The organism is Amycolatopsis sp. NPDC104587 (assembly GCF_055583645.1).
The window spans coordinates 379,952-437,622 of the sequence record NZ_JBVJNO010000009.1; the positions used below are offsets into that span (position 1 = coordinate 379,952).

General features: G+C 73.0%; 21 protein-coding genes and 1 pseudogene (1 of these 22 cut by a window edge). 8 read left to right on the plus strand and 14 right to left on the minus strand.

Annotated elements, in window-relative coordinates; genetic code table 11:
• Positions 1-57 precede the first annotated feature (57 nt).
• Positions 58-984, minus strand: coding sequence for a hypothetical protein (locus tag ACZ61C_RS29170; protein ID WP_465311039.1), 927 nt, complete (start codon positions 982-984; stop codon positions 58-60).
• 194 nt (positions 985-1,178) lie between these two features.
• Here ACZ61C_RS29170 and ACZ61C_RS29175 point away from each other — a divergent pair, with 194 nt between their 5' ends.
• Together ACZ61C_RS29175 and ACZ61C_RS29180 are read left to right on the plus strand one after the other, a co-directional pair.
• Positions 1,179-2,168, plus strand: a complete 990-nt coding sequence (locus tag ACZ61C_RS29175; RefSeq protein ID WP_465311040.1) for a polysaccharide deacetylase family protein — start codon at positions 1,179-1,181, stop codon at positions 2,166-2,168.
• A gap of 307 nt (positions 2,169-2,475) precedes the next feature.
• On the plus strand, positions 2,476-3,252 hold the full coding sequence (locus ACZ61C_RS29180; RefSeq protein ID WP_465311041.1) for a DUF3152 domain-containing protein: 777 nt from the start codon (positions 2,476-2,478) through the stop codon (positions 3,250-3,252).
• Between the two features lie 54 nt (positions 3,253-3,306).
• On the opposite strand, the gene ACZ61C_RS29185 is transcribed toward ACZ61C_RS29180, so the two are convergent.
• Positions 3,307-4,272, minus strand: a complete 966-nt coding sequence (locus tag ACZ61C_RS29185; protein ID WP_465311149.1) for a TIGR03557 family F420-dependent LLM class oxidoreductase — start codon at positions 4,270-4,272, stop codon at positions 3,307-3,309.
• Between the two features lie 102 nt (positions 4,273-4,374).
• Between ACZ61C_RS29185 and ACZ61C_RS29190 the strand changes: the two are divergent.
• The 3 genes and pseudogenes from ACZ61C_RS29190 to ACZ61C_RS29200 all read left to right on the plus strand — a co-directional run.
• A pseudogene (locus ACZ61C_RS29190) lies at positions 4,375-4,971 on the plus strand (sigma-70 family RNA polymerase sigma factor); the annotation flags it as partial.
• A 163-nt stretch (positions 4,972-5,134) separates the two neighbouring features.
• A complete protein-coding gene (locus ACZ61C_RS29195; protein ID WP_465311042.1) occupies positions 5,135-5,479 on the plus strand; it encodes a hypothetical protein in 345 nt (114 codons plus the stop codon).
• Between the two features lie 279 nt (positions 5,480-5,758).
• Positions 5,759-6,031 (plus strand): DUF1883 domain-containing protein, encoded by a 273-nt coding sequence (locus ACZ61C_RS29200; protein WP_465311043.1) that lies wholly within the window; start codon positions 5,759-5,761, stop codon positions 6,029-6,031.
• 90 nt (positions 6,032-6,121) lie between these two features.
• On the opposite strand, the gene ACZ61C_RS29205 is transcribed toward ACZ61C_RS29200, so the two are convergent.
• The 6 genes from ACZ61C_RS29205 to ACZ61C_RS29230 are packed head-to-tail and all read right to left on the minus strand — an operon-like array spanning position 6,122 to position 47,591.
• Positions 6,122-7,330, minus strand: coding sequence for a cytochrome P450 (locus ACZ61C_RS29205; protein ID WP_465311044.1), 1,209 nt, complete (start codon positions 7,328-7,330; stop codon positions 6,122-6,124).
• The gene (locus ACZ61C_RS29210; RefSeq protein ID WP_465311045.1) at positions 7,327-8,607 is read right to left on the minus strand and encodes an MFS transporter; all 1,281 of its coding nucleotides are present in this window, start codon (positions 8,605-8,607) and stop codon (positions 7,327-7,329) included. The genes ACZ61C_RS29205 and ACZ61C_RS29210 overlap by 4 nt, the downstream gene beginning before the upstream one ends.
• Complete coding sequence (locus tag ACZ61C_RS29215) at positions 8,604-28,352, minus strand: non-ribosomal peptide synthase/polyketide synthase (RefSeq protein WP_465311046.1); 19,749 nt, start codon at positions 28,350-28,352, stop codon at positions 8,604-8,606. The genes ACZ61C_RS29210 and ACZ61C_RS29215 overlap by 4 nt, the downstream gene beginning before the upstream one ends.
• Positions 28,353-28,404: 52 nt before the next feature.
• A complete protein-coding gene (locus ACZ61C_RS29220; protein ID WP_465311047.1) occupies positions 28,405-29,754 on the minus strand; it encodes a serine hydrolase domain-containing protein in 1,350 nt (449 codons plus the stop codon).
• A 50-nt stretch (positions 29,755-29,804) separates the two neighbouring features.
• On the minus strand, positions 29,805-30,005 hold the full coding sequence (locus ACZ61C_RS29225) for an MbtH family protein (RefSeq protein WP_465311048.1): 201 nt from the start codon (positions 30,003-30,005) through the stop codon (positions 29,805-29,807).
• A gap of 24 nt (positions 30,006-30,029) precedes the next feature.
• Complete coding sequence (locus ACZ61C_RS29230) at positions 30,030-47,591, minus strand: non-ribosomal peptide synthetase (protein ID WP_465311049.1); 17,562 nt, start codon at positions 47,589-47,591, stop codon at positions 30,030-30,032.
• Between the two features lie 1,051 nt (positions 47,592-48,642).
• Between ACZ61C_RS29230 and ACZ61C_RS29235 the strand changes: the two genes are divergently transcribed.
• From ACZ61C_RS29235 to ACZ61C_RS29245, 3 genes are all read left to right on the plus strand, one after another.
• Entirely contained in the window at positions 48,643-48,771 is a 129-nt protein-coding gene (locus ACZ61C_RS29235; RefSeq protein WP_465311050.1) for a hypothetical protein, read from the plus strand.
• 64 nt (positions 48,772-48,835) lie between these two features.
• Entirely contained in the window at positions 48,836-49,852 is a 1,017-nt protein-coding gene (locus tag ACZ61C_RS29240) for a YeiH family protein (RefSeq protein WP_465311150.1), read from the plus strand.
• A 124-nt stretch (positions 49,853-49,976) separates the two neighbouring features.
• Positions 49,977-50,291: a hypothetical protein gene (locus ACZ61C_RS29245; protein WP_465311051.1), complete on the plus strand. Its 315-nt coding sequence runs from the start codon at positions 49,977-49,979 to the stop codon at positions 50,289-50,291.
• A 224-nt stretch (positions 50,292-50,515) separates the two neighbouring features.
• Here ACZ61C_RS29245 and ACZ61C_RS29250 read toward each other — a convergent pair whose 3' ends face one another.
• The 6 genes in view from ACZ61C_RS29250 to ACZ61C_RS29275 are tightly spaced (at most 13 nt apart) and all read right to left on the minus strand, a layout consistent with a single transcriptional unit that may run on beyond the window.
• Positions 50,516-51,730: an MFS transporter gene (locus ACZ61C_RS29250; protein ID WP_465311052.1), complete on the minus strand. Its 1,215-nt coding sequence runs from the start codon at positions 51,728-51,730 to the stop codon at positions 50,516-50,518.
• A 13-nt stretch (positions 51,731-51,743) separates the two neighbouring features.
• A complete protein-coding gene (locus tag ACZ61C_RS29255; RefSeq protein WP_465311053.1) occupies positions 51,744-52,781 on the minus strand; it encodes a 3-oxoacyl-ACP synthase III family protein in 1,038 nt (345 codons plus the stop codon).
• Between the two features lie 13 nt (positions 52,782-52,794).
• Positions 52,795-54,048 carry an ATP-grasp domain-containing protein gene (locus ACZ61C_RS29260; RefSeq protein ID WP_465311054.1) on the minus strand — a complete coding sequence of 418 codons (1,254 nt, stop codon included), beginning with the start codon at positions 54,046-54,048 and terminating at the stop codon, positions 52,795-52,797.
• An 11-nt stretch (positions 54,049-54,059) separates the two neighbouring features.
• Positions 54,060-56,012: an acetyl/propionyl/methylcrotonyl-CoA carboxylase subunit alpha gene (locus tag ACZ61C_RS29265; protein WP_465311055.1), complete on the minus strand. Its 1,953-nt coding sequence runs from the start codon at positions 56,010-56,012 to the stop codon at positions 54,060-54,062.
• Positions 56,013-56,019: 7 nt separating this feature from the next.
• Positions 56,020-57,624, minus strand: coding sequence for a carboxyl transferase domain-containing protein (locus ACZ61C_RS29270; RefSeq protein WP_465311056.1), 1,605 nt, complete (start codon positions 57,622-57,624; stop codon positions 56,020-56,022).
• Positions 57,621-57,671, minus strand: the 3' portion of a protein-coding gene (locus ACZ61C_RS29275; protein WP_465311057.1) for an 8-amino-7-oxononanoate synthase family protein. Its footprint extends 1,158 nt past the window's final position; only the last 51 of its 1,209 coding nucleotides appear in the window; its start codon lies off the right edge, out of view — the gene reads right to left on this strand; its stop codon occupies positions 57,621-57,623. Before ACZ61C_RS29275 ends, ACZ61C_RS29270 begins: the two co-directional genes overlap by 4 nt.

Genomic DNA, 57,671 nt, shown 5'->3' on the forward strand with positions numbered 1-57,671 from the left:
GGGCGAGCCGGCGAAAGCCCGGTGCGGCGGCGACCGCACCGGGCTTTCGCGATTTCGCTATTCGTAGACGACGTAAGCGGGCGTCGGGCTGAGCGCCAGCACTTCCGCGGGCGTCATCAACGCCGCACCGCGGCGGGTGTCCTCGTCGAAAAACAGCTTGAACCCCGGCCGCACGTGGTCGGGCTTGGTCTTCATGAGCGAATTCCACGTCGCCTTCTTGGCCGCGGCCGAGCCGATGCCGTCGACGACCTTCACGGGCGAGACGCCCGGGTGGGCGCGCAGGAGTTCCTCCTCGCGCACGACCGACGACGACACCTGGTGGTACACCATGGCTTTGGCGGGCAAGCGATGCGTCTCGGCGAGGCCGCCGAGGTAGCGCGCGACACCATCGAGCTCGTCGCCGGTCGTACGCCCGAATTTCCTGCCCGGCACGACACCGGGCTCGACTGCCCATTCGGGATCGAGGGCGACGCCGACGTCCGGCTCGGTCAACCACCGTTCGTACGCCTGCACCTCGGGCAGGAAGTCGGCCCGGCCGGGCTGGATGTCGAGCAGCAGCAGGCCGTTCAGGGCTCGCGCCGCATCGAGGTAGTCGCGGATCGTCTCGTCCGCGCAGCGGCTGCGGTACATCCCGTCGGCGCCGGGCGCGCGGTGCACGGTCGTCGCGATCAGCTCGACGACCGGGGTGATCGGCCGGTCCGCCGGGAAGGTGCGGATCCGCTGAGCAAGTTCCCGGCCGGCCGAAGCCAGGTCGCCGGTCATCCGGCCGAGCGCCTTCGAGCCCGACGCTCCGCAGAAGCCGACGAGCAGGCTCGTCGCGAGCGGGTCCGGTGGTGGCACCGGAGTCGTGGGGGACGCGGTGACCGGCACAGCGAGGGCGCGCTCCCGCCGCTGCGCACCGCACGCGCTCGCCGCCAGGCCTGCGAGCGCGGCGGTGAGGACCAGACGTCGATCGAAGGCGGCGAGCGCCGCTTTTGGGGCCATCACAGGGAAATACCCGTGATGATCTTCACGCAAACCGCGCCGTCGGTGATCACCGCATCGTGCCGACGCCTCGTTCGGGTGCAGGTCCGCTGCCTGCGGAAACGACCCTTTTCGGGCTGTGCGGCGGAAACTCGCACTCACCCGACCCGGTGCATCGGCCCGCACGCGGCCGGGCCGGGCCGCACACTTCCCGCATGCGTAGCCTTTTCCGCTTCGGCGCCGGTCTCACCGCCGTGGGTGTGGTGGCCGCTTGTGGTGTGCCGGTTCCCGCGGCGTCTCCGTCGCCCGAGCCCGTGCCGGCCACCGCGCCCGCCCGGGTCACGGCTGCTTCCGCCCAGCGGGCTGGTGCCGACGAACTCGGCCGGGTGCCGATCCTGATGTACCACCGGCTCGTCGCGCACCCGCGGTCGGTGTACGAGCGCACGCCCGCCGACTTCACCGCCGAGCTCGAGCGCCTCGCCGCGGAGGACTACATCCCGGTCACGACGGCCGAACTGCTGACCCGCCGGCTCGACCTCCCGGCCGGCGCGCACCCGGTGGTCCTGACCTTCGACGACGGCGATCCGAGTGTGTTCGCCCTGACACCACAAGGGCAACCGGCGGTGGGAACGGCCGTCCGGATCCTGCTGGACGTCGCGGCCGCGCACCCGGGGTTCCGGCCGGTGGCGAGCCTGTACGTCAACGAGCGCCCGTTCGGTCCGGGGGACGACGAGCGCGAGCTGGACTGGCTGGCCGGCCACGGCTTCGAGATCGGTAACCACACCCGCCACCACACGAACCTGCGTACCGCGTCGGAAACCGAGGCGACGACAGCGATCACCGAGGAGGACGCGGCGATCCGCGCCTACCGGCCTCGCACGCTGGCACTGCCGTACGGCGCGCACCCGCGTCGCCCCGAGCTGGCGCTACGAGGTCCCGGCTATTCCTACGACGGCGTGCTGCTGGTCGGCGCCGGGCCCGCACCTTCGCCGTGTTCCCGTGGCTTCGATCCCGGATCGATCCCGCGGATCCGCTCACAGTCGTCCGGCACGGAAGCGGAGTACGGATCAGCGCACTGGCTGGACGTGCTCGCCTCCCCGGGCAGTCACCGGTACACCTCGGACGGCGACCCGGCGACGGTGGCTTATCCGCGTTCGGGCCCGGCACCGGCCCCCGCTTGTGCGAGCGTGGGCCTTGCCTACTGAACCGGCTCGCGTCGACTGGCTCCCCCAGCCACGGCCGCGGCAGCACCCGGCCTCCGAGACGGCGGAGACTGGGCAGCAGGTGTCCCCGATCCCGGCGCCTCGCCGCCCGTGGCGCCGTCGCCCGGCGAAGGAGCCTGCTCTCCGGAGCACCGCACCGACGACCGGGCAGCTGCGGCTTCCCGGCTCGCACCGCGCCCCCGTGCCACCGGATCGAGGTCGAACCCCCGCCGCCGGGCCGACCCGGTGGCCTGAACACGAGCCGGACGAGCCCCGATCGTCACCGGTCGCGCCCGCGACGACCGGGCAGGTGCGCCTGCCTTCGCTCGGTCCGGCCGAATCCGAGCTGTCCGAACCGGTGCCGGTCGCCTGGTGGCAGCCCGCAGTGCTCGTGCTCGCCGTCGCACTCTCCGTGGCCTTGCTGCTCCTCCCGCGTGCCGTCGAACCGCGGCGGCTTTCCGGCGTCGCTTCGCCGAAACCGGCTCTCACCGCGCCGGTTGCCACCCGAGCTCCAGAACCGGCGGCGCTCCCGGACGGCGCCTCCGTCACCACGGCCGGATCCGGCACCTGGCGTGTCCTTGCCGGTCCGGACACCGTCGCCGGCACCGGGCCCGCCACCGTGACCTACACCGTCGAGGTCGAGGATGGTGTCGACGCCGCCTCCTTCAGCTCCGAAGTCGACGGTGTGGTCGCCGACCCGCGTGGCTGGATCAGCCTCACCAGCCCGACGACCAGCCGCCGCATGTGCGGCTTCGCGATCCCCTACGACTCCTCGTGCCACCTCGCGCGCCGTCACCGCGTCGTCGTCAACCTCGCCCGCTGGATCCGCGGCGCGCACTCCTTCGACGGGGACCTCGCCGGTTATCGTCAGTACGCCATCAGCCACGAGGTCGGCCACGCGCTCGGCTTCGGCCACGTCGGCTGTCCCGCTGCCGGAGCCCCGGCGCCGGTGATGATGCAGCAGACCCTCGGGCTTTCGAACACCTACCTGGCCGAGCTCAACCGCGCCGAGCCCTCGGCAGCGACGCGAGTACGTCCGGACGGCGCCGTGTGCCACGCCAACCCCTGGGTGACCACCCAGCCGTGAAGCGTCACGTGCAACTCCAGCGCGACGGGCCACATCGGACCGCCGATCACGTGCTCACCGAAACGCCGGCAGCACGTGCTCCTGCCAGCTCTGGAAGAAACCTTCGTGATCGGAACCGACCTGCTGGACGTAGATCTCGTCCACGCCGGCGTCGACGTACTGGCGCACTCGTTCCACGTGGGCCTTCGGGTCGTCGCCGCAGACAATCGCCTCCGCGACGGTCTCGCGCGAGACGAACGTCGTCGCCGCCTCGAAGTCCTCCGGACGGGGCAGGATCTGGGCCAGCTGGCCGGGCAGGACGTCGTTGGGCCACAGCCGGTGGGCCCGGTCGAGCGCGGCTTCGGTATCGGCGTCCCAGCAGACCTTCATCCCGGCCTGCACCGGCTTGTCGCCGCCACCGGACTCGCGGAACGTGCGGACGAGATCCGCGTCGGGCGCCACGGTGCAGTAGCCGTCGCCGATCCGCCCGGCCAGCTCGGTGGCCTGCGGCCCGAACCCGGACACGTAGATCGGGACCGGCTCGTCCGGCGTCGTGTAGATCCGCGCGTCCTGCACCTCGTAGTGCACGCCGTGGTGGCTCACGGCTTCCCCACGCCCGCCCGCCGAGTGCAGCAGGCGGATGACCTCGACTGCCTCCTCCAGCATCTCCAGCCGCTGCCCGGCCGAGGGCCAGGCATCCCCGAAGATGTGCTCGTTGAGGGCCTCGCCCGAGCCGACGCCCAGCACGAACCTTCCGCTCAGCTGGACTGCGGCGGTGGCCGCGGCCTGCGCGAGCACGGCCGGATGAATTCGCATGGTCGGGCAGGTCACCGCCGTCGTGACCGGCAGGGACACGGCCTCGGACAGCGCACCGATCACCGACCAGACGAACGGGCTCTGGCCCTGCGCGTCGTTCCACGGGTGGAAGTGGTCGGAGATCCACAACCGCTCGAACCCCGCACGTTCCGCCGCCCGCGCTTGGGCCACGAGCTCGTGCGGACCGTACTGCTCGCAGGACAGGAAGTATCCGATCGAAGTCATGCTGCCTGATACCCGGGAGCCGCGTCCCGCACACCAGCCACCCGATGGAAGAGTGATGATCGCCCAGTTCTCGCCTGAGCCGGGTACGCACCAAGCATGGCCATGCGCGCACCGGATCGTCCCTCTCCGGCTGAGGCTGTTCTCGTTCCCGGACCACGGCACTCGGACGACTACGCGCACTGCGCTGCTCTCTTCGCCGAACGAGACGGGCTTGAGGTCCACGACCCTCGCCGTGACGTTCTGCGTGACCGCCTGATCGCCGAGTACCTTCCGCTGGCCGAGCACATCGCCCGCCGCTTCTCCGGCCGCGGCGAACCGTTCGAAGACCTGCAACAAGTGGCGCGGACCGGACTCATCGATGCCGTGGATCGCTTCACGCTCAGCCATGGGCGCGATTTCCTGGCCTTCGCCGTTCCGACCATCATGGGCGAGGTCCGACGGCACTTCCGTGACACCACCTGGTCGATGCGGGTGCCTCGGGCGCTGAAGGACCTGCAGCACACGCTGTCCACGGCCGCCGAATCCCTCACTCACGAACTGGGCCGCTCCTTCGCACCCAGCGAACTCGCCGACCATCTCGAGATCGGCGTCGACGCCGTCCGGGAAGGGCTCCTTGCCGCCGACGCCCACCAGCTCGGCGACGACACCTGCGAGTACGCGAAGTCCGACAACCGGCTGCTCCTGCAGGCCGCGCTGGCCAAGCTCCCGCAGCGCGAACGCAGGATCGTCACGATGCGTTTCGTGGACGAGCTGACACGTCGTCTGACGTTCACCACACGCGCAAGGGTGGACGAATGCCCCATCGACGTCGTGACCGCCACGATCGGTGCGCTCGGCCTGCATCGGCGTGGCGACACGGACCATGGTTCGGCTCCTCGAGATCGCGGTCCGCACCGCGATCAGCCGCGGCGGCCCCGCCGTCCTCACCGTCCCGGGCGACCTCGGCGACAAGAAGGTCGACGCCGACCGGGAACCGCGGTTCTCCCTCGCCGAACGCAGCACCCGCCCCGACGACCCCGCCCTCGACGCCGCCGCGCAGCTGCTCAACGCCGCCGAGAAGGTCACGCTGCTGGTCGGACGCGGAGCCCGGCAGGCCCGCGAGGACGTGTTGGCGCTGGCGGACCGGCTGGCCGCGCCGATGGTGCTCACCCTCAAAGCCTTGTCGCGCTTCGTGCGGATGACCGGTCCGCGTCGGCTGCTCGGGTAGTACAACCTCGGGTCGATGGCCAACACCGCAATCCGGCGAAAAGTTCGGCCGACCGGACGACGTCCCCGGACCCGACCCGCGGCCGACACCGTGAAACGGTCTCCAAAACCCGACCCTGTCAACAGTTAATCAACATTACCCGCAGATGCATCAGTGATTCACCGCGCGACTTTTCGGCCGTAACAACATCCATCGCGCCACCGACTGAGCCGGAGAGGCCTGCAGGTCAAGCAGCGGCGGCAGCCTGACGTCTTTGCCCGAAGGCACAGAGGGGACGTAATGCAGTCGCGCGTTTTCGACCTCGGAGCTGTCCGGAAAGATTCCGTGGTGACCGTCGTGCTGGAAGCGTCGGCGAACGTCAGACTCATGACGAAGGCGAATTTTCGGGCCTACCAGAAGAAACAGTTCTACAAAATGCTCGGCGGTGTCGCCCTCACTCCGATGTTCAAGCTCACGATCCCGTCGAACGGGCACTGGGTCGTGGTCATCGACGTCCACGGGCTGACCTCACCCCTGTCGCGAACCCAAGTCCAAGTCGACGAAAAGCTGTGACACCGCTGGGCGCTGCGCACCCGCGTAGGTCAACGGGTGCGCAGCCTCCCGGCCGGACCAAGTACCGGCCGGAACAGCGGGTCCCCCTACTCAGGTGGCTTCGACGTCGAGGGGAAGACGTTTGACGCCGACGATCACCGCCGGGTTCTGGAACTCGACGTCGTCGTCCGAGGCGATGGAGAGATCGCGGTAACGCTCGAAGAGCACCTCGAACGCCACCCGGCCCTCGAGCCGGGCCAACGGAGCGCCGAAGCAGAAGTGGATCCCGTGCCCGAAGGTGAGGTGCGGGTTCGGGCTGCGGCGCGCGTCGAAATCGCCAGGGCGGTCGAAGCTCGCCGGGTCGCGGTTGGCCGCGGCCAGGTCGGCCATCACGATCGAGTTCGCCGGGATGACCTGGCCACCGAGTTCGACGTCCGAGGTCGTGCGCCGGCCCAGTTCGGGGAACGGCGGAAGCATGCGCAGCACCTCCTCCAGCGCGGCCGGCAGGCCGGCCGGATCGGCACGCACCGCGGCCGCGGCCCGCGGGTTCCGGTCGAAGCTGACCACGGCGTTGCCCACCAGCGCGGTCGTCGTGATGTGCCCGGCCACCAGCAGCAGCGCCACGAACCCGACGATCTCCTGGTCCTCCAGGCGTTCGCCGTTGAACTCCGCCTGCACGAGCCGGCTGGTCAGCCCGTCGCCGGGGTGGGCGCGGTGCTGCCGGATGTGGTCGAGGATGTAGGCGTTCATCTCCCGGATGGTCGGGGCGATCGCGTCCAGCGCGCGCTGGATGTCGGCCATGTCGGCCGACTCCCCCAGCTGGTCGCCGCTGAAGAGCACCTGCGCCCACCGGGTGAAGAGGGGCCGGTCGGCGATCGGGACGCCGAGGAGCTCGGCGATCACGATGATCGGCAGCGGGTAGGCGAGCGCGTCGACGACGTCGATGCGGGCCGCTCCGGCGACCTCGTCGAGCAGGTCGTGCGTGATGGCCCGGATCCGGGGTTCGAGCCCGGCCACGACGCGCGGGGTGAACGCCTGGCTGACCAGGGTCCGCAGCTTGCGGTGGTCCGGCGGGTCCATCCCGACGAAGTTGCCCTTGCGGAAGGTCTCGAAGTCCTCCTGGACCGGGGTGAGGCCACTGAAGTCCGAGGAGAACGTGGCCGGGTCGGACAGCACACGGGAGACGGTCGGGTGGTCCAGTGCACGCCAAATGCCCCGCTCCTCGTCGTGGTGCACCGGGCCGCCGCGGTCGCGCAGTTCGGCCGAACGCGCCAGGAGGTCCTCGAAAGCGAAGGCGAGGTCGGGTTCCTGAGTGGTCATGGCTTCCTCTCGTCGGTCGGCGGGGCGTCGGCGGGGCGTCCGCCCACCGGCTGGGGTTCGGCGGGCAGGGCATCGACGCGGGGAAAATGGCGCAGGGTGGGGCTCGCCGTGACGACCAGGGTCACCAGGGCGATCCCGGCGGTGCACAGCAGCACGGCGCCTCCACCGGGAACCGCCTGCACGACCAGGCCGCCGAAAGCCGGGCCGGTCGCGGCCGACACCCCGCCGATCACACCCATCACGCTGGTCAGCCGGCCGCGCAGCCGGTCGGGCGTGAGCAGCAGCTGGTAGGTGCCGATCGTCGTGTTCGCGGTCGGGGGCAGGAGGGCCATGGCGACGAACAGGGCGCCCATCAGGTAACCGTCGTCGATGACGGCCGCCAGCGGCGTGAACAGGGTCAGCACCCAGAAGACGCTCATGATCGAGACGTACGGGCTGAGCCGGCGCTGCAGCCAGGGCGCGATCAGCGAGCCCACGACCCCGCCGACGCCGAGCATCGCGGCCATCACGCCGATTTCGCCCGAGGTGATGCCGCGGTCCCGCGCCAGAACCACGACCACGATGTAGTAGGCGCTGAAGAAGAAGTTCAGGCTCACCGCGCACAGCACGGTGACACGCACGTGTCGCTCCCCCCACACCCAGCGCAGGCCCTCCACCATCTCCCGGCCCAGGTGCCCTTCGCCGCGCGGCACGGGCTCGTGGCGCGGGGCCCGCACGAAGCACAGGGCGACGAACGAGATCGTGTGGGCGAGCACGTCGAAGGCGAACGGAACGGCCCGCGCGAGACCGAAGAGGAACCCACCGATCGCGGTGCCCGAGAGCTGGCCGAACGCACCGCGCGCCGAGTTCATCGCCACCGCGGTGGGCAGCTGGGCCGCGGGCACGATCCGGGCCAGCGTCGCGCCTTCGGCCGGGCCGAACAACGAGCGGCAGCAGCCCATCACCGCCGCGACCGCGATCAGCTGGGGGATGCTCACGACGTCCCACCAGGCGGCGGCCACCAGGCTCGCCACCGCCAGCGAATAGACGGCCTCGCACCCGAGCATGAGCTTCTTGCGGTTCCAGCGGTCCGCCAGCGCGCCGGCGGGCAGCCCGGCGACCAGCTGGGCCATCGCGTCGACGCCGAGCACCAGCCCGGACAGCGCGGGCGAGCCGGTCACCGCGAGCACCAGCAGCGGCAACGCGATGACCGACGCGGCGAAGCCGGCCTCCGACAGCGCCTGGCTGCCCCACAGCAGGCGGTAGTCCCGGTTCCGGGACAGCGGCGACGCGGTCATCGGCGCCCGTCCCGGCTGTCGGCCGCGATCTGCCGCAGGGTCCCGGCGAAGTCGGCGGCGACCGCTTCGACGGTCCGCCGGTCGTGGCGGCCGGGCTGGTGGATCAGGGAGAACACCAGCTCGCCGTCCTGGACCGCGCCGACCAGGTCGAGCAGGAACGGGCGGTGCTCGGCGGGGTCGTGGTCGTGGCCGAGTGATCCGTGCAGGGCGGCGTAGAGGCTATCCGACGTCGCTGTCCCGGCGGCCCCCGAGCCGTCCCACTGGCCGAGGTAGTTGAACGAGATCTCGGGCTGGGGCCCGGTTTCGGTCAGCTTCCGCCGGACGTCCGGGGTGCCGAGGTGGCGTAGCGCGCCGTAGCCGAAGCCGTTGCCCGGGATGGCCCTCAGCTGCTTGCGGACGGACTTGACCAGTGTCCGCCAGTCCGCGCCACTGTCCACGGAGAGGGCCACCGGGTACAGCGTGGTGAACCAGCCTGCGGTCCGGGTCAGATCGACGCCGTCGAGGACGTCTTCGCGGCCGTGGCCCTCCAAGGCGATCGACACATCGGGTCGGCCGGTCCAGCGCGCCAGGGCCCAGGCCAGCGCCGCCAGGAGGACGTCGTTGACGCGGGTGCGGTAGGCCGCGGGCGCCGACCGCAGCAGGGCGTTGGTGTCCTCGGCGTCGAGGACGACGGTGACTTCGTCCGTTCCGGAGGCGTCGCCGTCGTGGTCCACCGGCAGCGCACCGGCGGCGGGAAGACCGGTCCAGTAAGGGATTTCGTCGTCGAAGCCGCCCGCCCGGACGTGGTCGGCGAGCCGGTGCGACCAGTCGCGGAACGACGTCGTGCGCGGGCCGAGGTCGACCGGGGCGCGCCGGAGCGCCTGCCGGTAGGCGGTGTCGAGGTCGTCGAGCAGGATGCGCCAGGAGACCGCGTCGACCACGACGTGGTGCGCCGCAAGGAAGAGCTTCGGGCGCCAACCCGGTTCGGCGGTGACCAGGACGGCGCCGAGCAGCGGGCCGCGGGTCAGGTCGAAGGCGGCGTGGACGGCGTCGGCGATCCGCTCGAGCGCGGCCGGGCGGTCGGCTTCGGCCACCGCGGTCAGGTCGTCGTGACGCAGCTCGGGTGCCGGATCGAGCCCGGCGTTGTGCTGGCGCCACCCGTCGGCGGTGTGCTCGAACCGCATCCGCAGGGCGTCGTGGTGGGCCCACACCGCGGCCAGGGCCTGCCGGAGCGCATCGGCGTCGAAGCCGTCGGCCAGGTCGACGAGCATGGACTGGTTGAAGTGGTGGGGGTTCACGGTGTGAACGCCGAAGAACCAGTCCTGGATCGGGGTCAGCGGCACCGGCCCGACGACCGGCCCGTCGGACTCCACCACCACGCCGGACACGGCGGTCGCCTGCGGGGCCAGGGTGGCGATGGTCTGGTTCAGGAACAAGTCCTTCGCGGTCAGCCGCAGTCCGGCCTGCCGGGCCCGGGACACCACCTGCATGCTGAGGATGGAATCGCCGCCCAGCTCGAAGAAGTTGTCCTCCGTGCCGACCCGGTCCAGGCCCAGCACCTGCGCCCACACCTCGGCCAGCACACGCTCGGCCGGCGTCACCGGCTCGACGTGCCGGGCGGCGGGCTCGGCCGCGGCGGTGACCACGGGCAGGGCCCGCCGGTCGACCTTGCCGCTCGGGCCGAGCGGGAGCGCGGCCAGCGGCTGGAACGCCGAGGGCACGAGATGCCCCGGCAGCGACCGCCCCAGGAACTCGCGCAGGTCGGCGGCGCCGGGCACGTCGTCCGGTGATGCCGCGACGAAGCAGGCGACCAGGCGCTTGTACCCGGACTCGTCCTGCTGCACCGCGGCGACGGCGGCGCTGACACCGGGGTGGCGCAGCAGCGCCGACTCCACCTCGCCCAGCTCGATCCGAAAGCCGCGGACCTTCACCTGGTCATCGGCCCGGCCGGTGAACTCGAGCACCCCGCCGGCCGTCCATCCGGCGACGTCGCCGGTGCGGTACATCCGCTCCCCCGGCGCGCCGAACGGGTCAGCGACGAACCGGTCCGCGGTCAGGCCCGGCCGGTCGAGGTAACCGCGGGCCAGGCTCGGCCCGGCGACGTACAGCTCGCCCGCGACGCCGATCGGGACCGGCGTGAGCTCGTCGTCGAGGATGTAGACGCGGGTGTTCGGGATCGGCCGGCCGATCGGCGGCGCCACGCCCGGGGTGAGCGGGTCGCTCCACGTCGCGACGACTGTCGACTCGGTGGGGCCGTAGGCGTTGATCATCCGCCGGCCGGGGGCCCAGCGGTCCACCAGCTCCGCCGGGCAGGCGTCGCCGCCCACGACGAGCGTGCGCAGGTGCGGCAGGGGCATCTCGGGGAGGGTGGCCAGCGCGGCGGGCGGGATCAGGGTGTGGCTGATTTCGTGCGTGGTGAGGAACTCCGCGAGCGGCTCCCCCAGCAGCGGCCCGGGCGGGACGACGACGAGCGCCGCGCCGGCGGGCAGGGCCAGGCACAGCTCCAGCACGGCGGCGTCGAAGCTCGGCGAGGAGTACGCCATGACGCGATCGCCCTCGGCGACGTGCAGGTGCTCGGCTTCCGCGTCGGCGAAACCGGTCAGCCCGGTGTGGGTGACGACCACGCCCTTGGGCCGGCCGGTCGACCCGGACGTGTAGATCACGTAGGCGGGGCTGTCCGGCCGCGGCGGGCTGAGCCGCACTCCCGGATCCGCGGCGAACGCGGCCGGGTCGTCGAGGACGAGCACCGGGACGCCGTCGGGGACGGGCGGGGCGAGGGCATCGGTCGTGAGCACCAGGGCCGGGCAGGCGTCGGTGAGCATGTAGGTGATGCGCTCGAGCGGGTAGGTCGGGTCGACCGGCAGGAACGCCGCGCCCGCCTTCAGGACGGCGAGCTGCGCCACGACGATGTCGGCCGACCGGGGCAGGGCCAGCGCGACGATCCGTTCCGGGCCGATGCCGCGCGCGGCGAGGACCTGGGCCAGCCGTTCGGCGCGGGCGTCGAGCTCGGCGTAGGTGAGGGTGCCGTCCTCGGAGACGACCGCGGTCGCGTCCGGGTGCCGCCGGGCCCGGGCCTCGACGCGTTCGGGCAGGGTGCCCGGCGCCACGGCGCGGCCGGTGTCGTTCCAAGTGCCGAGCAGCAGGCGGCGTTCGGCTTCGCCCAGCAGCGGCAGCCTCGACAGCGGCCGGGCCGGGTTTTCGGCGATGCCGGCGAGCAGGACGTCCAGGTGCTCGGCGAGGTGGTCGATCGTGGCGGCGTCGAACAGGTCGGTGTTGTAGGTCAGGGCGGCGTGCAGCAGGCCGTGGTCCGGCTGGAACTCCAGGGTCAGGTCGAAGTTCGCGGCCGTCGCGGGCTGGACGACGTCTTCGGCCTCGAGCCCGGGCAGCCGGGCCGGTTCCCGCGGGCTGTTCTGCAGCACCACCATCGCCTGGAACAGCGGGGTGCGGCTGGGGTCGCGGCCGGGCTGGACCGCGTCGACGACGCGGTCGAACGGCAGGTCCTGGTGGTCGAACGCCGCGCGGACGCCGGCGCTGACCTCGTCGAGGAAGTCCGTGAACGGTTGCCCCGGGCGGACCCGGGACCGCAGCACCAGCGTGTTGACGAAGAACCCGACGAGGCTTTCCAGCTCGGCGCGTTCGCGGCCGGAGGTGACCGTGCCGACGGCGACGTCGTCCTGGCCGGCCCAGCGGCCGAGCAGCACCTGGCAGGCCGCGACGAGGGTGGTGAACAGCGTGGTGCCCCGCTGCCGGCTCAGCTGTTCGAGCCGGGCGGTCACCACCGCCGGGACGACCAGCTCCCGGGTCGCGCCGCTGGTGGTGCGCACCGGCGGACGCGGCCGGTCGGTCGGCAGCTCCAGCGGCGTGAGGTCGCGCAGGCGCCCGGTCCAGTAGTCGACCTGGCCCGCCAGCACCCGCTCGGCGAGCAGACCGCGTTGCCAGGCCGCGAAATCCGCGTACTGCACGGGCAGCGGCGGCAGCTCGGGCGCCTCGCCGCGCAGCGCGGCGGTGTAGCGCAGGCCGATCTCTTCGGCGATCAGACCGTTGGACCAGCCGTCGGTGACGATGTGGTGCACGGTCACGGTGAGCACGTGCTCTCGGGGGGCCAGCCGGATCAGCTTCACCCGCAGCAGCGGGCCTTCCCGCAGGTCGAACGGCTGCTCGCCGTCGGCGCGCAGGACATCGGCCAGGGCCGCTTCCCGCGTCTCGGAGGGGTGGCCGCTCAGGTCGGTGACGGGCACCGGCACCGGCGTCGGCGGGTGCACGACCTGGACGCCGTGGCCGTCGCTCGAGGCGAACGTGGTGCGCAACGGCTCGTGCCGGGCGACCAGGCCGGTGAACGCCTCGGCGAGCGCGTCGACGACCAGCTCACCGTGCAGGCGCACGGCCGTGCTCGTGACGTACTCGGTGCCACCGGGCTCGAACTCGTCGAGGAACCACAACCGCTGCTGGGCGAAGGACTGCGGCAGCGGCCGGTCGCGGGGCACGGCGGGGATCGGGTCGGTGGCGGTGCGGGCCGCGCCGACGGTGTCGATCGCCGCGGCGAGCCGGGCGACCGTCGGGTGCGCGAACACCGCGCGGGGCGACATCGACACGGCGAATTCGGCCAGCAGCCGGGAAACAAGCCGGATGCTGAGGATCGAGTCGCCGCCGAGCTCGAAGAAGTTGTCCTGCGCGCCGACCCGTTCGGCGCCGAGCAGCCGCTGCCAGATCTCGGCGACGGTCTGCTCGGTCACGGTGGCGGGCGGGACGTGGACCCGCCGGGCCGGGATCGGGCCGTCCGGCGCGGGTAGCGCGCGACGGTCGACCTTTCCGTTGCGGTTCAACGGAAGTACCGGCAACACCAGGACGACCGCGGGGACCATGTACTCGGGCAGGCTCTCGGCGGCGTGCGCACGCAGCTCGGCCGGGTCCGCGGTGCGCCCCGGCGCGGCGACGACGTGAGCGACCAGCCGGCGGGTGCCGGCGGCGTCGGTGTGGACTGTCACGATCGCCTGCGCGACCGCCGGGTGGGCGGCCAGCACGGTCTCCACTTCCGCGGGCTCGATCCGGAACCCGCGCAGCTTGACCTGGTCGTCCGAACGGCCGAGGAACACCAGCTCCCCCTCGCCGTCGCGGCGGACGACGTCACCGGTCCGGTACATCCGCTCCCCCGGCCCGCCGAACGGGTCGGCGACGAACCGGTCGGCGGTCGCGCCCGGCCGGCCGAGGTAACCGCGCGCCAGGCCGGGCCCGGCGAGGCACAGCTCGCCCGGTGCGCCGGCCGGGAGCGGCCGCAGGTCGCGGTCCAGTACGTAGGCGCGGACACCGTCGAGCGGACGGCCGACGGGGATCGGATCGGGCACGTACGCGGTCAGCCGGAAGGACGTGGCGAAGGTGGTGGTTTCGGTCGGGCCGTAGCCGTCGACCACGACGAGCCCGGGGCACGCGGCCCGGACCGCTCGCACCGCGGCCGGCGGGACGACGTCGCCCCCGGTCCAGACTTCGCGCAGACCGCGCAAGGCGTCCGGGGCGTCGTGGGCGACGAGCCGGAACAGGCCCGCGGTCAGCCACGCCGCCGTCACCCCGTGCGCGGACACCGCGCGCCGCAACGACTCCACGGTCAGGTCGGGGCCGTCGGGCAGGACGGTCGCTCCGCCGGTCAGCAACGGGGCCCACAGCTCGTAGGTGGAGGCGTCGAAGGCCAGCGGCGAGTGGGCCAGCACCCGGGCGTGGGCGTCCCCGGCGAACCGGGAGTCCTGGGCCAGCGCGGTGATGTCCTGGTGGCACACCGCGACGCCCTTGGGGGTCCCCGTCGAGCCGGACGTGTACATCACGTAGGCGAGGTTGCCGGGATCGACCGCGCGCTCCGGCGCCGAGGAGGATCGCTGCCCGCCCACCGTCGTCGTGGGTCCACTGTGGACGGATTCGGCGGTGGTCACCCAGGTCGGCCCGGCCACCACGACCGTCACGGCGGCTTCGGCCAGCACGGCCCGCAGCCGCTCCTGCGGGGCACGGGTGTCCAGCGGCACGTAGGCCGCGGCCGCCTTGAGCACGGCCAGCTCCGCGACCACGTGATCCACCGACGGTTCGAGCAGCAGCCCGACGCGGTCTTCGGCGCCGACGCCCAGCTCGACGAGCCGGTGCGCGAGGTGGTTCGCCCGCTCGTCCAGCTCGGCGTAGGTCAGGGTCCGGTCGTCGGCGACGACGGCGGGCGCGTCCGGCCGGCGGCGGACCTGGTCGGCGAACAACGCCGGCACGGTCGCGGCGGGCGCGGGCCCGCCGGCGCCGTGGGCGTCGGCGAGCACCTGGGCCCGTTCGGCACCGTCGACCCACGGCAGCCGCGCCAGCGGCCGGGAGGGATCGGCGGTGACGGCGTCGATCAGCAGGGCGAGCCGGTCCGTCATGGCGGTGATCGAGCCCGCGTCGAACAGCGCCGGGTCGTAGGCGAGATCGAGCGCGAGGCCTTCGTCGAGGGACGCGCGCAGGCACAGCGGGAAGTTGGTGGCGTCGGCCGAGGCGACCTCGACGACCCGGGGCGCGCCCGGGGTGCCGGGTTCGCTGATCGGGTAGTTCTCGAAGACCACCATGCTGTCGAACAGGTTCTGCCCGGCGGCGACGTCGCTGAGCGGCCGCAGCCGGCCCAGCGACACGAAGTCGTGGTCACGCGCCTCGCTCTGGGCCGCCTGCAGCTCCCCCAGCCACCGCGCGACCGGCTGGGCGCCGTCGAGGCGGACGCGGGTCGGGATGGTGTTGATGAACATGCCGATCATCGTTTCGACGCCGGCCAGGTCGGCCGGACGGCCGGAGACGGTGGTGCCGAACACGACGTCCCGGTCGCCCGACAGCAGCGACAGCAGCAGCGCCCAAGCGCCCTGCACGACGGTGTTGACGGTCAGGCCCTGGGTCCGGGCGAACTCGCGCAGCCGCAGCGTCGCGGGCGGGGCCAGTTCGGCGCGGACGGAATCGGTCGAGCGGGACCGGTGGGCCTCGGCCGGCGGGCGGTCGCAGGGCAACGCCGTCGGGGCGTCGAACCCGGCCAGCGTGGCGCGCCAGAACTCGTCGGCGCGGGCCTGGTCGCGCTCGGCCAGCCAGCCGAGGTAGTCGCGGTACGGCCGGCGGGTGACCAGGCCCGGCCGGCCACCCGACGCCGTCGCGGCGTACTCCTCGCACGCCTCGGCGAAGACCTGGGCGGAGCTCCAGCCGTCGAGCAGGACGTGGTGGGAGGTCCAGACGAGGTCGACCTCGTCGCCGGGCAGCGCGGCGATCGCCAGCCGGGTCAGCGGGGCCCGGGCCAGGTCGAACGGCGCGGCGCGGTCGGCCGCGAGCAGGTCCCGCACGGCCGCCTCGCGGGCCACCGGGTCGAGGTCGCGCAGGTCGTGGTGGGTGACCGGCAGGGTGGCCGCGCGGTCCACCACCTGCACGGGCTCCTCGACGCCGGTCAGGACCAGCCGGGTCCGCAGCACCGGCGTGCGGTCGACGACGCGTTGCCAGGCCGCGGCGAGCCCGGCGGGGTCGGCGACCCCCGCCAGGCGCACGCGGACCTGTTCGAAGTAGGCCGGGGAACCGCTGTCGAACAACGTGTGGAACACCATGCCGGCCTGCAGCGGCGTGAGCGGGTAGACGTCCTCGACGTCCCGGCCGTCGCCGGCCACGACGTCCAGCTCACGTTGGCTCAACCGGGCGAGCGGGAAGTCCGCCGGTGTGCGGCCGCCGGCGCCCGGGGCGGCGCAGTGCGCGACGATCTCGCGCAGCGCCTCGGTGACCTGCTCGGCCAGGTCCCGCACGGTGCGTTCGTGGTGCACCCCGGGCGAATACGTCCAGGCGAGCTCCAGCCGGTCGCCTTCGACGATGCCGACGACGTCGAGCAGGCAGGTGCGCGGCCGGGCGTCGTCTTCGCCCAGGTCGCCGCCGAAGCCCCGGTAGAGGCCGCTGTCGTCGCCGGCGGCGGTCCACTGGCCGAGGTAGTTCAGCGAGATCTGCGGGGTGCGGGCGCCGCGCAGGGGCGAGTCCGGCACGAGCCGGCTCAGCGCGCCGTAACCGAGGCCCTTGCCGGGCACGGCCCGCAGCTGTTCCTTGACCGCCTTCAGCGTCGGCCCCCAGTCGTCGGCCTCGGGCAGTGTGAGCGCGACCGGGAACTCGGCGGTGAACCAGCCGACCGTCCGGGAGAGGTCGAGGTCGTCGAAGATCTCCTCGCGGCCGTGCCCTTCCAGCGCGACCAGGACCCGTTCGTTCCCGGTCCAGCGGGCCAGCACCCGGCCGAGGGCGCTGAGCAGGACGTCGTTGACCTGGGTGCGGTAGACGTCGGGCACCTGGCGCAGCAGGGCGTCGGTGGTGGCGGCGTCGAGAGCCGAGGTGACCGTGCGGGTTTCGGTGTTCTCCCCCGCCGCGTCGACCGGCAGGTCCGTGGCGGGACCGTCGAGCAACTCGGTCCAGTACGGCAGCTCGGCGTCGAAGCCACCATCGCGGACGTACGCCGCGAGCCGGTCGGCCCAGCGGAAGTAGCTCGTCGTCCCCGGCCCGAGGTCGACCGGACGGCCGGCGAGCACCTGGCGGTACGCGGTTTCCGTGTCGGCGAGCAGGATCCGCCAGGAAACGCCGTCGACCACCAGGTGGTGCACGACCAGCAGCAGGATCGGCGGCCGCGCCGGTCCGAAGGTGAACAGCACGGCCGCGACGAGCGGACCGTCCCCGGCGCTCAGCGAGGCACGCGCTTCGGCCGCGGCAGCGCGCATCGCCACGTCGACGTTGTCCACAGTGGACAAGTCGACTTCACGCAGCGCGGGGATTTCCGCGCCGGCGTGGAACTCCTGCCGCCGGTCGTCGCCGGTGCGGGTGAACCGGGTGCGCAGGACCTCGTGCCGGGCCAGGACCGCGGCCAGCGCCGTGGTCAGCGCCGGGACGTCCAGCTCGGGGTCGAGCTCGGCCACTGTGGACATCGTGAACCGGTCGTTCCCGGTGTCGAAGAGCCACTGCTGGATCGGGGTCAGCGGGGCCGAGCCGGTGAAAGCCGCTTCGGCGTCGTCGGGCGCGTCCGTGCCGGCCACCAGCGCCAGCTCGGCGATGTTCTGGTGGCGGAAGACGTCCTTGGAGGTCAGGCGCAGGCCGTGCTGCCGGGCCCGCGAGACGACCTGGATGCTCAGGATGGAATCCCCGCCCAGCGCGAAGAAGTTGTCTTCCACGCCCGGCCGTTCGACGCCGAGGACGTCGGCCCAGATCGATGCGAGCAGCTGCTCGGCCGGCGTCCGCGGCGCGGTCCGGCCGACGGCCGGGGCCACGATCGGGGCGGGTGCGGGCAACGCGCCGCGGTCGACCTTGCCGCTGGCCGCCAGCGGCAGCCGGTCGAGCCGCACGAACACCGTGGGCACCAGGTGGCCGGGCAGGGTCGCCGTCAGCCGGGTCCGCAGGTCGTCCGGCTCGCCCGGCGTGACGACGTAGGCGACGAGCCGGGCGTGGCCGTCGTCGTGGCGGGCGACGACCACCGCGTCGGCGACCTCCGGCAAGGCGCGCAGCGCCGCCTCGACCTCGCCGGGTTCGATCCGGAAGCCGCGGATCTTGACCTGGTCGTCGGCGCGGCCGAGGTACTCCAGGTTGCCGTCGCGGGTCCAGCGGACGCGGTCACCGGTGGCGTACATCCGGGTTCCCGGCGCGCCGAAGGGGTTGGGCAGGAACTTCTCCGCGGTCGTCCCGGGCCGGTTGAGGTAGCCGCGGGCGAGCTGGACGCCCGCCAGGAACAGCTCGCCGGGGACGCCGATCGGCGCCGGGCGCAGCCGGTCGTCGAGGACGTAAGCCCGCACGTTGCCGACCGGGCGGCCGATCACCTCGCGCTCGCTGTCGCCGATCCGGGCGAGAGTCGCGTCGACGGTGCATTCGGTGGGGCCGTAGATGTTGAACGCGGTGACTCCGTCGAGTTCTCGCCACAGCGTGTCTCCGACGGCTTCGCCGCCGAGCACCAGCACCGACGGCCGGTGCCGGCTCGCTTCCAGGAGGTGCCTGGCGAACGACGGCGTCGAGTTGACCAGGTCGATCCCGCGATCGGCCACGTATTCGGCCAGCAGTGCGGGGTCGAGGCGGGTGTCACCGTCGATGACGTGCAGCTCGTGCCCGGCCGTGAGCATCAGCAGCAGCGCTTCCCACGACGCGTCGAAGGAAAACGCGGCAGTCAGCGCCACGCGCAGGCGGTCCTTCCCGGCCGCGGCGGTGAACTGGTCGGCGTGGTCGACGGCCAGGTTGGCCAGCGCGCGATGACTGACGACGACGCCCTTCGGCACGCCGGTCGAACCGGAGGTGTAGATCGTGTAGGCGGCGTTGTCGAGCACCAGCGGCCCGGCCCGGTCGTCATCCGTCAAGTCCACATCGGACACTGCCGCCGAGCCGGCGATCGGTTCGGTGACCACGACGACCGGCCGGGTGTCGGCGAGCAGCGCTTCCTGACGCACGGGCGGCAGCTCGGGATCCAGGTACAGCAGCACGCCGCCGGCCTTGAGCACGGCGAGGACGGTGACCACCAGCTCCGCGGAGCGAGGCAGGGAAACGGCCACGAACCGCTCCGGACCCGCGCCGCGGGAGACGAGGTCACGAGCGACCCGGTTCGCGCGGGTGTTCAGCTCGGCGAAGGTCAGCGTGGTGTCGCCGCAGGCCAGCGCGGTCCGCTGAGGAGTGCGGGCGACCTGCGCTTCGAACAGCTCCGGCACGGTGCTGTCCGGGGCCGGGCGGTCGGTGGCGTTCCAGGTCTCGACGACCAGGTCGTGCTCGGCCGTGGGTAGCAGCGGCAGCGCGTCGACGGGGCGCGTGGGGTCGGCTACGACGGCGGTGAGCAGCACTGTCAGGTGCTCGGCGAACCGGCTCATGGTGGCCGCGTCGAACAGGTCGGTGCTGTAGTTCAGCAGGCCGCGCAGGCCGTCGGGGCGTTCTTCGAACTCGATGCTGAGGTCGAACCCGGCCGTGGTCATCGGCAGGTCGAGGTCGCTCGCGGCGAGCCCGGCGAGGGCGGGCAGCCGGTTGCCGGCGTTCTGCAGCGTCACCAGCACCTCGAACAGCGGTGTGCGGCTGGTGTCACGCTCGGGGCTCAGCTCGTCCACGAGCCGCTCGAACGGCACGTCCTGGTGGGCGAACGCGTCCAGGACGGTCCGGCGGACGGCGGTGAGCACCTCCCCGAAGTCCTGCCGCCCGTCGAAGCGCGACCGCAGGACGACGGTGTTGACGAACATCCCGACGATGTCCCGCACCCCGGGGTGGTCGCGGCCCGAGGTGATCGTGCCGACGGCGACGTCGTCCTGCCCGGACCACCGGCGCAGCACCAGCTGACAGGCCGCGGCCAGGGCCGTGAACAAGGTCGTGTCCCGGTCGGCGGCCAGCCGGCGCAGCCCGGCGAGCGGTTCGGCGGCGAGGGTGAACTCGTGTTCGGCGCCGTGCGACGTCCGGACGACCGGCCGGGGCCGGTCGGCCGGCAGGTCAAGCGGGCGCAGGCCGTCGAGCTGCCGGCGCCAGAAGGCGAGCTGGTCCTCGACGGGCAGTTCTCGTTGCCACGCCGCGAAGTCCGCGTACTGGACCGGCAGCGCGGGCAGCTCGGTGTGCTCGTTGCCGTAGAGGGCGGCGAGCTCACCGACGAGCACGCCCATCGACCAGCCGTCGGTGACGATGTGGTGCAGGGACAGGACGAGCGCGTGCTCGTCCGGGGCGACGCGGGCCAGCCGGGCCCGCAGCAACGGACCGCGGGTCAGGTCGAACGGCCGCGCGAGGTCGTCGGCGAGCAGTCGCCGCAAGTCTCCGGCTTCGGTGACGGGCAACGCCAGTTCCCACGGCTCGCCGATCACCTGTCGGGGCTTGCCGTCCACGGCGGTGAACGTCGTGCGCAGCGACTCGTGCCGGGCGATCAGCGCGTTCAGCGCTCTCGTGAGGGCGCCGGCGCGCAGGGCACCCCGCAACCGGACGCCGTACACCGTGACGTGGTCCGTGCTGCCCGGGGCGAACTGGTCGAGGAACCAGAGGCGTTGCTGGGCGAAGGACAGCGGCAGGTCACGCTCGCGGCTCACCGGGGGGATCGCCGCGACGGCAACCGTCGTGGTGGCCAGGCTCGCGGCGAGGCCCGCGACGGTCGGGGTGTCGAACACGCTGCGCGGGGAGACGTCGACGCCGAGGGCATCACGCAGTGCGGAGGCCAGCCGGATGCTGAGGATCGAGTCCCCGCCCAGCTCGAAGAAGCTGTCCTCGGCCCCGACCCGGTCCACCCCCAGGGTGGCGGCCAGGACCGCGGCGACCGTGCGTTCGGCGTCGGTGCGCGGCTCGACGAACGTCCCGGCCACCGAAGCGGCGGCCGGCGCGGGTAGCGCGCGGTGGTCAAGTTTTCCGTTGCGGGTCAACGGCATCGTGTCGATCTCGACGAACGCCGAGGGCACCATGTAGTCGGGCAACGTCCGGGCCAGCCGTTCGCGCAACAGGGCCGCGGCGGGCGGGGCGTGCGGGTCGGCCGCGACGACGTAGGCGACCAGCCGCTTGCGGCCGGGCTCGTCCTCGCGGGCGAGGACGGCGGCCGAGCCGACCTCCGGCTGCGCGAGCAGGGTGGCCTCGATCTCGCCCGGTTCGATGCGGAAGCCGCGGATCTTGACCTGCTGGTCGGCGCGGCCGCGGTAGCGCAGCGCGCCGTTTTCGCCACGGGACACCAGGTCCCCGGAGCGGTACATCCGCGACCCTGGTGCACCGAACGGGTCGGCGACGAACCGGGCGGCGGTCAGCCCGGGCCGGCCGAGGTAACCGCGGGCCAGACCGGCCCCGGCGACGTGCAGTTCACCCGGCACCCCGGCCGGGACGGGGTTCAGGTCGGCGTCGAGGACGTACCCGCGCAGGTCGGGCAGGACGTCACCGACGAGACCGGGAGCGTCCGGCACCAGGTCGTGGTGGGTGACGTGGACGGTGGTCTCGGTGATGCCGTACATGTTCACCAGCCGCGGCATCTCCCCGTGGCGGCGGAACCAGCCCGCCAGGCGGCGCGTGTCGAGCGCCTCGCCGCCGAAGATCACGTGCCGCAGCGCGAGCCGGGCGCCGAGGTCCGGGTCGTCCTCGTCGGCGCGGCACAGCTGGTAGAACGCCGACGGCGTCTGGTTGAGCACGGTGACGCCTTCGTCGGCCAGCAGGCGCAGGAACTCCCGCGGCGACCGGGAGACGGCGTGCGGGACGACGACGAGCCGGCCGCCGTGCAGCAGCGGGCCCCAGATCTCCCAGACGGAGAAGTCGAAGGCGTAGCTGTGGAACAGCGTCCACACGTCGTCGCGGCCGAAGCCGAACCGGCCGGCGGTCGCGGCGAACAGCCGGGTGACGTTGCGGTGCGGGATCACCACGCCCTTGGGGTGCCCGGTCGAGCCGGAGGTGTAGATGACGTACGCGGGATGCTCGGGCGTGCAGCGCGAAGGCGGATCGGTGTCCGGGCCGGAGGCCTCGACGTCCTCGGGCGTCAGCACGGCGACCGGGCCGGTGTCGGCGAGCATCCGCTCGACGCGCTCGTCCGGGGTGGCCGGGTCGATCGGCAGGTAGGCGGCACCGGCCTTGAGCACGGCGAGGATCGCGACGACCTGCTCCGGCGAGCGCGGCAGGCGCAGGGCGACGTACCGCTCGGGCCCGGCGCCGAGCGCGATCAGCCGGTGCGCCAGCCGGTTCGCGCGGCGGTTGAGCTCGGCGTAGGACAGGGCGATGTCCGCACTGGTGAGCGCGATCGCGTCCGGCGTCGCGGCCACCTGAGCGGCGAACAGGTCGGTGATGGTCGGCGCGGGCAGCGCAACCGGGTCCGACGCGCCGGGCAGCTGCGCGCGGTCGGCGGCCGAGAGCCACGGCAGCCGCGCGATCGTGCGGTCGGGGTTCTCGGCCAGCGCCAGCAGCAAGGTCTCCAGCCGGGCGGCGAGAGCCCGGGCGGTGGCCGGGTCGAACAGCGCCGGATCGGTGGCCAGCTCGAAGCCCAGCTGTTCGCCGGCGTAGGCGCGCAGGGTGATCGGGAAGGTGGTGGCGTCGAGCGCGGTGACCTCCCGCAGGGTGACGCCGGCGCGCGCGGCGGCGTGCTCGTCGAACGGGTAGTTCTCGAACGCGACCATGCTGTCGAAAAGGTTCTGCCCGGCCGGGACGTCGCTCAGTGCGCGCAGCCGCCCGAGGGCGACGAAGTCGAAGCGCCGCGCCCGGTTCTGCTCGTCCTGCAGCCGCCGCAGCCACGCCAGTACGGGCTCGCCGCCGTCGACGTGGGTGCGCGTCGGGATGGTGTTGATGAACATCCCGATCATGGTTTCGACACCGGGCAGGTCGTCGGGCCGGCCGGAGACGGTGGTGCCGAACACGACGTCGGGCTCGCCGCTCTGGTGGGCCAGCAGCAGTGCCCACGCGCCTTGCACGAGGGTGTTGACGGTCAGGCCGTGGCGCCGGGCGACGTCTCGCAGCCGGGCGGTGTCCTCGGCCGTGAGTGCGCAGCGGACCGGGTGCGCGGTCCGCGTCCGGTGGGCCTGGGCCGGCGACCGGTCCCACGGCAGCGGTGTCGGGGTGGCGAACCCGGACAGCACCTCGCGCCAGTGGTCTTCGGCCGCGATGACGTCCTGCTCGGCCAGCCACGCGAGGTAGTCGCGGAACGGGCGGTGCGCCGGCATCCGCGGGACGCGGCTGCCGGTGATGGCCGCGTAGTGCTCGACGACCTCGGTGAAGATCTGGGCGAGGCTCCAGCCGTCGAGCACGATGTGGTGCGAGGTCCACATCAGCAGCACCCGGTCGTGGCGCAGCGCGACGATGCCCAACCGCATCAGCGGGGCGGTGGCGAGGTCCATGCCGGCGGCGGCGTCTTCGGCCGAAAGCCGGTCCAGCTCGGTGGTCTGCTCCGCTTCGGACAGGCCGCGCCAGTCGTGACGGGTGATCGGCACGACCGCGCGGCGGCGCACCACCTGCAGGGGTTCCTCGACCCCCTCCCAGACCAGCTGGGTGCGCAGGACCGGGGTCCGGTCGGCCACCTGCTGCCAGGCGCGAGCGAACGCCTCCGGGTCGCGGACGCCGTCGAGCAGCATCCGGGCCTGGTCGACGTAGGCGTCCGCGGTGGGGTCGAGCAGGCTGTGGAACAGCATGCCCGCCTGCAGCGGGGTCAGCGGGTAGACGTCTTCGACATCGTGGCCGTCGCCGGCGATCCTGTCCACGCCTGCTTGGTCGAGCCGGGCGAGCGGGAAGTCGGACGGCGTGCGGCCGCCGGCGCCCGGCTCCGCGCAGTGCGCGACGATCTCACGCAGCGACGCCAGCATCGCCTCGGCCAGCTCGTGCACCGTCTCGCGGTTGTTGACCTGCTCGGAGTAGCTCCACGTCAGGGACAGCTCACCACCGTCGACGAGACCGGTGACGTCCAGCTGGTAGGTGCCGGCCTCGTCCGGCGCGATGTCCGCGCCCGCGCCGTCGAGCCGGCCGCGGAAGAGCCCGTCGCCGCCGCTTCCGCCGTCCCAGCGGCCGTGGTAGTTGAAGCAGATCTGGGGCAGCGGCAGGGACTTCAGGACGTTGCCGGGTGCATCGGTGTCGCCGAGGTGGCGCAGGGCTTCGTAGCTGAGGCCGCGGCGCGGAACGGCCCGCAGCTGCTCCTTGACCGCCTTCAGGGTGGCGCCCCAGTCCCCCGCCGGCGGCAGGTCGAGCGCCACCGGGAACTGCGTGGTGAACCACCCGACCGTCCGGGAGAGGTCGACACCGTCGAGAACGTCCTCCCGGCCGTGGCCTTCCAGCGCGATCAGCACGCCGTCCTGCCCGGTCCGGTCGGCCAGCGCCCGGCCGAGCGCGCTCAGCAGCACGTCGTTGACCTGCGTCCGGTAGGCCGTGGGAACCCGGTGCAGCAGCGCGTCGGTGTCGTCCGCGCCGAGTGTCACGGTGAGCGTGCGTGTGGAGCCGGTGGTGCCGGCGCCGTCGTGGTCGACCGGCAGCGCCGTCGGGACCCGGCCGGCCACCCGGGTCCAGTGCTCGACGTCGCTGTCGAAGGCGCCGGAGCGGACGTGCTCGCGCAGCAGGTGCGCCCACCGGGTGAACGTCGTGCCCGCGGTCGGCAGCCGGACCGGAGCGCCGGCCAGGGCCTGGTGGTAGGCGGTGTCGAGGTCGGCGAGCAGCACTCGCAGCGACACGCCGTCCACCACGAGGTGGTGCACGGCCAGGAACAGCAGCGGCGGCTGGGTGCCGCGCGCCAGCAGCACCGCGCCGGTGACCACGCCGGCCGCCAGGTCGAGCCCGGCGCGCACCTGGCCCGCCGCGGCTTCGATCCCGGCTCGTTGCCCGGCTTCGCCGAGCGAGGACAGGTCACGGCTCCACAGCACCCCGCTCGGCGCGGGCACGACCTCCTGCTGCCAGTCACCACCGGAGAAGAAGAACCGCGTGTGCAGGGCGTCGTGGTGGGCGACCACGGCGTCGACCGCGGTCCGCAGGGCGTCGTGGTCGACGTCGGCGGGCAGTTCGAGCAGCTGCGACATCGTGAAGTGGTCCAGCGGGCCGTGGGTGCCGAAGAACCAGTGCTGGATCGGGGTCAGCGGCGCGGGTCCGGTGATCGGCGCCGTCACGTCCGGGGCGAGCGCGGTCGCGGACTGCACCACGGTCGCGAGCCCGGCGATGGTCTGGTGCAGGAAGATGTCGCGCGAGGTCAGCCGCAGCCCGGCCTGACGGGCCTGGGCGACGACCTGGATGCTCAGGATCGAGTCTCCGCCGAGGCCGAAGAAGTTGTCCTCGACCCCGATGCGGTCGTTGCCGAGCACCTCGGCCCAGATGGCCACCAGCTGGTGCTCGACCGGCGTCCGCGCCGCGACGTAGGCCTGGTCGCCGTCCTCGGGGACGCCCGGCGCCGGAAGGGCACGCCGGTCGACTTTTCCTTGCGGCGTCACGGGAACGGCGTTGATCGGGACGTAGGCCGAGGGCACCAGGTAGTCGGGCAGGGTGGCCCGCAGGGCCTCGCGCAGGTCGGCGGCGGCCGGTGCGGCCGGGCCGGCCGCGACGACGTAGGCCACCAGCCGGGCGTGCCCGTCGTCGCCGCGGTGGGCGACGACCACGGCCGCGGAGACGTCGGGCAGGCGCAGCAACGCGGCCTCGACCTCGCCGGGTTCGACGCGGAAGCCGCGGATTTTCACCTGGTCGTCGAGCCGGCCCAGGTACTCCAGCTGCCCGTCCGCCGTCCAGCGGACGCGGTCGCCGGTGCGGTACATCCGCTCGCCGGGCGCGCCGAACGGGTTCGCGACGAAGCTGCCGGCAGTCCGGCCCGGTCGCCCGAGGTAGCCACGCGCGAGCTGCGCACCGGCCAGGCAGAGCTCGCCCGCGACGCCGACGGGTACCGGCCGGAGGTCTTCGTCGAGGACGTGGGCCCGGGTGTTGGCCAGCGGGCGGCCGAGCACCGGCCGGGCGCTCGCGCCGACCCGGCCCGACACCGCGTCCACTGTGTACTCGGTCGGGCCGTAGAAGTTGTGCGCCACCGTGACTTCGGCGTCGGACAGGGCGTGCCACAGCGACTCGTCGAGGGCCTCGCCGCCGAGCATCAGGATCTTCGGGCGGTGCCGCGGGTCGGTCAGCAGCCCGGCGGGCACGAGCCGGCGCAGGTAGGTCGGGGTCAGGTCGAGGAAGTCGATCCGGTGCTCGGCGATGTGGTCGACGAGGGCGTGCGCGTCCAGCCGGACGTCGTCGCCGATGAGGTGCAGCTCGTGACCGTCGGCCATCAGCACCGGACCCTCGAGCGAGGTGTCGAACGACAGCGTGGCGGTCAGCGCGACGCGCAGCCGCCGTCCTGGGGCGGCGAAGTCGCTGCGGTGGTTGACCAGCAGGTTGGTGAGGTTGCGGTGCGGAACCGCCACGCCCTTGGGCCGGCCGGTGGAGCCGGAGGTGTAGATGACGTAGGCGGTGTTGGCCGCGCGCAGCCGCGCGGCGCGATCGGCGTCGGTGAGATCGGTGCCCGGGTACTCCCCCAGCGCGGCGGCGGTCTCCTCGGTGCCGAGGACGAGTCCACCGGGGCCGCCGGTGGTCTCGTGGGTGACGACCAGCGTGGCGCCCGCGTCACGCACCAGCAGCTCGATCCGGTCGGCGGGCAGGGCCGGGTCGATCGGCAGGTAGACCGCCCCTGCCTTGAGCACGGCGAGCAGCGCGACGATCGCGTCGGCCGTGCGCGGCAACGCAAGCGCGACGACCCGTTCCGGACCGGCGCCCAGCGTCACGAGGTGCCGTGCGAGCCGGTTGGCGCGGGTGTTCAGCTCCGCGAAGCTCAGCGTGACCGCCCCGGCGACCAGCGCGGTTTCGTCCGGGACGCGGTGGACCTGGGACTCGAACAGTTCGGCGAGGGTGGCCTCGGGAACGTCCAGTGCGGTGTCGTTCCACTCGGCGAGCCGCCCCCGTTCGGTGTCGGTGAGCAGCGGCAGTTCACCGACCGGGCGGGCGGCGTCGGCGGCGATGCCGGTCAGCAGCACGGTGAGGTGCTCGGCCAGCGCGACGACGGTCCGCTCGTCGAACAGGTCGGTGTTGTACTCCAGCGCCCCGTCCAGGCCGCCGTCGGTCGGCTGGAACTCGACGGTGAGGTCGAAGTTGGCCGCGCGCCGGGCCACCTCGACCGGTTCGACGGTCAGGCCGCCGAAGTCCGGCTGCCCGCCGGGGTTCCCGTGCAGCAGCACCATGGCGTCGAACAGCGGGTTGCGGCTGGGGTCGCGCTCGATCTTCAACGCCTCGACGAGCTTCTCGAACGGTGCTTCGGCGTGCTCGAAGGACTCCAGCACCGTCGTGCGGACGGCGTCGAGGAACACCTCGAACGGCGTTGCTCTGTCCACTGTGGAGCGGACGACGACGGTGTCGACGAAGAAGCCGACCGTCCGCTCGAGCTCCGGCCGCCCGCGGCCGGAGACGACGGTGCCGAGCGCGATGTCGTCGCGGCCGGTGTACCGGGCGAACAGCACCTGGCACGCCGCGACCAGCACGGTGTAGAGCGTCGTGTCGTGGGCCCGGGCGAGTTCGCCGAGCGCGGCGGCGACGTCGGCCGGGACGCTGAAGGAGTGCAACGCGCCCGCGGTCGTGCGGATGGCGGGCCGCGGCCGGTCGGCCGGCAGGTCGAGGGGTTCGACGCCGGCCAGCTGCGTGGTCCAGTAGGCGAGGTGCCGGTCCAGGGCCGGTCCGGCCAGCCGGTTGCGCTGCCACACGGCGAAGTCGGCGTACTGGACCGCGGGCTCGGGCAGGGCCGCCGGTTCACCGCGCACGGCGGCCGCGTAGAGCGCGCCGAGCTCGGCGACCAGGATGCCCATCGACTCGCCGTCGGTGACGACGTGGTGGGCGGTGATCAGCAGGACGTGGTGGTCTTCTGCGACGCGCACCAGCAGGAGCCGGACCAGCGGGCCGCGGCGCAGGTCGAAGGGCCGGGCGTACTCGGCGCCCAGCACCTCGTCGAGATCGGTGGGCCGCAGCGCGGGATCGGCCGTCAGGTCGACCGTCCGCACCGGCACGTCCGGGGCCGGGTCGACGACCTGGACGGGCGTGCCGGCGGCGTCGTTGATGGTGGTGCGCAGCGATTCGTGCCGGGCCACCAGGTCCCCGAGCGCGCCGGTGAGCGCGGCCGGGTCGAGCGGCCCGGTGAGCCGCAGCCCGACCGCGCTGTTGTACTCGGCGTCCCCCGGCTGGAACTCGTCGAGGAACCACAGGCGCTGCTGGGCGAAGGAAAGCGGCACGTCCTCGTCACGCGAGGCCCGGCCGATGACGTCGGTGCGCTCGGCCCGCCCGGCCAGGCGGCGCTTGAGCGTCTCGCGCAGTTCGGCGGGCAGCGCGTCGATGCGGCTCTTCCTCGAGGTGGTCATGTTCGCTTTCCTCTACGGCACGGTTCGGGCGGTTCGGGGGGGGCGGGACGGGTCAGGAAGCCTTGCGGCGGCGGGCGATCCGGCCGCCGGACTGCATCGCGCTGACGGTCCCGGTGGCCGGGTCGGTCAGGAAGCGGCCGCCGACGATCCGGCGGCCGGTGCCGGGCTCGCGCACCGAGAACGCCCCGTTGTCGAGCACCGCCAGCTCCGGGTAGACCTCGCCGTCGACGACCAGGACCGCGCCACCGTCGGCGTGCACGTCGACGTGGTATTCGAGATCGCCGTTGGTGTAGCGGCCGGACAGGCCGGCCGGCGGGTGCGTGGCCCGCGCCCCGTCGCCGGGCAGCTCGTAGTCGCCGACCGGCAGCCCCGCGGTGCGCAGTTCGGCGACCAGGTCCCCCCACAGCGCCGAGCCCGAGCCGGAGTTGGTGGTGAGCGCGACGACGCGGTCGTGCTCAGGGTCCGCCCGCAGGTGACAGGAGGTGCCGTCGGCGGTGCCGTCGTGCCCGGTCCAGTCCGCGTCGGCGCCCCGGTAGACCGCCAGACCGAGACCCCAGCCGTCGGCCAGGCCGAAGGATTCGGCACCCGGTACCGGCCGCCGCATCAGCTCGAGCAGGTCGTCCGGCAGCGGGCTCTCGCCGCCGCCGTACATGCGGCCGAACGCGACGAGGTCTTCCGCGCTCAGCGCGAGCGCGCCCGCCGCGGCCTCGACGCCGCTCAGGGTCTGCGCGACCGGCCGGGCGCGACCGGTGCCCGCGTGCACCGCGTGCCCGCTGACGTGGGCGTCGGCGCGGCGCCGCGCGCCCGGCTCGACGACGAACGCAGGGACGATGCCGAGCGCTTCGAGCAGCAGGGTGTCCATGGCCTCCCACCAGCTCATGCCGGTGATGGCCTCGACCACGTAGCCGGTGAGGACGTACCCGACGTTGGAGTAGGAGAAGCCCAGCCCGGGCGGCTGGAAGAGGCCGGCGTCGCGGCACGCCCGCAGGTACCGGCGGGCCGACCCGGTGCTCTCGCCGGCCCCGAGGGCGGCCGGCAGGCCGCCGGTGTGGCTCAGGACCTGCGCGATCGTGGGTCTGCCGACCTGGGGGCCGAGGTCGGCGAGGTGCTCCCCGAGGGCGTCACCGGGTTCCAGGTCGCCGTCGGCGATCAGCAGCATCGCGAGCGCCGCGGTGAACGGCTTCGTGATGGAGCCGACCGGGAACTTCGACGCGGCGGTGACGTCACCGATCGCGACGGAGGACGTCCGGCCGCCGTCGCGGATCGCCAGCTGGGCCGCCGGCACCTGGTGTTTGCGAGCCAGGCCCGCGAGCAGGCGCCGCAGCCGCTCGTCGTCGGGGACGGCCGGACTGTTCGGGGGCGCGAGGTGGACGGTCTGGAAGAACGTCGGAGAAGAGGGCACGAGCAGGGAACCTTCCGCGTCGGATCGTCTGGTGCGAGTCGTGGGCCGGGTCAGGCGTCGGCGGCCATCTGCCGCTGCAGGCTGAGCGGCCGCATGTCGGTCCACACCTCGTCGACGTGGTCCATGCACTCCTGGCGGCCGCCGCGGAACCCGTCGGCGCGCCAGCCGGCGGGCACCTCGGTGGTCAGCGGCCAGAGCGAGTACTGGCCCTCGTCGTTGACCAGCACCTGGAACTCGATGTCTTCCTGCATGGCGGTTTCCTTTCTCGGGGTTTGTCAGAGGTCTTGGCCGGCGGCGAGCCGTTCGAGGTCGCGCAGGACCCGTTCTTCGACCAGCTCGGCCAGCGCCAGCACCGTGCCGGCGGCGAGCACGTCCTTGGGCGTGAGCTGGACGTCGAAGGCGGACTTGGTCATCGACGTGATCCGCAGGCTGCGCACGGAATCCCCGCCGAGGGCGAAGAAGTTGTCCTCGACACCGACGCGGTCGAGACCGAGCGCCTCGGCCCAGATCGCGGCGAGGACCTCTTCGGTTTCGGTTTCCGGGGCCGCGTAGTCCGCGCCGGCTTCCGGCGCGGCGGGCGCGGGCAGCGCCCGCCGGTCCAGCTTTCCGTTGGCGGTCAACGGAAGCGCGTCGAGCGCGACGAAGGCGGCGGGCACCAGGTGCGCCGGCAGGGTCGCGGCGAGGTGCTCCCGCAGCCCGGCCACCGAACCGGCGACGACGTAGGCGACCAGCCGCTGGTCGAGCGCGACGACGGCGGCGTCGCGGACGTCCGGGTGGGTCCGCAGGGCCGCCGCGATCTCCCCGGGCTCGATCCGGAAGCCGCGGATCTTGACCTGGTCGTCGGTGCGGCCGAGGAACTCGAGCGTCCCGCCGGCCCGCCACCGCACCAGGTCACCGGTGCGGTACATCCGGGAGCCGGGCGCGCCGAACGGGTCGGCCAGGAATCGCGACGCGGTCAGGCCCGGCCGGTTCAGGTAACCGCGGGCCACACCGGACCCGGACACGTACAGCTCCCCCGGCGCGCCGATCGGCACCGGGCGCAGGGCGGCGTCGAGGACGTGGCCGCGGGCGTTGCGGATCGGCCGGCCGATCGGCGGCGTGCCGCCGGGTTCCAGCGGGTCGCTCCAGGTGGCGACCACGGTGATCTCGGTGGGACCGTAGGCGTTGATCATCCGGCGGCCCGGCGCCCAGCGGGTGACCAGGTCGGCGGTGCAGGCGTCGCCGCCGACCACCAGCGTCCGGAACTCCGGCAGCGCCACGTCCGGGACGCTCGCCATCGCCACCGGCGGGATCAGCGCGTGGGTGACACCCCGGTCGCGCAGCACGGTGGCCAGCTGCTCGCCGAGCAGCGGACCCGGCGGCGGCACGACCAGCGCGGCCCCCGCGGGCAGGGCCATGCACAGCTCGAGCACCGAGGCGTCGAAGCTGGGCGAGGAGAACTGGAGCACCCGGTCGCCGGGCCGGACGTCGAAGTGGTCGATCTCGGCGCCGGAGAAGCTCGCCAGCCCGGCGTGGGTGACCACGACACCCTTCGGGGTGCCGGTCGAGCCGGACGTGTAGATCACGTACGCGGGCGCTGTGAGCGGCACGGCCCGGGTGAACGGCCCGGAATCCTCGTCGTCGTCGAAGGCAGCCAGTTCGGCGGGGGTCAGCACGACGACCGGGGCCGCGTCTTCGATCATGAACGCGATCCGGTCGGCCGGGTAGTCCGGGTCGATCGGCAGGTAGGCGGCGCCGGTCTTGAGCACGGCCAGCTGCGCGACGACGATCTCCACCGAGCGCGGCAGGACGAGCGCGACGATCCGCTCCGGCCCGGCGCCGCGCGCGGCCAGCGTCCGGGCCAGCCGGTTGGCGCGCGCGTCCAGCTCGGCGAAGGTCAGGCTCTCGTCGTCGGCGAGCACCGCGACAGCGTCCGGGGTGCGGACCGCCTGCGCTTCGATGAGCTGGGTCAGGGTGACCGGCTCGACGTCGTGGGCGGTGTCGTTGAACGCCACCTGGATCTCGTCGCGTTCGGCCGCGGTCAGGACGTCGAGTGTCCCCAGTGGACGGTCCGGCTGGTCGGCCAGCTCGGCGAGCACGTGCTCGAGCTGCCCGGCCAGCCGCTCGATCGTCGCCGGATCGAACAGCGCCGGGTCGTAACCGAGCCCGAGGGACAGGCGCGGTCCCGGCGACGCCACGACGCTCAGCGGATAGCTGGTCGTCTCCCGCGCGTCGAGGTCCCGCAGGCGCACGCCGTGCCCCTCGGCGACATTGTCGGCGGTGATCGGGTAGTTCTCGAACACCACGATGCTGTCGAACAGGTTCTGGCCGCCTTCGACGCCGCTCCAGCCCTGAACGGCGGTCAGCGGGACGTGCTCGAACCGGCGCGATTCCGCCTGCGTGGCTTGCAGGTCGCGCAGCCAGCCGGCGGCCGGGGCCGCGGGGTCCACCGTGACCCGCACCGGCAGGGTGTTGATGAAGATGCCGGTGATGTCGTCGACCCCGGCGAGCCCGGCGGGGCGGCCGGACACGGTCGCGCCGAAGCAGACGTCGTCCTCCCCGCTGTGGCGGGACAGCAGCAGCGCCCACGCCCCCTGCACGATCGCGTTGACCGTCAGGCGCTCGCGCCGGGCGAACGCGGCGAGCCGGGCGGTCCGCTCCTCGTCGAGGTCCCGGCCGACCCACACCGACGAGCTCGCCTCGTGGGCGGCGGCCGGCGGCCGGTCGTAGGGCAACGGCGTCGGCTCGGTGACGTCGCCGAGTTCGCGGCGCCAGTACTCCTCCGCGCCGGCTCGGTCCTGTGCGCCCAGCCAGGTCACGTAGTCGGCGAACGGCCGCCGGTTCGGCAGGACCGGCGCGACGCCGTCGCGCAGGGCGGCGTACGCGGTGCAGACGTCGGACAGGACCTGGAAGACGCTCCAGCCGTCCAGCAGCACGTGGTGGAACGTCCAGAGGAGCTGGACGGCATCCCCGGGCAGCCGGGCCAGGGTGACCCGCAGCAACGGCGCCGCGGCCAGGTCGAACGGCAGTGCGCGGTCCCGGGCGAGCAGGTCGCGCAAGGTGTCGGTGGTGCTCCGCCAGTCGAGGTGGGTGACCGGCAGGCGCACGTCCCGCTGGACCACGAGCAGCGGCTCGGGCACGTCCTCCCACACGACGCGGCCGCGCAGGACCGGTGTCCGGTCGACGACGTGCTGCCAGGCCCCGGCGAGCGCGTGCGGGTCGGTGACGCCGTCGAGCACGGCGGTGACCTGCTCGAAATAGACACCTTGTGACTGCTGGGAAAGCCCGTGGAAGACCATGCCCGCCTGCATCGGCGTGAGCGGGTGGATGTCGGCGACGGCGCGGCCGTCCCCGGCGATCCGGTCGACCTGCCGCTGGTCCAGCCCGGCCAGGGGGAAGTCCGACGGCGTCCGGCCGCCGGCGCCGGCGCAGTGCGCGACGACCTCGCCGAGCACGGCCACCAGCTCGGCGGCCAGCCGTTCCACGGTCTCGGCGGTGTGCACGCCGTGGGAGAAGTACCAGGTCAGTTCGAGGGAGTCGGCGTCCACGCGGCCCACGACGTCGAGCAGGTGGTCGCGGCCCGCCCCGGCCCCGACCGCGGAGTCGAGGCTGCCCGCCGCGCCTTCGAAGCGGCCCAGGTAGTTGAAGCCGATCTCGGCGTCGACCGCGGGCGCGGTCCCGGTCAGGTACCGCAGCGCGCCGTAGCCCACGCCCCGTCGGGGTACCGCGCGCAGCTGCTCCTTCACCGACTTGAGCAGAGCCGCCCAGTCGTCGTCGATCCGCAGCGCGACCGGGTACAGCGAGGTGAACCAGCCGACGGTGCGGGACAGGTCGACGTCGCCGAACAGGTCCTCGCGGCCGTGGCCCTCCAGGTCGACCACCACGCGGTCCCGGCCGGTCCAGCGGGCCAGGACCCGGCCGAGCGCGGCCAGCAGCACGTCGTTGACCTGCGTTCGGTAGGCGCCCGGGACGTCCTGCAGCAGGGCTCGGGTCAGCTCGGCGTCCAGGCGTGCCGTGACCGTGCCGGTGGTCCCGGTCGCTTCACCGTCGACCGGCAGCGGCGCGCCGGCCGTGGTGCGCCAGTACGGCAGCTCGTCGTCGAAGCCGCCCGCTTCGGCGTGGGCGGCCAGCCGGTTGGCCCAGTCGCGGAACGAGGTCGTCTTCGGCGGCAACGGCCGCCCGTCGTACGCCGTATCGAGGTCCTCGAGGAGGATCCGCCACGAGACACCGTCGACGACGAGGTGGTCGACGGTGAGCCGCAGGACGGCCGGTTCGAGCAGTTCGGCGGTGAGCAGCGGTCCGGCGGCGACGTCGATGACGGCACCGAGGATCTCGGCCGGTTCGGCCGGGGCGTTGACCTGGCCGTCTCCGGTGAACCGCATCCGCAACGCGTCGTGGTGCTCGACCAGCGCGGCCAGCGCGGTGCGCAGGCGGTCGACGTCGAAGGGTTCGGCCCGTTCGATCCGGACGGACTGGGTGAAGTCCGCGGCGGCGCCGAAGTCCCCGGTGAAGAACCAGTGCTGGATCGGGGTCAGGGCGGCAGGCCCGCTGACCGGGCCCTGCTCGGCCACGGTCACCACGGCCGTCCCGGCGGTGACGGCCAGCGCCGCGACGGTCTGGTGGGCGAACAGGTCCCGCGGGGTGAGCGCGAGGCCGTGGCGCCGGGCCCGGGAGACGACCTGGATGCTCAGGATCGAGTCGCCGCCCAGCTCGAAGAAGTTGTCCTCGATGCCCACCGCGGGTACGCCGAGGACGTCGGCCCACACGTCGGCCAGCACTCGTTCGGTGTCCGTACGAGGCGGCAGGTACCCGGCCGCCGGCTCCACGGCCGGTTCCGGCAGCGCCCGCCGATCGACTTTCCCGTTGCGGCTCAACGGAAGCGCGTCGAGCGTGACGAACGCCGAGGGCACCATGTAGTCGGGTAGGTCCCGGTGCAGCCACGCGCGCAGCTCGGGCACGGCGGCGGTCGTGACGACGTAGGCGACGAGCCGCTTGTCACGGGCGACGACGACGGCCTCGGCGACGCTCGCGTGGGCAGCCAAGGTGTTCTCGATCTCGGCCGGCTCGATGCGGAACCCGCGGATCTTGACCTGGTCGTCGGCCCGGCCGACGAACTCCAGGACCCCGCTCGCCGACCAGCGGACGACGTCGCCGGTGCGGTACATCCGCTCGCCGGGCGCGCCGAACGGGTTGGCGACGAACCGTTCCGCGGTGAGCCCGGGCCGGCCGAGGTAGCCACGCGCGACGCCGGTGCCGGCGACGAACAGCTCCCCCGCCACGCCCGGCGGGACCGGCCGCAGCCCGGCGTCGAGGACGTAGGCGGCCATGTTGTCGAGCGGACCACCGATCGGCACCACGTCGGGCACCGGCCGCTCCGGCGGCAGGACGCAGCGGCTGGCGAAGGTCGTGGTCTCGGTGGGGCCGTAGCCGTCGACGACGGTCAGGCCGGGGCACGCGTCGCGCACCTGACGGACGGCGGACGCGGGGACGACGTCACCGCCGGTCCACACCTCCCGGACTCCGCGCAGGCACGCGGGATCCTCCTGGGCCAGCAGGCGGAACAGGCCCGCGGTCAGCCACAGCGCGCTCACGTGCTGCTCGGCGACGAGCCCGCGCAGGACGTCGGCGTCGACGTCTCCGGGCGGCGCGACGACGACCCGGCCGCCGTTCAGCAGCGGCACCCACACCTCGTACGTCGAGGCGTCGAACGCCTGCGGCGAATGCAACAGCACGCTCCGGTGCGCCTCGCCCGCGAAGGAGCGGTCCGACGCCAAGCCGACGACGTCGTGGTGGGTCACCGCGACACCCTTCGGCGTGCCCGTCGAACCGGACGTGTACATCACGTACGCCAGGTTTTCCGGTCGCACCAGGACATCAGGGGCGTGGGCCGGACCGTCGAGGGTCTCGCCGACCCGCAGCATAGGTCCACTGTGGACGTCCTCACGGGACCCATCGGTGACGACCACGGAGACGTCCGCTTCGGCCAGCACCAGCCGCATCCGGGCGGCGGGGGCGCGCAGGTCGACCGGCACGTACGCCGCTCCGGCCTTGAGCACGGCCAGCTCGGCGACGACCAGGTCGGCCGAGCGTTCCAGCAGCAGTCCGACCCGGTCTTCGACGCCGACGCCGAGCGCGATCAGGTGGTGCGCGAGCCGGTTGGCCCGCGCCTCCAGCTCGGCGTAGGACAGCTGCCCGAGCGCGCGGGCGTCCGGCGTCCGCCGCACCTGGTCGGCGAACCGGCTCACCACCGTGGCCGGGGCGACCGGGTGGGCCGTGGTGTTGAACGTCCGCAGCACGCTTTCGCGGTCGCGGTCGGTCAGCAGGTCCAGCTCGCCGACCGGCCGGTCGGGCGCGGCGGCGATGCGGTCCAGGACGAGGAGCAGGTGCCCGGCCAGCCGTTCGATCGTGGCCGCGTCGAACAGCTCGGGGTCGTGGTCGAACGACACGGCCAGCCGCTCCCCCGGCGTGACGACCACGCTCAGCGGGTAGTTCGTCGGCTGGAGCTCGCCTTCCTCGTGCAGGCCGATCCCGTGCGCGGCGATCGCGTCGGCGTCGAACGGGTAGTTCTCGAACACGAGGATGCTGTCGAACAGCCCGGCGCCCATCCGGGCCAGGGACACGAAGTCGTACCGCCGCGCCCGGGCCTGGGCCGCCTGCAGCTCTCGCAGCCAGCCGGCCACAATCTGTCCATCCGGGACAGTGACACGGCTGGGCAGCGTGTTGATGAACAACCCGACCATCGCTTCGACACCCGGCAGGTCGGCCGGGCGGCCGGAGACGGTGGTGCCGAACACGACGTCGGTCTCGCCGCTGTGCCGGGACAGCACGAGGCCCCACGCGCCCTGCACGATGGTGTTGAGGGTCAGCCCGGCGCGCCGGGCCAGCTCCCGCAGTCCTTCGGCCGGCGCCGACACGTGGTGGGACGCGGTGGAGCGGGTGCGGTGCACCTCCCGCGGCCGGCGGTCGTACGGCAGCGGGGTCGGCGTGCGCACCCCGGCCAGCTCGTCGTGCCAGTGCCGTTCGGCGGCCTCGGTGTCCTGTGCGCCCAGCCAGCGCAGGTATTCGCGGAACGGCGGCCGGGGCCCGGGCGCGGCGGCACCGGCGTACCGGGCGCAGACCTCACCGAACACCTGGGCGGCGCTCCAGCCGTCGAGCAGCACGTGGTGGAACGTCCAGATCATCAGGACGTCCCCGCCGGGCAGCCGCGCGAACGCCAGCCGCATCAGCGGCGCCGCGGCGAGGTCGAAGCCCCGCTCCCGGTCCGCTTCGAGGAACCGCTCGCGGTCGTCGTGCCCGGTCCAGTCCAGGTGTGTGACCGGCACCGGCGCGGACCGCTCGACGACCTGAACGGGTTCGTCGAGACCGTCCCAGACGACGCGGCTGCGCAGCACCGGTGTGGCCGCGACGACGTCCTGCCAGGCCAAGGCCAGGCGCTCGGGGTCGGTGACGCCGGTCAGCCGCAGCCGCACCTGGTTGAGGTAGGTGCCGGCCGCGCCGTCGACGAGGCTGTGGAAAACCATGCCCGACTGCATCGGCGTGAGCGGGTAGATGTCCTCCACTCCGGTGCCGGTCCCGGCGAGCCGGTCCACGGCGGCCTGGTCGAGCCGGGCCAGCGGGAAGTCCGACGGCGTCCGGCCGCCGGCGTCCGGGCGGGCGCAGTGCTCGACGATCCCGGTGAGGGCGGTCAGCAGCGCGTCGGCGAGCCGGCGGACGGTGTCTTCGGTGTGCACCTGGTCCGAGTAGTGCCAGGTCAGTTCGAGCCGGTCGCCGACGACCGCGCCGACGAGGTCGAGCAGGTGCCCGCGCGTCTGCCCGGGGTGGGCCGCGCCGTCGAGGCCGCCGCCGTGGTCGAACCGGCCCAGGTAGTTGAAGCTGATCCCGGGTTCCACGTGCGGGGCGGTGCCGGCGAGGTAGCGGAGGGCGCCGTAGCCGACGCCCCGGCGAGGCACCGCGCGCAGCTGTTCCTTGGTCTGCTTCAGCGCGTCGCCCCAGTCGCCGCCGGGCACGTCGAGCGCGACCGGGAAGATCGAGGTGAACCAGCCGACGGTGCGGGAGAGGTCGATTCCGGGGAACAGGTCTTCGCGCCCGTGCCCTTCGAGGTCGACCAGGACGCGGTCGCGGCCCGTCCAGTCCGCGAGGACCCGGCCGAGCGCGGTCAGCAGGACGTCGTTGACCTGCGTCCGGTAGGCGCCCGGGACGTCGTGCAGCACCGCGTAGGTCGCCTCGGCGGGCAGTCGGACGGTCACCGACCGGGCCGAGCCGTAGGTGTTGGCGCCCGTCGTGTCGACCGGGAGCGCCGGGTCGGCGTCCGTGGCGGCCCAGTGGGCCAGTTCGTCGTCGAAGCCACCCGCGGCGGTGTGCTCGGCCAGCGTGCGGGCCCAGTCGCGGAAGGACGTCGTGCGGGCGGGGAGCTCGCCGCCGGCGAGGAGGGTCTCCAGGTCCTCCAGGAGGATCCGCCACGAGACGCCGTCGACCACCAGGTGGTGCGCGGAGAGCGTCAGCGTGGTGCCGTCGAGGTCGGCCCGCAGCAGCGGTCCCCGCTCGAGGTCGATGGTGGCGCCGAGCACGTCGGCGGCGTCTGGTGCGTGGTGCTGGCGGCCGTCGGTGAACCGCAGCCGCAGCGCGTCGTGGTGGAGCTGCAGTTCCCGCAAGGCGCGGTTCAGCGCCACGGAGTCCGAAGTGGACAGTTCGATCGAGACGGACTGGACGAACTCGTCCGGGTGCACCGGCTCCGGGTCGAGGTACCAGTGCTGGACGGGCGTCAACGGCGCGTCGCCGGTCACCGGTCCCTCGTCGACGGCCGCGGCTACGACGGAGCGGGCGGCGAGGGCGAGCGCGGCGACGGTCGGGTGGTCGAACACCTGGCCCGGCATGAGGTCCAGCCCGGCCCGGCGGGCCCGGGAGACGACCTGGATGCTCAGGATGGAGTCGCCGCCGAGCTCGAAGAAGTTGTCGTCGGCGCCGACACGGTCCACCCGCAGCACTTCGGCCCAGATGCCGGCCAGCAGCCGCTCGGCGTCGGTACCCGGCTCGCGGTACGCGCGTTCCGGAGCGCGGTCCGGCGCGGGCAGCGCCCGCCGGTCGACCTTGCCGTTGTCGTTGAGCGGCAACGCATCCAACGGGACGTAGGTCGCGGGGACGAGGTAGTCCGGCAGGGACCGGAGCAAGAACTCGCGCAGGTCGGGCGTCCCCGTGGTGACGACGTAGGCGACGAGCCGCTTGGTCCCGCCGTTCTCGGCGGCGATGACGACGGCCTCGGTGACGTCCGGGTGCACGGTGAGCGCGGTCTCGATCTCCCCCAGCTCGATCCGGAAGCCGCGGATCTTCACCTGGTCGTCGGCTCGGCCGGCGAATTCGAGCACCCCGGCGCGGGTCCAGCGGACGAGGTCGCCGGTGCGGTACATCCGGGTGCCCGGCGCGCCGAACGGGTTGGCCAGGAACCGTTCCGCGGTCAGGCCCGGCTGTCCCAGGTAGCCGCGGGCGAGCCCGGTACCGGCGAGGTACAGCTCGCCGACGGCGCCCGGCGGGACCGGCCGCAGCCCGGCGTCGAGGACGTAGGCCGCCATGTTGTCCTGCGGCCGCCCGATCGGCACCACGTCCGGCACCGGCTCGCCCGGCGGCAGCACGAAGTGACTGGCGAACGTCGTGGTCTCGGTCGGGCCGTAGCCGTCGACCACGGTCAGGCCCGGGTTCGCGCGCTGCACCTGGCGGATCGCTTCGCCGGGCACGACGTCGCCGCCGGTCCACACCTCTTCGACACCGCTCAGGCACGCGGGATCTTCCTGTGCCAGCAGCCGGAACAGCCCGGCGGTCAGCCACAGCGCGGTCACGTCGTGCGCGCCGACCAGCCGGCGCAGCACGTCGGCGTCCAGGTCGCCGGGCGGCGCGACGACCACCCGGCCGCCGCTCAGCAGGGGCACCCAGACCTCGTACGTCGAGGCGTCGAACGCCTGCGGGGAGTGCAGCAGCACCGACCGGTGCGCAGAACCGGAAAAGCACCGGTCCAGGGCCAGGCCCACGACGTCCCGGTGGGTCACCGCCACGCCCTTCGGCGTGCCGGTCGAGCCCGAGGTGTACATGACGTAGGCCAGGTTTTCCGGGCGCAGCACCACGTCCGGCGCGGTCTCCGGCTGGTCGCCACCGTCGTCGACGCGCACGGTTGGTCCATTATGGACGCTCTGGTCCCCATCGGTGACGAGCACCCGCACCCCGTCGAGCAGCGCGTGCAGGCGTTCCCGCGGGGCTCGGGCGTCCAGCGGCAGGTAGGCGCCACCGGCCTTGAGCACCGCGAGCTCGGCGACGACGACGTCCGCCGACCGGCGCAGCAGCAGCGCGACCAGGTCGTCCGGGCGGGTGCCGAGCCCGATCAGCCGATGGGCCAGCCGGTTCGCGCGCGCGTCCAGCTCGGCGTAGGTCAGGGTCTCCTCGCCCGTGACGGCGACCGCGTCCGGGGTGCGCCGGACCTGCTCGGCGAACAGCTCCGGCACGGTCGCGGCGGGGAGGTCGTGCGCGGTGTCGTTCCAGCGGACCAGGACGTCGTGCCGCTCGGTGCCGGTGAGCATCCGCAGGTCGGCGACGGGCTTGTCCAGTCCGGCCGCCAGCTCGGTGAGCAGCGTGCTCAGGTGCCCGGCGAACCCGGCGACCGTCTCGGCGTCGAACAGCTCCGGGTCGTAGCCGAAGGCCAGGTCCAGCCGGTCTTCGCCGGGGTAGGCGACCACGCTGAGCGGGTAGTTGGTGGTCTCGACACCGCGCAGGTCGCGCAGCCCGAGCCCGTCGGTGACCGGGTAGTTCTCGAAGACGAGCAGCGTGTCGAACGAGGTCACCGGCGGCGCGTACTCGAACCGCCGCGCGTCGGCCTGCGCGGCTTGCAGGTCCCGCAGCCAGTCGCGGGCGGTGGCCCGGTCGTCGACGTCGGTGACCAGCGGCAGCGTCGTGATGAACAGGCCGGTGATCTCGTCGACGCCGGCCAGTTCGGCGGGCCGCCCGGCGACCGTGGTGCCGAAGCAGACCTCGGGCCGTCCGCCGTGGCGGGCCAGCAGGACGGCCCAGGCGCCCTGGACGAGGGTGTTCAGGGTCAGGCCGTGGTGTTGCGCGGCGGCCCGCAGAGGCCCGGCCGGCACGTCGACGCGCAGCGATGCCGTCGACTCGACGGTGTGCCGCTCGGGAGTGCGGTCGGTACGCAGCCGGACCGGCTCCGGTCGGCCGGAAAGCAATTCGCGCCAATACGTTTCCGCGGCGGAGGAGTCCTGTTCGGACAGCCAGCGAACGTGGTCGCGGAACGGGCGCCGGGTGGGCAGCGGCCGGCCGGCGTGCGCCGCCGAGACGTCGGAGAGCACCTGGAAGAGGCTCCAGCCGTCCAGCAGGAGGTGGTGGAACGTCCAGACGACCCGGACCTCGGTCGCCGACAGCCGCGCGATGAGCAGCCGCGTCAGCGGCACCGCGGTCAGGTCTAGCCCGGCCGCGCGGTCGGCGGCCAGCACCGCGTCCAGGTCCTCGGGATCGGCGGTCCAGTCGCGGTGCTCGACGGGCAGGGTGACGTGGCCGTGGACGACCTGCACGGGAACGTCGACGCCGTCCCAGACGACCCGGCTGCGCAGCACCGGCGTCCGGTCCACGACCCGCTGCCACGCGCGGGCGAGGGCGGCCGGGTCGGAGACACCGGTCAGCACGAACGTGACCTGCTGGAGGTAGGCGGACCGGGCGTCGCCGGTGAGCCCGTGGAAGAGCATCCCGGCCTGCGCCGGGGTGAGCGGGTAGACGTCCTCGACGTCGCGACCGTCCCCGACGACCGTGTCCACGCCTGCCTGGTCGAGGCGCGCCAGCGGGAAGTCCGACGGCGTGCGGCCACCCGCGGCCGGGTCGGCGCAGTGCGCAGCGATGTCGGCCAGGCCGTGCACGAGGTCGTCGGCGACCGCGGAGATGGTGGCCTCGCGGTGCAGGCGGTCTGAGTAGAACCAGGTGATTTCCAGGCAGCCGTCCGTGACGCGGGCGACCACGTCGATGGCGTGCGCACGGATCGCGCCGGGGCTCTGCGAGAGTTCGAGGTCGCGCTCGAGCCCGCGGTACAGATCACCGGTCACTTCGAAGCGGCCGAGGTAGTTGAAGCTCAGCCGGGGCGTCACCGCGGGGGCGGTGCCGGTCAGGTAGCGCAGCACGCCGTAGGACAGCCCGCGCGCCGGGATCGCGCGCAGCTGTTCCTTGGTCCGCTTCAGGGCTTCGCCCCAGTCGCCGCCGGGCACGTCGAGCGCGACCGGGAACAGGGAGGTGAACCAGCCGACCGTGCGGGACAGGTCGACGTCGTCGAACAGTTCCTCGCGGCCGTGGCCTTCGAGGTCGAGCAGGACGCGGTCGGCGCCGGTCCAGCGGCGCAGGGCCCCGCCGAGCGCGGCCAGCAGGACGTCGTTGACCTGGGTCCGGTAGACGCCCGGCACGTCCTGCAGCAGCGCGCGGGTCAGTTCGGCGTCCAGCCTCGTGGTGACGGTCCGGGTACTGGCCACGGTGTTGTCGTCGTCGGTGTCGAGCGGGATCTGGGTGCCGTCGACGGTGCGCCAGTGATCGAGGTCCTCGGCGAAGGAGTGCGCGGCGAGCCGGGCCGACCAGTCCTGGAAGGACGTGGTCCGGGCGCTCAGCTCACGGCCGTGGTAGGCGTGGTCGAGATCTTCGAGGAGGATCCGCCAGGACACGCCGTCCACGACGAGGTGGTGCACGGCCAGGTGCAGCGTGGTGCCGGTCAGCTCCGCACTCAGCAGCGGGCCGTGTTCGAGGTCGATCGTCGCGCCGAAGACGTCGATGGCGCCCGGCTCGGCGTGCTGCTCGGTCCAGCCGGTTCCGGTGCGGTGGAACCGCAGCCGCAGGGCGTCGTGGTGGCCGGCGACGGTGTTCACCGCGGCGCGCAGCCGGGCCTCGTCGACGTCGTCGGCCAGGCGGACGCTGAGCTGCTGGGCGAAGTGGTCCGGGTCGGCCGGGTCGGCGTCGAGGAACCACCGCTGGATCGGGGTCGGCGTGACCGGCCCGGTCGCCGCTCGGCGTTCCACAGCCGGGGCCGCGGTGCCGGCGGCCGCGGCGAGCGCGGCGATCGTCTGGTGCCGGAAGACGTCGCGGGTGGTGATCTTCAGGCCGGCTTTCGCGGCCTCGGACACCAGGCGGATGCTGAGGATCGAATCCCCGCCCAGCTCGAAGAAGTTGTCCTCGACGCCGACCTCGGGCAGCCCGAGGGCGTCGGCCCAGATCTCGGCGAGCACCCGTTCGGCCGGGGTCCGCGGTGCCACGCGGGTGGTGGCGCCGGCCCAGTCGGGGGCGGGCAGGGCGCGCCGGTCGAGCTTGCCGCTGGGGTTGAGCGGCAGCTTCTCGAGCGGCACGAACGCCGAGGGCACCAGGTGCGCGGGCAGCGAGCCGGCGAGGAACTCGCGCAGGTCGGCGGGCGCAGCCGGCACCACGTAGGCGACCAGGCGCTGGTGACCACCGTCCTTGCGCGCGACCACGACGGCTTCGGTGACGTCCGGGTGCTGCCGCAGCGCGGCTTCCACCTCACCGGGCTCGATGCGGAAGCCGCGGATCTTGACCTGGTCGTCGGCGCGACCCAGGTACTCCAGCTCACCCCGCGCGGTCCAGCGCACCACGTCGCCGGTCCGGTACATCCGGGCGCCCGGTGTGGCGAAGGGGTCGGCGACGAACCGGCCGGCGGTCAGCCCCGGCCGGCCGAGGTACCCGCGGGCCACGCCCGCGCCGCCCAGGTGCAGCTCCCCCGGCACGCCGACGGGAACCTGCCGCAGCCCGGCGTCGAGAACGTAGGCGGAGATCCCGGCGACCGGACGGCCGATCGGCGGGGTGCGGTCGGTGTCGTGGTACCAGGCCGTGGCGTACACAGTGGACTCGGTCGGGCCGTAGATGTTCGCGATCCGGCTGTCCGGCAGCGCTTTCCGGATGTCGCGCAGCGCGTGCAGCGTCAGGGCCTCACCGGCCAGGACCACCGTCGAGGGCCGCACGGAGACCGCGCCCTGGGCCAGCAGCTGGGCGAACGCCGACGGCACTCCGCTGACCAGCCCGACTTCCCGGCCGGCGTCCGCCTGCTCGCCGAGAGCCAGCACGTCCCGGACGATCTCGACGGTGGCGCCCGCCATCAGCGGCGCGAAGATCTCGAAGACCGAGACGTCGAAGTTGAGCGACGTCGACGCGACGACGGTCGACCCGGGCCGCAGGACGTCGCCGAGGTCGGCGGCCGCCCAGGCCATCAGGTTCGCCGCGCTGCGGTGGGCGATCACGACACCCTTGGGGCGGCCGGTCGAGCCGGACGTGTGGATCACGTAGGCCGGGTTGGCGGGATCGAGGGAGTTGTCCACCGGCGCCGTCGACCGGCCGGCGAGCAGGCCGGGGTCGTCGAAAGCCACCGAGGCTCCTTCGCCGTCCGCGGTGAGCATCAGGACCGGCGCGGCGTCGTCGAGGATGAGCGCGATCCGGTCGGCCGGGTAGGCCGGGTCGACCGGCAGGTAAGCGGCACCGGACTTGAGGACGCCGAGCAGCGCCACCAGCAGGCGCTCCGTGCGCGGCAGCGAGACGGCGACGAGCCGCTCGGGTCCGGCGCCCCGCTCGAGCAGGACCCGGGCCAGCTGGTTGGCCTGGTCGTCGAGCTCCCGGTAGGTCAGCCGGCGGCCGTCGCAGACGGCGGCGACCGCGTCCGGCGTCCGGGCCACCTGGGCCTCGAACAGCCGGGGCAGGGTGGGTGCGGTGACCTCGACGTCCGGACCACGCGAAAGCTCGTGGAGCCGGTCCAGCTCGGCACTGTCCATCATGGACAGTTCGGCCAGCGGCCGGTGCGGGTCGGCAACGACGGATTCGGCCAGTACCTTCAGGTGCCCGGCGAACCGGTCGATGGTGGCCGCGTCGAACAGGGTGGTGTTGTACTCGATCGCGACACCGCGACCGTGCGGCTGGAACTCCAGCACGAGGTCGAACCGGGCCCGGGGGCGGGGCAGGTCGTGCTCGCCCACCCGCAGGGCGCCCGCCTCCCGGGTCCGGACGAGGTCCTGCTGGAGCACCAGCAAGACCTGCGCCAGCGGCGTGCGGCCCGGGTCACGGGCCGGCCGCAGGTCGTCGACGACCTGGTCGAAGGGCACCTCGCCGGCGGCGAACGCCGCCAGCGCGGTTTCCTTGACCTGGCCGAGGAACGCGTCGAAGGGCTGAGCCGGGTCGACGGCGGAGCGCAGGACGAGCGTGTTGACGAAGAACCCGGCCAGGCGCTCCAGCTGGTCGTGGTCGCGGCCGGACACGGCGGTGCCGACGGCGATGTCGTCCTGCCCGGTGTAGCGGGCCAGGAGCAGCTGGACCACCGCGGTCAGGGTCGTGAACAGAGTGGCCCCGGTGTCCTGGCCGAGCGCGGCGAGGCCGTCCGGCAGCGCGTAGCGGCGGATGGCGCCGCGTGTCTCCCGGACGGGCGGGCGCGGGCGGTCGGTGGGCAGCTCCAGCGGCTCCAGCCCGGCCAGCTGTTCGCGCCAGTACGCCAGTTGCCGCTCGCGCAGCGGGCCGGCCAAGCGCTCGTGGTGCCAGCGGGAGTAGTCGCGGTACCCGATCGGCGCCGGGGCGAGCTCCTCCCCCGCGTAGAGCGCGGCGAGCTCGTCGACGAGCAGGCCGACCGACCAGCCGTCGGTGACGATGTGGTGCTGGCACAGGAGCACGAGGTGCTCGTCCGGGCCGAGACGGATCAGCGTGGCGCGGGTCAGCGGCCCGGCGGCCAGGTCGAAGGGGCGGTCCAGCTCGGCCGCGAGCAACGCGTCCAGGTCGTCGCCGGCTTCGGTCTCGCGCACCGGGATCGACCCGGTTCCGGCGACCACCTGGACGCCCTGCCCGTCTACAGTGCGGAACGTCGTCCGGAGGGCCTCGTGTCGCGCGACCAGGCCGTCCAGCGCGGTACGCAGGGCTTCGCGGTCGAGCGGGCCGGACAGCGTGAGCCCGACGCCGGCGTTGTACTCGGTGCTGCCCGGGTTCTGCTCGTCGAGCATCCACAGCCGGCGCTGCACCGGTGAGATCGGGACGATGTCTTCGTGGGCGCCGCGCTCGATCCGGCCGCTCGCCGGGCGGCCGTCCTCGGGCAGCAGCTCGGCGAGCTTCGTGATGGTCCGGGCGTCGAACACCACCCGCGGCGACAGGTCCGCGCCGAAGCGGGCGCGGATCCGGGCCAGCACCCGGGCGCCGAGGATCGAGTCCCCGCCGAGTTCGAAGAAGTCCGCGTCGACGCCGACTTCGGGCACGCCGAGCAGCTCAGCCCAGATCTCGGCCAGGATCCGCTCGGTCGCGGTCCGCGGCGGGGTGTGGGTCGCACGCACCTGAGCGGCCCAGTCGGGCTCCGGGAGCGCGTCGCGGTCGAGCTTGCCGTGCGTGGTCAGCGGCATCCCGTCGACCGGGATGAAGGCGGCGGGCACGAGGTACGGCGGGAGCTTGTCCACCAGGGCAGAGCGCAGGGCGGCCGGTTCGGCGTCCCCGGCGACGTAGGCGACCAGGCGTTTGACACCGGGCTGGTCCTCCCGGGCAACGACAACCGCTTCCCGGACGTCCGTGCGGCTCAGCAGCAGCGCTTCGATCTCGCCGGGCTCGATGCGGAAGCCGCGGATCTTGACCTGGTGGTCGGTCCGCCCGACGAACTCGAGCTCGCCGTCGGCGGTGCGGCGGACGACGTCACCGGTGCGGTACATCCGGGCACCCGGCGCGCCGAAGGGATCGGCGACGAACCGGCTCGCGGTCAGGCCCGGCCGGTCGAGGTAGCCGCGGGCCAGGCTCGGGCCGGCGAGGTGCAGTTCGCCGGTGGTGGCCGGGCGCAGCGCCTCGTCGAGCACGTGGACCGTGGTCTCGGGCAGTGGTTTGCCGATCGGCGGGGTCCCGCCGGGCGCGAGCGGGTCGCTCCAGGTGGCCACGACGGTCGCCTCGGTGGGCCCGTACGAGTTGATCATCCGGCGGCCGGGCGCCCAGGTCCGGACCAGTTCGGGCGGGCAGGCGTCACCGCCGACGACCACGGTGCGGAAGTCCGGCAGGCTCGCCGCGTCCGCGGCGGACAGCGTGGCCAGCGCGACCGGCGGGATCAGGGCGTGGGTGACCCGGTGCTCGGCGAGGACCCCGGCGAGCCGGTCGCCCAGCAGCGGGCCGGCGGGCGGGACGACGAGCGCGGCGCCCGAGGGCAGTGCCATGCCCAGCTCCAGGATCGAGGCGTCGAAACTGGGTGAGGAGAACTCGAGGACCCGGTCGCCGGGGCGGACGTCGTAGCGGTCCCGCATCGCGGCGAAGAACCCGGCCAGGCCGCGGTGGGTGACGAGCACGCCCTTGGGGACGCCGGTCGAGCCGGAGGTGTAGATGAGGTACGCGGGGTGGCCGACGTGCAGCGGGCGCGTCCGGTCGGCGTCCGTGAGGTCGTGGCCGGGCCGGCCGGCGAGCAGCCCGGGCCGGTCGAGCGCGATCGTGGTCGTGGTTCCGACACCCTCGGGTGCGGCGGCCGAGCGGGTCAGGACGAGCACTGGCCGGGCGTCGGCCAGCGTGAAGGCGATCCGCTCGGCGGGGTGGTCCGGATCGATCGGCAGGAACGCCGCGCCGGCCTTGGCCGCTGCCAGCTGCGCAACGACCAGGTCGGCCGACCGCGGCAGCGCGAGCGCGACGACCGTCTCCGGTCCGCAGCCGTGCTCGACGAGCACGCGCGCCAGCTGGTTGGCCCGGACGTTCAGCTCCGCGTAGGTCAGCGTCCCGTCCGCGCCGGTCAGGGCGGCCGCGAGCGGACTGCGAACGGCTTGCGCCTGGAACAGCTCGGCGAGGTGCGCGGGCGTCGGCACGCTGGAGGACGCCGTCCCGGTCACGGCGACCGGGACGTCAGAAAACGGCATTTCCAGAACCTTTCGAGCACGGTGAGATCCACGCCGGACCAGCCGGACGCCGGAACGTACGAAAGACGGGTTTACGGGGATTTCTTCACTGTGGTATCGGCCCGAACCGATCTTGCCGGGACACGTGAAACGCGCTCGCCGGCCGCAGCGCTTTTGCCACCCGGTCAACAAAGCGGCGCGTCGCGCGGCACCGGTGATCGTGACGACATACCCAAGATCCTTTCTCGAACCAGAAGCGCACGAGCGAGCTGAAACCCGTTCCGAATCGACAGCCACACGTGACTGTCGACACCGAGCCGTCGCCACGACAAGTCCGTGATGACCTCGGCTCTTCGAACGGGAAAGCAGGTCGCCCCAGCGGTCCGTGATCCCCCAACAATCGGATTCGCCATTCACGTTACCCAACCGAGATGGGGCTCGTACCGCCAAACGGAGCATCACCGCAAATCATCGGGAAGACCGGCAAAAGGTCGTCACCCAGCAGCAAACAGTTCCCGCCAAGCAGTTCACCCTTCTGCCAAATCTGTACCACCAATGACGCGTTTGATCCCGAAAAAAGGCTGCTACCTGCAACTATCCGCCGCTCGACCACGCCGGCACCATCACCGCCTCCCAAGTTTCGAGATCACCCGATTGACATGTAACACGAGTGCGACCCACAAAGACGGCGGCCGAAATAAGATCCGTACCACGAAGTAAATCCGACAAATTGCCAAACGGACGATGAAACTCCACCTGGCCGCGGACGTACTGATCAACCGGACACTCTCGGCACATCCGGTGATCTTTTGACGCGTCGAAGGCCGCTTCTCGACTGAAGAGCAGACGTCCGCAAGGACTTCCGCACGTCGAATACTCCGTGACACCGTTCGGCTCGAGTTCGGCCGAAGTGCTGCACCCGCTGCGAATAGGGCTACGCCCACATGGGCCGGATCGGGGCACGGGGAGCCAACCCGTGAGATCTTGAACCTGGGAAGCTGGAGTCCCACGTATTGGACGAGCTCGCGCTGCTCTGTCCTCACGGCGCATCAGGGCCTACGGTCCTGAAGTCATGACCTCCGATTCGGGCAAACCGGCTCCACGGATCAGCGCAGACTGGGCCGCGGTGGCGGTCGCGGCCGTATTCGTGCTCCTGGCGGCGCTCGGCGTGCTGCCGGCGATCCCCTTCCTCGTCAAATGACCACCGCCGCCGAGCGACGCGGGCTGACCGCACTCCCGTCCTGCGCTACGTCCCTGGCCTCCTGCTGCTCGTCGCGGTGGGGATCGTGGGAACCCTTGCCCAGAACGGCATCCGCAGCATCGGCAAAGCGACTGGCACCGCGCTGCCCGACCTCGAATACGTGCTGTGGGCGATCATCCTCGGGCTGATCATCCGCAACACCATCGGCGTCCCGGCCGTGTTCCGGCCCGGAGCCGCCACCTACGAGTTCTGGCTGAAGATCGGCATCGTCCTGCTCGGCGCCCGGTTCGTGCTCGGCGACCTGCTCAAGCTCGGCGGTCTGAGCCTCGGCCTGATCCTCGTGGACATGGTTGTCGCCACGACCGTGATCCTGCTGGTGGGCAGGCTATTCGGGCTCGGCGGGAAACTGTCGTCGTTGCTGGCGATCGGCACGTCGATCTGCGGCGTTTCGGCCATCATCGCCGGACGCGGCTCCATCGACGCCGACGACGAGGACTCCGGCTACGCCATCGCGGCCATCCTCGCGCTCGGCGCCGTCGCCCTGTTCACTTTCCCGATCATCGGGCACGCTCTCGACCTGTCCGACACCCAGTTCGGGCTCTGGGCGGGCCTCGCCGTGGACAACACGGCCGAGACCACCGCGACCGGCGCCGCCTACTCCCCGCACGCCCAGGACGTCGCGGTGGCGGTGAAGAGCACCCGCAACGCGCTGATCGGCCTCGTCGTCCTCGGCTACGCTGCCTACTGGTCCACCCGCGGCGGCAAGGCCGTCGCGAGCGGGCCGAAGGAGCGCGCCCTGTTCGTGTGGCGCACCTTCCCCAAGTTCGTGCTCGGCTTCATCGCCGTCTCGGCCCTGACCACCGCCCACCTGTTCACCAAGGCCGAGGTCACCAGCCTCGGCAACCTGTCCAAGTGGGCGTTCCTCCTGTGCTTCGCCGGCGTCGGCCTGAACTTCGACCTCCGTCAGATGGCGCGTAGTGGCTTCCGCCCACTGATCGTCGCCGCGCTGGGCCTGGTCGTGGTGGCGGCGTGCTCGCTCGGGCTCGTTCTGCTCACCTCGCAGTGGATCACCTTCTCGTAGAACTCAGCGCCGAACGCCCGGGAATCGCGGCCGGCAGCTCCTTCGTGTATCCGGAATTCGGCATCTCCAGTACTCGGGCGGCCGGGTCGAGCTCCACCAGCGAGCCCTCACGCCTGACTCCGACGTGGTCCGCGAGCTGCCGGACCACGGCCAGGTCGTGGGAGATGGACAGATACGAGAGGCCCAGCGAGGACTGCAGGTCGCCCAGCAGCCGCAGGATCTGATCCTGAACCGTGGTGGACTTGCCCGAGCCCGACTCGCCGACCAGCGCGAGCGTCTGACCGCGGGGATGTCGAACGAGATCCCGTCAACCGCGCGGATGCCACCGTCGAACGTCTTCGCGAGGTCCCAGACGGAAACCAGCGGCTCGGCGGCCGGTGCGGCCGGGCGCACCGCGCTCGTCATGCTCGGCGCCGCCACGAGCAGCTGCCGGGTGTAGGGGTGCGTCGGCGCGCTCACCACCGAAGAACCCTCTTCGACCACCGACCCCTGCGAGAGCACCACGATCCGCGACGCACGATCGGCCGCGACGCCCTCCAGCCGGGGAACGGATGTGTCGTCGAAGCCGAAATCAGCCGCGCGCTGAAGGCCGTCCCACTGCGCGAACTGGAGTCTCATCCCCTGGCATTACTCAGACAAGCTCTGACACGCAAGCGAAAAGGCTCAGGCAGCTTGACGTTGCAGCGCGAGGTCACGCGAGCGCTCGGCCCAGCGGACGACCGCCGGTACGGCCAAACCGGTCGCGGCGAAGATCCCGCCGATCACGAACCAGCCCGGGGTACCCCAGGTGATGCACAGGGCGATCAGCACCGCCGGCCCCAGCGTCACGCCGAGTCCCAGTCCCATCCCGAATAGGCCTTGGTACTGGCCGACCGCGTGCGGGGGCGCCAGCGTGAACGACAGCTCGAAGCCGCCCGCCGCCTGCCAGAGTTCGCCGATCGTGTGCACGACCACCGCGGCCAGCAGGAGTACGAGAGCCAGCCACGTCGGCGCGCCCGCCATCGCCGCGATCGCCACGCAGGCGGCTAAGAACGCGAACCCTGCGCGACGGAACGCCACCGCTCCCGCGTGGGTCGTGTCGATCCGGCGGCTCGCCCGCACCTGGAAAAACACGACGATCACGGTGTTGACCACCATCACTCCGGAAATGGTCCAGTTCGGCGCGGTGGTCCGGGCGACCAGCCACAGCGGGACCGCCGCGGTCAGCACCCGGTACTGGATCGCCATCACGCCGTCCAGCAGCGTCAGCACCAGGTACGGGCGGTCGCGCAGCGCGACCCACCGAGGTCCCGCGCCGGCCGGTTTCGGCGGGACCGCGGGCAGGAACAGCACGATCGCCGTACTCGCCGCGTACGACAACGCGCTGCCGCCGATGAGCAGCAGGTACGCGTTGCGCGTGTCGGCCGCGACGCCCCAGCCCGCCAGCAACGCGCCCACCGCGATCCCGAGGTTGGTCACCGAGCGCAGGTAACCGCGGAACTCGGCGGGCCGGTCGCCGCCGTACTCCTGCACCAGCGGGCTGCGGGCGGCGGGCCCGGCCGTCTGGGCCGCCGCGCCGAGGCTCGCGAAAGCCACGAACGTCCAGAAGTCCTGGGCCAGGCACAATCCCGCCATCGAGATCGCGCCGAGCACCAGCGTCAGCGCGTAGACGCTGCGGGCGCCGTGGCGGTCGGCGAGGTGGCCGAACGGGATCCCGGCCGCGAGCGACACCGCCCCTGCGATGGTCAGGCCGGCGCCGACCTGGCCGGCGGGCAACTGGACGACGCGGGTGAAGTACAGGACGCCGGCGGTCAGGTAAACGCCGTAGCCGGTCATGGTGACCAGCGTCGCCACGGCCAGGAGCCGGGGTGGTCCGCCGCGGGGCAGGAGCGCGGGCATGGGATGGCCTTTCTCAGCGGTGGGACAGGGCGGCGGCGCGGCCTTCGGCGCCCGCTTCGGGACGCGGGGGCGCGGTGGTCCAGCGGCAGAGGCTGACGCCGAGATTCATTCCGCCGCCGAATCCGGCCAGCAGCACGACGTCCCCGGCCCGCAGCGCGCCGGATCGGTGGGCGGCGTCGAGGGTGATCGGCACGGACGCCGCGCCAGTGTTGGCGAATTCCGCGACGGTCAGGTGCAACCGCGCGTTCGGCAGGTCGAGCGCGCCCGCGAGTTCGCGCAGCATGACTCCGTTGGCCTGGTGCGGCACGAGATGGTCGACGGCGGTGGCAGGCAGGCTGCTTTCCCGCAAGGTCCGGGCGATCGCGCCGGGGACGTGCCCGTTGACGAATTCGCGCACGCCTCGCCCGTCCATGCGGAAGAAGTGCTCGCCGCCGGTGACCGAGCGCACCGACGCCGGGACGCGGCTGCCGCCCGCGCGGACGCCGATGAGCCGGTGGGCGTCGCCGTGTCCGCGCAGCCGCGTGCCGATGACGCCCCCTCCCGCCGGAACTGGGCCGAGCACGACCGCCCCCGCTCCGTCACCGAACAGGATCGCGGTCCTGCGGTCACGCACGTCCAGGATGCGGGAGTAGATGTCGGCGCCGATCACCAGCGCGTACCCGCCGTCGCGCACCAGGCCCTGGGCCATCGCCAGGGCGTAGACGAATCCGCTGCACACCGCGTTGACGTCGACGGCCGATGCCGCGCGGGCGCCGATGAGGTGCTGGACGAGGCTGGCCGTGGCCGGTTGCGGGTGGTCCGGGGTGGAGGTCGCGACGACGATGTGGTCGACGTCGTCCGGGCTCAGGCCCGCGGCGAGCAGCGCCCGGTCGGCCGCGATCGCCGCGAGGTTGGAGGTGGCCTGCCCGGGCGCGGCGTGCCGCCGTTCGCGGATGCCGGTCTTGCGTTCGATCCACGCCGCGTCGACACCGGCCGCCGAGGCGATCTCGGCATTGGGCACAACGCGGTCGGGCAGGTAGGAGCCGGTGCTGAGAATGCCGATGTCGGTCATGTCGTCCTCGATGTCAGCTCAGGGCCCACAGGCCCGGCAGGCGGTCGGGTTCGGCGGCGGGCACGAACTTCACCGAGCCCACGAGGTCGGCGGCCAGCTCGCTCGCCGCTTCGGGGGTGTCGGCGCCGACGACGATCAGGCCGACGCGGTCGCCGGACCGGTGCAGGGGCTTGATTTCGTCCCCGGCCTGCACGCCCAGCTCCGCGTACAGGACGGCGGGGTGCGCGAGCACTTCGTCCCAGCCTTCGACGGCGGCGACCCGGCCGGGCGGCGGCGTCAGGTACCGGACGGCCGCGCCGCGGCTCGGCGTCAGCGGGACGTCGGTGACCGGACGGCCGAGCATGTCGTCGAAGACGAGGCCGTACAGCTCGAGACCGGGGATGGCGTGGGCGAGCATGCGGTGGATCCAGTCGCCGCCGAAGCGGCCGTGCACCTCGCCGAGCACGACGCCGCCCGCGGTGAGCCACAGCTCGACGTGGAAGCCGCCGACGCGCAGCCCGAGCGTCTTCAACGCGCTCGTGACCTGCGCTTCGATCTCCCGGCGCCGAGCCTCCGGCAGCGGCGCGGGCAACACGTGCCCGGTCTCGACGAAGAACGGCGGCGGCACCTTCTCCTTCGCGGTGACGGCGAGGATCTTCGGCTCGCCGCCGAGGAACACGCCTTCGACGCTGAACTCCGGCCCCTCGACGAACTGTTCGACGAGGAACGGCTTCGCGTCCGGCAGCAGCGCGATCGCCGCCGGCAGCTGCGCGGGCTCGGTCACCAGGCTGACGCCGGTGCTGCCCATCGCGTCGCGCGGTTTCACGATCCACGGCCCGGCGTGCTCGCCCAGGAACGCTTCCGCCGCGGCTTCGTCCGCGCACAGCCGCACGACCGGCTGCGGGAACCCGGCGGCGGCCAATGCCTCCCGGCACGCGTCCTTGGTCCGGACGCGGTGGACGGCCTCGGGCGGGTTGCCCGGAGCGCCGACGGCCTCGGCGGTTTCGGCGACGGCGACCTGCGCCAGCTCTTGGAGCGCGTAGACGGCGTCGAAGTGCTCGTCCTGCGCCTTCGCCCACGCGGCGGACTCGCCGGGCTTGAGAACGTCCACAGTGGATGCCGTCGACGCCTTCCCGACGACGTCTTCGGTCGCGGCGAGGATCTCGGCGGTGTTGGTGACGTGCACGCGCAGGCCGCGGGCCGCCGCTTGGGCCAGTGCCTCGGCCGCCATGTCGAGGCTGAAGCTCAGCGGCCGGGCGCCGCCGACGAACAGCAGGGTTTCGGGCATGGGTGTCTCCTTCACGGCTTCAGGGTGACCAGGACCTGGTCGGCGGTGACGGTTGCGTTGAGGGCGCAGGAAAGCCGGTCGACGGTCCCGGCGAACGGCGCGACGATGCGGTTCTCCATCTTCATCGCCTCGACGACCACCAGCAGCTCCCCCGTTTCGACCCGGGCCCCGGGTGCACACGCCACGCCGACGACGACCCCCGGCATCGGCGTGCGCACCGCGCCGTCGGAGGTGTCGCCGCCGCCTTCGTCGAAGGTGCGGCGCGCCAGGGCGACGCGGTGGCCGCCGAGGACGATCTCGTAGCCGTCCGCGGTGGGCAAGCCTGTCCAGCGGGTGGTCCCGACGCGGCCGCGGACCAGCCCGTCCGGCCCGCGTTCGGTGAGGACGGCGAACCGGCGGCCGTCGGCTTCGACGTGCAGTCCGGCCCGGTCGCGGGCCAGCAGCCGGGCTTCGCGGTCACGGCCGTCGTGGCGCAGGACGACCCGGCCGAGCGGCGCGTCCGGGTCGAGCGCGGCGCGGTCGAACGCGCCGAGCGTGCCGGTCCACGGCGAGGCCGCGGGGTCGCGTTCCGGCACCGCCATCGCCACCGCGCATGCGAGTGCCTGTGCCTCCCGGCAGTGCCGGACGGGGCGGGCGGTGACGGCGTCGACCAGGTGGGTGTCCACCCGTCCCTCGGCGACCCGCGGTTCGGCCAGCAGCTCGGCGAGGAAGCCGAGGTTCGTGGTCAGGCCGATGACGGTGGTCTCGTCGACCGCCGTGCGGAGGCGGTCGAGCGCCGTGGCGCGGTCCGGTCCGGCGACGACGAGCTTCGCGACCATCGGGTCGTAGAAGCCCGGCACCGTGCCGGATTCGTCGAACGCGGCCTCGACGCGGACCTCCGCCGGCCACCGGACCACCTCGGCGCGCCCGGGCGCGGGCCGGAACCCGTGTCCGGGGTCCTCGGCGTAGACGCGGCACTCGATCGCGTGCCCGGTGGCCCGGATCCGCCACTGCGGCAGCGGGAGCGGCTCGCCGTCGGCGACGAGCAGCTGCCATTCGACGAGGTCGAGCCCGGTGATCTCCTCGGTCACCGGGTGCTCGACCTGCAGCCGGGTGTTGACCTCGAGGAAGAAGAACCGCCCGTCGCCGTCGAGGATGAACTCGAACGTCCCCGCCCCGACGTAGCCGAGCGCGGTCGCGCCGCGGACCGCCGCCTGCAGCAGGGCGTGCCGCGTCGTCGCCGTGAGGTGCGGAGCCGGAGACTCCTCGACGATCTTCTGGTGCCGCCGCTGCAGGGAGCACTCGCGCTCGAGGAGGTGGACGACGTTTCCGTGGTCGTCCCCGAAGATCTGGACTTCGATGTGGCGAGGCGCGGCGACGTAGCGCTCGGCCAGCAGCCGGCCGTCGCCGAAGCCCGCCCGCCCCAGCCGGACCGCCTCCTCGACGGCCTCGGGCAGCTCGGCCTCGGTGTGCACGACGCGCATGCCCTTGCCGCCGCCTCCGGCGACCGGCTTGAGGATCACCGGATACCCGATCCGGCGGGCGTCGGCGAGCAGGACGTCCGCCGATTCGGTCGCCTGCTCCGATCCCGGGAGCACCGGGACGCCGGCCGCGGCCATCAGCTCCCTCGCGCGAGCCTTGTCCCCCATCGCTTCGATCGTCGCGGCGGCCGGTCCGATGAACACGAGACCGGCCTCGGTGACCCGAGCCGCGAACTCCGGGTTCTCCGACAGGAAACCGTACCCGGGGTGCACGGCGTCGCAGTCGGTCCGCAAGGCGGCCTCGACGACCGCGTCGATGTCGAGGTAGCTCTCCCGCGCCGCCGACGGTCCGATGTGGACGGACTCGACCGCACCGTCCAGGTGGGCCGCGCCGGAGTCGGCGTCCGAATACACGGCCACGTGGTCGACGCCCAGCCGGCGGCAGGTGCGCGCGATCCGGCGGGCGATCTCCCCGCGATTGGCGATCAGCACACGTTTCGGCATCGTCCCCTCACATCCTGAAGACCCCGAAGCGGGTCTCCCGCTTCGGTGCGTCGGCGGCCATGGCCAGGCACAACGTCAGCCAGTCCCGCGTCTCGACCGGGTCGACGACGGCGTCGACCCACAGGCGGGCCGCGTAGTACAGCGGCTGCGCCTGACGTTCGTAGGAGGCGAGGATCGGCTCGCGGATCGCCGCCTCCTCCTCGGCCGTCAGCTCGCGGCCCTCCTTGGCGAGCTGGTCGGCGCGGATCAGCGTCATCACCTTGGCCGTCTGCTCCGCGCCGACGACCGTGGACCGGGCGCTCGGCCACATCGCCATCAGCTGCGAGCCCATCGACCGCCCGCACATCGCGAAGTTGCCCGCGCCGTAGCTGCCACCCACGACCAGGCTGAACTTCGGCACCTTCGCGCACGAGACGGCGTTGACGAGCTTGGCGCCGTGCTTGGTGATCCCGCCGGCCTCGTACTCGGCGCCGACCATGAACCCGTTGATGTTGTGCAGGAACAGCAGCGGGATGTCCCGCTGCGCGCACACCTCGATGAAGTTCGCTGCCTTCTGCGCGCTCTCGGAAAACAGGACACCGTCGTTGATCAGCACACCGACCGGGTAGCCGCCGATGTGCCCGGTCCCGCAGACGATCGTCGGGCCGAAGCGGGCGCGGTACTCGGTGAGCTCGCTGTCGTCGAGCAGCCGCGCGAGGATCTCGCGCGCCGGGACGTGCTCCTTGAGCCCGGCGCTGACGATGCCCGCCAGCTCGGCCGGGTCGTACTTCGGCGGCCGCGGCGGCCGGGACGGCGACGCCAGCGGCGGCCGCGGGCTCCGCGCGGCGAGGTCGCGCAGGATGTCGAGGGCGTGGTCATCGGTCTCGGCGAGGTGGTCGGCGACGCCGGTGACGCGGGTGTGCAGGTCGGCGCCGCCGAGCGTCTCCGCGTCGACGATCTCGCCGGTCGCCGCGCGCACCAGCTGCGGGCCACCGAGGAACACCGTGCCCGTGCCGCGGACCATCACCGTCTCGTCGCACATCGCCGGGATGTACGCGCCCCCGGCGGTGCACGAACCCATCACCGCCGCCAGCTGCGGGAGTCCTTCGGCGGACAGCTCGGCGATGTTGCGGAAGATCCGGCCGAGGTGATCTTCGTCGGGGAAGAGGTCCTCCTGCAGCGGCAGGAACACTCCGCCGGAGTCGACGAGGTAGATGCAGCCGAGGCCGTTCTCCCGGGCGATCTTCTGGCCGCGCAGGTGCTTGCGGACGCCGAGCGGGAAGTACGTGCCGCCCTTGACCGTGGCGTCGTTGGCGAAGACCATGAACGGTCGTCCGGCGACGATCCCCACCCCCACGACCAGCGCGGCCGAAGGTACGGGCTCGTCGTAGACGTCGTGCGCGGCGAGCTGGCCGACCTCCAGCAGCGGCGTGCCGGGGTCCAGCAGCCGCGCGATCCGCTGCCGCGCGGTCAGCTTGCCGCGGGCGGTGTGCTTGCGGTGGGACTTCTCGGTGCCCCCGGCGATCGCCGCGGCCCGGGCCGCGGCGATGACGTCCCGGTTGGCGTCGAAGTCTTCGGTGTTGCGGCGGAACGTGTCGGATCCGACGTCGACGCGCGACAGCAACGCGGTCATGCCTGGGCACCCCACGAGGTGAGCAGGCCGGCGAACTGCTCGATCTC

What these genes read in the sequence shown, in the direction of transcription:
- ACZ61C_RS29270 (WP_465311056.1), bottom strand. Translation starts at nt 57,624, where the DNA reads ATGACCGCGTTGCTGTCGCGCGTCGACGTCGGATCCGACACGTTCCGC.
- ACZ61C_RS29175 (WP_465311040.1), top strand. Translation starts at nt 1,179, where the DNA reads ATGCGTAGCCTTTTCCGCTTCGGCGCCGGTCTCACCGCCGTGGGTGTG.
- ACZ61C_RS29195 (WP_465311042.1), top strand. Translation starts at nt 5,135, where the DNA reads ATGGTTCGGCTCCTCGAGATCGCGGTCCGCACCGCGATCAGCCGCGGC.
- ACZ61C_RS29225 (WP_465311048.1), bottom strand. Translation starts at nt 30,005, where the DNA reads ATGCAGGAAGACATCGAGTTCCAGGTGCTGGTCAACGACGAGGGCCAG.
- ACZ61C_RS29210 (WP_465311045.1), bottom strand. Translation starts at nt 8,607, where the DNA reads ATGACCGCGTCGCCGCTGTCCCGGAACCGGGACTACCGCCTGCTGTGG.
- ACZ61C_RS29215 (WP_465311046.1), bottom strand. Translation starts at nt 28,352, where the DNA reads ATGACCACCTCGAGGAAGAGCCGCATCGACGCGCTGCCCGCCGAACTG.
- ACZ61C_RS29235 (WP_465311050.1), top strand. Translation starts at nt 48,643, where the DNA reads ATGACCTCCGATTCGGGCAAACCGGCTCCACGGATCAGCGCAGACTGG.
- ACZ61C_RS29230 (WP_465311049.1), bottom strand. Translation starts at nt 47,591, where the DNA reads ATGCCGTTTTCTGACGTCCCGGTCGCCGTGACCGGGACGGCGTCCTCC.
- ACZ61C_RS29185 (WP_465311149.1), bottom strand. Translation starts at nt 4,272, where the DNA reads ATGACTTCGATCGGATACTTCCTGTCCTGCGAGCAGTACGGTCCGCAC.
- ACZ61C_RS29205 (WP_465311044.1), bottom strand. Translation starts at nt 7,330, where the DNA reads ATGACCACTCAGGAACCCGACCTCGCCTTCGCTTTCGAGGACCTCCTG.
- ACZ61C_RS29260 (WP_465311054.1), bottom strand. Translation starts at nt 54,048, where the DNA reads ATGCCCGAAACCCTGCTGTTCGTCGGCGGCGCCCGGCCGCTGAGCTTC.
- ACZ61C_RS29255 (WP_465311053.1), bottom strand. Translation starts at nt 52,781, where the DNA reads ATGACCGACATCGGCATTCTCAGCACCGGCTCCTACCTGCCCGACCGC.
- ACZ61C_RS29170 (WP_465311039.1), bottom strand. Translation starts at nt 984, where the DNA reads ATGGCCCCAAAAGCGGCGCTCGCCGCCTTCGATCGACGTCTGGTCCTC.
- ACZ61C_RS29265 (WP_465311055.1), bottom strand. Translation starts at nt 56,012, where the DNA reads ATGCCGAAACGTGTGCTGATCGCCAATCGCGGGGAGATCGCCCGCCGG.
- ACZ61C_RS29200 (WP_465311043.1), top strand. Translation starts at nt 5,759, where the DNA reads ATGCAGTCGCGCGTTTTCGACCTCGGAGCTGTCCGGAAAGATTCCGTG.
- ACZ61C_RS29250 (WP_465311052.1), bottom strand. Translation starts at nt 51,730, where the DNA reads ATGCCCGCGCTCCTGCCCCGCGGCGGACCACCCCGGCTCCTGGCCGTG.